The 57,430-nt window shown below is 71.6% G+C and carries 51 protein-coding genes, 3 pseudogenes and 1 riboswitch (1 of these 55 cut by a window edge); of the genes and pseudogenes, 42 read left to right on the forward strand and 12 right to left on the reverse strand.

Annotation, left to right across the window (positions count from 1 at the left end; translation table 11 throughout):
- On the forward strand, positions 1-2,191 hold a 2,191-nt coding region (locus tag HG542_RS24325), incomplete at its 5' end, for an SMC hinge domain-related protein (protein ID WP_171084911.1).
- A 194-nt stretch (positions 2,192-2,385) separates the two neighbouring features.
- The gene (locus tag HG542_RS24330) at positions 2,386-3,807 is read left to right on the forward strand and encodes a sugar porter family MFS transporter (RefSeq protein ID WP_171084913.1); all 1,422 of its coding nucleotides are present in this window, start codon (positions 2,386-2,388) and stop codon (positions 3,805-3,807) included.
- Positions 3,808-4,200: 393 nt separating this feature from the next.
- Here HG542_RS24330 and HG542_RS24335 read toward each other — a convergent pair whose 3' ends face one another.
- Positions 4,201-5,670 (reverse strand): purine-cytosine permease family protein, encoded by a 1,470-nt coding sequence (locus HG542_RS24335; protein ID WP_171084915.1) that lies wholly within the window; start codon positions 5,668-5,670, stop codon positions 4,201-4,203.
- A gap of 276 nt (positions 5,671-5,946) precedes the next feature.
- On the opposite strand from HG542_RS24335, the gene ftsY reads away from it, so the two are divergent.
- On the forward strand, positions 5,947-7,194 hold the full coding sequence (gene ftsY, locus HG542_RS24340) for a signal recognition particle-docking protein FtsY (protein WP_171084917.1): 1,248 nt from the start codon (positions 5,947-5,949) through the stop codon (positions 7,192-7,194).
- 278 nt (positions 7,195-7,472) lie between these two features.
- On the opposite strand, the gene HG542_RS24345 is transcribed toward ftsY, so the two are convergent.
- A complete protein-coding gene (locus tag HG542_RS24345) occupies positions 7,473-8,144 on the reverse strand; it encodes a bifunctional DNA primase/polymerase (protein WP_171084919.1) in 672 nt (223 codons plus the stop codon).
- 509 nt (positions 8,145-8,653) lie between these two features.
- Here HG542_RS24345 and nsdA point away from each other — a divergent pair.
- The 5 genes from nsdA (at position 8,654) to ffh (ending at position 16,112) form a co-directional block, all read left to right on the forward strand.
- Entirely contained in the window at positions 8,654-10,168 is a 1,515-nt protein-coding gene (nsdA, locus tag HG542_RS24350) for a transcriptional repressor NsdA (protein ID WP_171084921.1), read from the forward strand.
- Positions 10,169-10,482: 314 nt separating this feature from the next.
- A complete protein-coding gene (locus tag HG542_RS24355) occupies positions 10,483-11,775 on the forward strand; it encodes an ammonium transporter (RefSeq protein WP_171084922.1) in 1,293 nt (430 codons plus the stop codon).
- Positions 11,772-12,110 carry a P-II family nitrogen regulator gene (locus HG542_RS34565; protein ID WP_190076204.1) on the forward strand — a complete coding sequence of 113 codons (339 nt, stop codon included), beginning with the start codon at positions 11,772-11,774 and terminating at the stop codon, positions 12,108-12,110. Before HG542_RS24355 ends, HG542_RS34565 begins: the two co-directional genes overlap by 4 nt.
- Positions 12,107-14,488 carry a [protein-PII] uridylyltransferase gene (locus tag HG542_RS24360; RefSeq protein ID WP_190076226.1) on the forward strand — a complete coding sequence of 794 codons (2,382 nt, stop codon included), beginning with the start codon at positions 12,107-12,109 and terminating at the stop codon, positions 14,486-14,488. Before HG542_RS34565 ends, HG542_RS24360 begins: the two co-directional genes overlap by 4 nt.
- 76 nt (positions 14,489-14,564) lie before the next feature.
- Positions 14,565-16,112 carry a signal recognition particle protein gene (gene ffh / locus HG542_RS24365; protein WP_171084926.1) on the forward strand — a complete coding sequence of 516 codons (1,548 nt, stop codon included), beginning with the start codon at positions 14,565-14,567 and terminating at the stop codon, positions 16,110-16,112.
- A 35-nt stretch (positions 16,113-16,147) separates the two neighbouring features.
- Here ffh and HG542_RS24370 read toward each other — a convergent pair whose 3' ends face one another.
- Positions 16,148-16,984 (reverse strand): class I SAM-dependent methyltransferase, encoded by an 837-nt coding sequence (locus tag HG542_RS24370; RefSeq protein WP_171084928.1) that lies wholly within the window; start codon positions 16,982-16,984, stop codon positions 16,148-16,150.
- A gap of 219 nt (positions 16,985-17,203) precedes the next feature.
- Here HG542_RS24370 and proS point away from each other — a divergent pair, with 219 nt between their 5' ends.
- The 18 genes and pseudogenes from proS to HG542_RS24460 all read left to right on the forward strand — a co-directional run bounded on the left by proS (position 17,204) and on the right by HG542_RS24460 (position 31,765).
- Positions 17,204-18,619 carry a proline--tRNA ligase gene (proS, locus tag HG542_RS24375; protein WP_171084930.1) on the forward strand — a complete coding sequence of 472 codons (1,416 nt, stop codon included), beginning with the start codon at positions 17,204-17,206 and terminating at the stop codon, positions 18,617-18,619.
- Between the two features lie 197 nt (positions 18,620-18,816).
- On the forward strand, positions 18,817-19,407 hold the full coding sequence (locus HG542_RS24380; RefSeq protein ID WP_171084932.1) for a hypothetical protein: 591 nt from the start codon (positions 18,817-18,819) through the stop codon (positions 19,405-19,407).
- Positions 19,408-19,614: 207 nt separating this feature from the next.
- On the forward strand, positions 19,615-20,049 hold the full coding sequence (gene rpsP, locus HG542_RS24385; RefSeq protein WP_171084934.1) for a 30S ribosomal protein S16: 435 nt from the start codon (positions 19,615-19,617) through the stop codon (positions 20,047-20,049).
- Positions 20,050-20,051: 2 nt separating this feature from the next.
- Positions 20,052-20,291: an RNA-binding protein gene (locus HG542_RS24390; RefSeq protein ID WP_004924853.1), complete on the forward strand. Its 240-nt coding sequence runs from the start codon at positions 20,052-20,054 to the stop codon at positions 20,289-20,291.
- Positions 20,292-20,388: 97 nt separating this feature from the next.
- The gene (gene rimM / locus HG542_RS24395) at positions 20,389-20,985 is read left to right on the forward strand and encodes a ribosome maturation factor RimM (protein ID WP_171084936.1); all 597 of its coding nucleotides are present in this window, start codon (positions 20,389-20,391) and stop codon (positions 20,983-20,985) included.
- Positions 20,985-21,794 (forward strand): tRNA (guanosine(37)-N1)-methyltransferase TrmD, encoded by an 810-nt coding sequence (gene trmD / locus HG542_RS24400; protein WP_171084937.1) that lies wholly within the window; start codon positions 20,985-20,987, stop codon positions 21,792-21,794. Before rimM ends, trmD begins: the two co-directional genes overlap by 1 nt.
- Before the next feature lie 131 nt (positions 21,795-21,925).
- Positions 21,926-22,276, forward strand: a complete 351-nt coding sequence (gene rplS / locus HG542_RS24405) for a 50S ribosomal protein L19 (RefSeq protein WP_171084939.1) — start codon at positions 21,926-21,928, stop codon at positions 22,274-22,276.
- A 45-nt stretch (positions 22,277-22,321) separates the two neighbouring features.
- The gene (gene lepB / locus HG542_RS24410; protein ID WP_171084941.1) at positions 22,322-23,152 is read left to right on the forward strand and encodes a signal peptidase I; all 831 of its coding nucleotides are present in this window, start codon (positions 22,322-22,324) and stop codon (positions 23,150-23,152) included.
- Positions 23,145-24,198 (forward strand): annotated as a pseudogene (lepB, locus tag HG542_RS24415) (signal peptidase I). Before lepB (HG542_RS24410) ends, lepB (HG542_RS24415) begins: the two are co-directional and overlap by 8 nt.
- Entirely contained in the window at positions 24,113-25,102 is a 990-nt protein-coding gene (lepB, locus tag HG542_RS24420) for a signal peptidase I (RefSeq protein ID WP_171085010.1), read from the forward strand. The pseudogene lepB (HG542_RS24415) and the gene lepB (HG542_RS24420) overlap by 86 nt, the downstream one beginning before the upstream one ends.
- 83 nt (positions 25,103-25,185) lie before the next feature.
- Complete coding sequence (gene lepB, locus HG542_RS24425; protein WP_171084943.1) at positions 25,186-25,941, forward strand: signal peptidase I; 756 nt, start codon at positions 25,186-25,188, stop codon at positions 25,939-25,941.
- Entirely contained in the window at positions 25,934-26,428 is a 495-nt protein-coding gene (locus tag HG542_RS24430) for an NUDIX hydrolase (protein WP_171084945.1), read from the forward strand. Before lepB (HG542_RS24425) ends, HG542_RS24430 begins: the two co-directional genes overlap by 8 nt.
- A gap of 39 nt (positions 26,429-26,467) precedes the next feature.
- The gene (locus tag HG542_RS24435) at positions 26,468-26,776 is read left to right on the forward strand and encodes a DUF2469 domain-containing protein (RefSeq protein ID WP_007821609.1); all 309 of its coding nucleotides are present in this window, start codon (positions 26,468-26,470) and stop codon (positions 26,774-26,776) included.
- A gap of 110 nt (positions 26,777-26,886) precedes the next feature.
- A complete protein-coding gene (locus HG542_RS24440) occupies positions 26,887-27,246 on the forward strand; it encodes a YraN family protein (protein WP_171084947.1) in 360 nt (119 codons plus the stop codon).
- A gap of 1 nt (position 27,247) precedes the next feature.
- Positions 27,248-28,858 carry a YifB family Mg chelatase-like AAA ATPase gene (locus tag HG542_RS24445; RefSeq protein ID WP_171084949.1) on the forward strand — a complete coding sequence of 537 codons (1,611 nt, stop codon included), beginning with the start codon at positions 27,248-27,250 and terminating at the stop codon, positions 28,856-28,858.
- Positions 28,741-30,036: a DNA-processing protein DprA gene (gene dprA / locus HG542_RS24450; RefSeq protein WP_176606930.1), complete on the forward strand. Its 1,296-nt coding sequence runs from the start codon at positions 28,741-28,743 to the stop codon at positions 30,034-30,036. The genes HG542_RS24445 and dprA overlap by 118 nt, the downstream gene beginning before the upstream one ends.
- A gap of 234 nt (positions 30,037-30,270) precedes the next feature.
- The gene (whiG, locus tag HG542_RS24455; RefSeq protein WP_171084953.1) at positions 30,271-31,107 is read left to right on the forward strand and encodes an RNA polymerase sigma factor WhiG; all 837 of its coding nucleotides are present in this window, start codon (positions 30,271-30,273) and stop codon (positions 31,105-31,107) included.
- A 100-nt stretch (positions 31,108-31,207) separates the two neighbouring features.
- The gene (locus HG542_RS24460) at positions 31,208-31,765 is read left to right on the forward strand and encodes a TetR/AcrR family transcriptional regulator (RefSeq protein WP_171085012.1); all 558 of its coding nucleotides are present in this window, start codon (positions 31,208-31,210) and stop codon (positions 31,763-31,765) included.
- 147 nt (positions 31,766-31,912) lie between these two features.
- Here the strand turns inward: HG542_RS24460 and HG542_RS36310 are convergent.
- Positions 31,913-32,344: pseudogene (locus HG542_RS36310) on the reverse strand (peptidoglycan DD-metalloendopeptidase family protein); the annotation flags it as partial.
- A 295-nt stretch (positions 32,345-32,639) separates the two neighbouring features.
- Here HG542_RS36310 and rpsB point away from each other — a divergent pair.
- From rpsB to HG542_RS24510, 9 genes are all read left to right on the forward strand, one after another.
- Complete coding sequence (gene rpsB, locus HG542_RS24470) at positions 32,640-33,473, forward strand: 30S ribosomal protein S2 (RefSeq protein ID WP_171084955.1); 834 nt, start codon at positions 32,640-32,642, stop codon at positions 33,471-33,473.
- Positions 33,474-33,645: 172 nt separating this feature from the next.
- On the forward strand, positions 33,646-34,482 hold the full coding sequence (gene tsf / locus HG542_RS24475) for a translation elongation factor Ts (RefSeq protein ID WP_171084957.1): 837 nt from the start codon (positions 33,646-33,648) through the stop codon (positions 34,480-34,482).
- A 164-nt stretch (positions 34,483-34,646) separates the two neighbouring features.
- Positions 34,647-35,423, forward strand: a complete 777-nt coding sequence (gene pyrH / locus HG542_RS24480; RefSeq protein ID WP_171084959.1) for a UMP kinase — start codon at positions 34,647-34,649, stop codon at positions 35,421-35,423.
- Between the two features lie 179 nt (positions 35,424-35,602).
- The gene (gene frr, locus HG542_RS24485; protein ID WP_171084961.1) at positions 35,603-36,160 is read left to right on the forward strand and encodes a ribosome recycling factor; all 558 of its coding nucleotides are present in this window, start codon (positions 35,603-35,605) and stop codon (positions 36,158-36,160) included.
- Positions 36,160-37,239: a phosphatidate cytidylyltransferase gene (locus tag HG542_RS24490; RefSeq protein WP_171084963.1), complete on the forward strand. Its 1,080-nt coding sequence runs from the start codon at positions 36,160-36,162 to the stop codon at positions 37,237-37,239. The genes frr and HG542_RS24490 overlap by 1 nt, the downstream gene beginning before the upstream one ends.
- An 87-nt stretch (positions 37,240-37,326) precedes the next feature.
- Positions 37,327-38,433 carry a dual-specificity RNA methyltransferase RlmN gene (rlmN, locus tag HG542_RS24495; protein WP_171084965.1) on the forward strand — a complete coding sequence of 369 codons (1,107 nt, stop codon included), beginning with the start codon at positions 37,327-37,329 and terminating at the stop codon, positions 38,431-38,433.
- Positions 38,434-38,473: 40 nt separating this feature from the next.
- Positions 38,474-38,579, forward strand: a riboswitch (TPP riboswitch).
- A complete protein-coding gene (locus HG542_RS24500) occupies positions 38,575-39,684 on the forward strand; it encodes a thiamine ABC transporter substrate-binding protein (RefSeq protein ID WP_171084967.1) in 1,110 nt (369 codons plus the stop codon). Its footprint overlaps the riboswitch before it by 5 nt.
- Before the next feature lie 98 nt (positions 39,685-39,782).
- Positions 39,783-41,396 (forward strand): ABC transporter permease, encoded by a 1,614-nt coding sequence (locus tag HG542_RS24505; protein ID WP_171085014.1) that lies wholly within the window; start codon positions 39,783-39,785, stop codon positions 41,394-41,396.
- Entirely contained in the window at positions 41,396-42,418 is a 1,023-nt protein-coding gene (locus HG542_RS24510; protein WP_171084968.1) for an ABC transporter ATP-binding protein, read from the forward strand. The genes HG542_RS24505 and HG542_RS24510 overlap by 1 nt, the downstream gene beginning before the upstream one ends.
- Positions 42,419-42,489: 71 nt before the next feature.
- Here HG542_RS24510 and HG542_RS24515 read toward each other — a convergent pair whose 3' ends face one another.
- From HG542_RS24515 to HG542_RS24535, 5 genes and pseudogenes are all read right to left on the reverse strand, one after another.
- Positions 42,490-43,416, reverse strand: a complete 927-nt coding sequence (locus HG542_RS24515; protein WP_171084969.1) for a DMT family protein — start codon at positions 43,414-43,416, stop codon at positions 42,490-42,492.
- Positions 43,417-43,526: 110 nt separating this feature from the next.
- Complete coding sequence (locus HG542_RS24520; protein ID WP_171084970.1) at positions 43,527-44,735, reverse strand: hypothetical protein; 1,209 nt, start codon at positions 44,733-44,735, stop codon at positions 43,527-43,529.
- Positions 44,717-45,370: pseudogene (locus tag HG542_RS24525) on the reverse strand (ABC transporter ATP-binding protein); the annotation flags it as partial. The gene HG542_RS24520 and the pseudogene HG542_RS24525, both read right to left, overlap by 19 nt.
- Positions 45,371-45,682: 312 nt before the next feature.
- Positions 45,683-47,062, reverse strand: coding sequence for an aspartate aminotransferase family protein (locus HG542_RS24530; RefSeq protein WP_171085017.1), 1,380 nt, complete (start codon positions 47,060-47,062; stop codon positions 45,683-45,685).
- Positions 47,047-47,535 (reverse strand): Lrp/AsnC family transcriptional regulator, encoded by a 489-nt coding sequence (locus tag HG542_RS24535; protein ID WP_171084973.1) that lies wholly within the window; start codon positions 47,533-47,535, stop codon positions 47,047-47,049. The genes HG542_RS24530 and HG542_RS24535 overlap by 16 nt, the downstream gene beginning before the upstream one ends.
- A 181-nt stretch (positions 47,536-47,716) precedes the next feature.
- On the opposite strand from HG542_RS24535, the gene HG542_RS24540 reads away from it, so the two are divergent.
- Entirely contained in the window at positions 47,717-49,168 is a 1,452-nt protein-coding gene (locus HG542_RS24540) for a gamma-aminobutyraldehyde dehydrogenase (RefSeq protein WP_171084976.1), read from the forward strand.
- A gap of 86 nt (positions 49,169-49,254) precedes the next feature.
- A complete protein-coding gene (locus HG542_RS24545) occupies positions 49,255-50,442 on the forward strand; it encodes a polyamine ABC transporter substrate-binding protein (protein WP_171084978.1) in 1,188 nt (395 codons plus the stop codon).
- Here the strand turns inward: HG542_RS24545 and HG542_RS24550 are convergent.
- Positions 50,408-51,127, reverse strand: coding sequence for a glycerophosphodiester phosphodiesterase (locus HG542_RS24550; RefSeq protein ID WP_171084980.1), 720 nt, complete (start codon positions 51,125-51,127; stop codon positions 50,408-50,410). The two genes, HG542_RS24545 and HG542_RS24550, sit on opposite strands and share 35 nt — an antisense overlap.
- A gap of 25 nt (positions 51,128-51,152) precedes the next feature.
- Entirely contained in the window at positions 51,153-52,175 is a 1,023-nt protein-coding gene (locus HG542_RS24555; RefSeq protein ID WP_171084982.1) for an adenosine deaminase, read from the reverse strand.
- Between the two features lie 114 nt (positions 52,176-52,289).
- Here HG542_RS24555 and HG542_RS24560 point away from each other — a divergent pair, with 114 nt between their 5' ends.
- Complete coding sequence (locus HG542_RS24560) at positions 52,290-53,114, forward strand: DUF4190 domain-containing protein (RefSeq protein WP_171084984.1); 825 nt, start codon at positions 52,290-52,292, stop codon at positions 53,112-53,114.
- Here HG542_RS24560 and ybiA read toward each other — a convergent pair.
- On the reverse strand, positions 53,060-53,674 hold the full coding sequence (ybiA, locus tag HG542_RS24565) for a riboflavin biosynthesis intermediates N-glycosidase (RefSeq protein WP_171084986.1): 615 nt from the start codon (positions 53,672-53,674) through the stop codon (positions 53,060-53,062). The genes HG542_RS24560 and ybiA overlap by 55 nt on opposite strands.
- A 242-nt stretch (positions 53,675-53,916) precedes the next feature.
- On the opposite strand from ybiA, the gene HG542_RS24570 reads away from it, so the two are divergent.
- The 4 genes in view from HG542_RS24570 to HG542_RS24585 are tightly spaced (at most 5 nt apart) and all read left to right on the forward strand, a layout consistent with a single transcriptional unit that may run on beyond the window.
- A complete protein-coding gene (locus tag HG542_RS24570) occupies positions 53,917-55,083 on the forward strand; it encodes an ABC transporter ATP-binding protein (RefSeq protein WP_171084988.1) in 1,167 nt (388 codons plus the stop codon).
- Complete coding sequence (locus HG542_RS24575) at positions 55,080-55,997, forward strand: ABC transporter permease (protein WP_171084991.1); 918 nt, start codon at positions 55,080-55,082, stop codon at positions 55,995-55,997. The genes HG542_RS24570 and HG542_RS24575 overlap by 4 nt, the downstream gene beginning before the upstream one ends.
- Complete coding sequence (locus tag HG542_RS24580; protein WP_171084993.1) at positions 55,997-56,803, forward strand: ABC transporter permease; 807 nt, start codon at positions 55,997-55,999, stop codon at positions 56,801-56,803. Before HG542_RS24575 ends, HG542_RS24580 begins: the two co-directional genes overlap by 1 nt.
- 5 nt (positions 56,804-56,808) lie before the next feature.
- Positions 56,809-57,430 carry the beginning of an NAD(P)/FAD-dependent oxidoreductase gene (locus HG542_RS24585; protein ID WP_229922505.1) on the forward strand. Its footprint extends 791 nt past the window's final position, so 622 of the gene's 1,413 nt are visible here — the first part of the coding sequence; it begins with the start codon at positions 56,809-56,811; its stop codon lies off the right edge, out of view.

The following is a 57,430-nucleotide window of genomic DNA, read 5'->3' on the forward strand; positions in this document are numbered from 1 at the left end:
GGCGGAGCTCGCCGCCGCGGAGGCCGCCCTGGACGCGGCCCGCGAGGCGGCGGGCGAGGCCGGGCGGCGGCGCGCGGCGATCACGGCCCGCCGCGACGCACTGGCCCTCGGTCTGCGCCGCAAGGACGGCACGGGCGCGCTCCTGACAGCGAAGGAACGAATCTCCGGACTTCTCGGACCGGCGGCCGGACTCCTCACGGTCACCCCCGGCAGCGAACTCCCCGTCGCCGCCGCGCTGGGCGCGGCCGCGGACGCCGTCGCCGTCACCGGCCCCGCGGCCGCGGCGGAAGCACTGCGCCTGCTGAAGAAAGAGGACGCAGGCCGCGCGGCACTGCTCCTCGCGGGAGCACCGGACGAGCCCCCCGCCGAACCCGTCGCGGGTTTCCGGACGGCGGCCGAACTCGTGCGCGCGCCCGAGGAGTTGCGGCCTGCCGTCCGGCGCCTGCTGGCCCGTACGGTGGTCGTCGACACCCTGGAGGACGCCGAGCACCTGGTCGCCGCGCGCCCCGACCTGACCGCCGTCACCGCCGAAGGCGACGTGCTGGGCGCCCACTTCGCGCAGGGCGGCTCCGGCGGTGCGCCGAGCCTGCTGGAGGTGCAGGCCGCCGTCGACGAGGCGACGGCGGAACTCGCCGAACTCGAAAAGGAATGCGCGGAGTTGAGCATGGCTCAGCGCGCAGCGGAAGAGAACAGGACACGGACCGCCGCCCTCGTCGAGGAGCTGGCGGCCTCCCGCAGCACCGCCGACCGCGCGAAGTCGAAGACCGCCCAGGACCTGGGCCGCCTCGCCGGGCAGGCCCGCGCCGCGGAGGGCGAGGCCGAACGCAGCGCCGCGGCCGTCGAGCGCGCACAGGAAGCACTGGCGCGCGCCGCCGAGGAGGCCGCCGAACTGGCGGAACGGCTCGCGGCCGCCGAGGAGTTCGCGGACACCGACGGCACGGACGACCCCGACACCGCCGCCCGCGACCGGCTCGCGGCCGACGGCGCCAACGCCCGGCAGACGGAGATGGAGGCGCGGCTGCAGGTCCGTACCCACGAGGAGCGGGTCAAGGCGCTCGCGGGCCGGGCGGACGGGCTGGACCGCGCGGCGCGTGCCGAACGGGAGGCGCGGGCGCGGGCGGAGCAGCGCCGAGCCCGGCTGCGCCACGAGGCCGAGGTGGCCGGGGCGGTGGCGGCCGGGGCCCGGCAGCTGCTGGCCCATGTGGAGGCCTCGCTGGTCCGCGCCGACGAGGAGCGGCGGTCGGCCGAGGCCGCCAAGGCGGAGCGCGAGCGCGAACTGGTCGCCGGGCGCAATGCCGCGCGCGAGCTCAAGACCGAGCTGGACAAGCTGACGGACTCGGTCCACAAGGGCGAGGTGCTGGGCGCGGAGAAGCGGCTGCGCATCGAGCAGCTGGAGGCCAAGGCCCTGGAGGAGCTCGGGGTCGAGCCCGCGGGCCTGGTCGCCGAGTACGGTCCCGACCAGCCGGTGCCGCCCTCGCCGCCGGCCGAGGGCGAGACGCTGCCCGAGGACCCGGAGCACCCCCGCAACCAGCCGGTGCCCTTCGTACGGGCGGAACAGGAGAAGCGCCTCAGGGCGGCGGAACGGGCGTACCAGCAGCTGGGCAAGGTCAATCCGCTGGCGCTGGAGGAGTTCGCGGCCCTGGAGGAGCGGCACAACTTCCTCTCGGAGCAGCTGGAGGACCTCAAGAAGACCCGCGCCGACCTCCTCCAGGTGGTGAAGGACGTCGACAAGCGCGTCGAGGAGGTCTTCACCGCGGCCTACCGGGACACGGCCCGCGAGTTCGAGGGCGTCTTCTCCCGGCTCTTCCCAGGCGGCGAGGGGCGCCTGATCCTGACCGACCCGGACGACATGCTGGCGACCGGCGTCGACGTGGAGGCCCGCCCGCCGGGCAAGAAGGTCAAGCGCCTGTCGCTCCTCTCGGGCGGGGAGCGCTCCCTGACCGCGGTCGCCCTGCTCGTGGCGATCTTCAAGGCCCGCCCGAGCCCGTTCTATGTGATGGACGAGGTCGAGGCGGCGCTGGACGACACCAATCTCCAGCGGCTGATCGGGATCATGAAAGAGCTGCAGGAGAGCTCGCAGCTGATCGTGATCACCCACCAGAAGCGGACCATGGAGGTCGCGGACGCGCTCTACGGGGTGTCGATGCAGGGCGACGGCGTTTCGAAGGTCATCAGCCAGCGGCTTCGTTGATCAACTTCACTACTTGAACTCAACTCCCCGGCAAACGGGGGGAAACAGATTCATCACATTCTCTTGACTTAGAGAAATGAAGGCATAGGGTCTCCCACGTTGCTTACGCCTTCACGTGGTGGTCATTTGATCTTCCACCGGAAAGGCCGCCCCCCACCCCCGGCAGTGTGGCCGGGGTGCCCCAGGAGTACACGTTGACCAGCACAACGACGGCAGCGAAGGGGTCCGAGAGCCGCAAGGCCCAGCCGGACCACCTCGGCCACGTCATCTTCATCACCGCGGCCGCGGCCATGGGCGGCTTCCTCTTCGGTTACGACAGCTCCGTGATCAACGGTGCCGTCGAGGGCATCCGCCACAAGTACGACATCGGCTCCGCCGCTCTCGCCCAGGTCATCGCGATCGCGCTGATCGGCTGCGCGATCGGCGCCGCCACGGCCGGCCGCGTCGCGGACCGCATCGGCCGCATCCGCGTGATGCAGATCTCCGCGGCCCTGTTCACCGTCAGCGCCGTCGGCTCGGCCGTGCCGTTCGCCCTGTGGGACCTCGCCCTGTGGCGCGTCCTCGGCGGCATAGCCATCGGCATGGCCTCGGTCATCGGCCCGGCCTACATCGCCGAGGTCTCCCCGCCCGCCTACCGCGGCCGGCTCGGCTCCTTCCAGCAGGCCGCGATCGTCGTCGGCATCGCCGTCTCGCAGCTCGTCAACTGGGGCATCCTCAACGCCGCGGGCGGCGACCAGCGCGGCCACCTCCTCGGCATCGAGGCCTGGCAGCTGATGCTCGGCGTCATGGTCGTCCCGGCCGTCCTCTACGGCCTGCTCTCCTTCGCCATCCCCGAGTCCCCCCGCTTCCTGATCTCGGTCGGCAAGCTCGACAAGGCCAAGACCGTCCTGGCCGAGGTCGAGGGCAAGGGCACCGACCTCGACGCGCGCGTCGCCGAGATCGAGCACGCGATGCACAACGAGCAGAAGTCCACGTTCAAGGACCTCCTCGGCGGCCGCTTCGGTCTGCTCCCGATCGTCTGGATCGGCATCGGCCTCTCGGTCTTCCAGCAGTTCGTCGGCATCAACGTCGCGTTCTACTACTCCTCGACGCTGTGGCAGTCGGTGGGCATCAACCCCGAGAGCTCGTTCTTCTACAGCTTCACCACGTCGATCATCAACATCGTCGGCACCGTGATCGCGATGGTCCTCGTCGACCGCATCGGCCGCAAGCCGCTCGCCCTCGTCGGTTCCGTCGGCATGGCCGTCTCCCTCGCCCTCGAGGCCTGGGCCTTCGCCTCCAAGTCCGCGGACGGCACCCTGCCGACCGGCCAGGGCACCGTGGCCCTCATCGCGGCCCACGCCTTCGTGCTCTTCTTCGCCCTCTCCTGGGGCGTCGTGGTCTGGGTCTTCCTCGGCGAGATGTTCCCCAACCGCATCCGCGCCGCGGCCCTGGGCGTCGCCGCCTCGGCCCAGTGGATCGCCAACTGGGCCATCACGGCCAGCTTCCCGAGCCTCGCGGACTGGAACCTCTCGGGCGCGTACATCATCTACGCGGTCTTCGCCGTGCTCTCCATCCCCTTCGTGATGAAGTTCGTGAAGGAGACGAAGGGCAAGGCGTTGGAGGAGATGGGCTGACCTACCCCGCCCGCCCGCTCCTCTGCGAGGCGCTGACCCGACTTACGGGTCAGCGCCTTTGCGTTTGCCGGGGCCGGGGGCCTATGTCCGGCCGCCCCGCCGCCGTGGCGGGCGTTGGCCACCCTCCCGCTCCACCCGTTGCTGGCACCGCAGCCTCGGCTCCCTCGTGGGGGCGGATCACCGTCGGCGTCGTACGGACGCGAGGGGGTGGGGTGGGGACGGGCCCTGGAGAGGGACGTAAAGGGCTGTTTGCGGTAGTGCGGGGCACCCGCACGGGGACCGCTTCCCCGCGAACAGTCCAGTCCCTCGGAAGGGCCCGTCCCCACCCCACCCCCGACCCACGCATGCAAAACGGCCCCCTGCGTGACGCAGGGGGCCGTTCGAACTACAGGATCACTTCTCCCGCGGCGTCGGCAGCACAGCCATCAGCAGCGCCGAGATGGCGATCGTCGCCGCCCAGCCCAGCCCGTACTTGCCCACGAACGTCCCGGACAGCGGCCCGCTGAACCACGCGCACTGCGTGAAGCAGAGACCCGCGATCAGCGCCACCGCCCACGCGGTCATGGCCTGCCAGCAGAAGCCGCCCTGGTACCAGTACCGGCTCGACGGGCTGGTGTCCATCAGCCCCTCCGCGTCGTACCGCACGGCCCGCACCCGGCGCCGCGCCATGTCGACGGCGTAGACGCCGATCCAGGCGGAGAACGAGACGGCCAGCAGGATCAGGAACGTGATGAACGAGCTCAGGAAGCTCTTCGCGACCAGCATCAGCATCAGACCGCCCACCAGCGAGATGGCGGCGTTGATGCTCACGGCCATCGCCCGCGGCAGCTTCACACCCATCGTCTGGGCGGTGAACCCGGCCGAGTACATCGACAGCGAGTTGATCAGCAGCATGCCCACGATCGCGGTGACCAGGTACGGCACGGCCAGCCACGTCGGCAGGATGTCACCGAGGAAGGACACCGGGTCCGGCGCCTCGGCGAGCCCCGGCGCGGCCACGGCCATCACGGCGCCCATGAGCACCATCGGCACCATCACCACACCGGCACCGGAGACCGTCGCGCCGACGATCTTCTTGCCGGACGCGGAGTGCGGCAGGTACCGCGCGAAGTCGGGGCCGGTGGGCACCCAGCTGATGCCGCCCGCCGCGATGGTGCCGATACCGGCGATCATCATCGCGGTCGAACCGGCCGGCTTCGAGAAGACGTCGTGCCACTTGATGTGGACGACGAGGTACCCGAGCACGAGCACGCTGAAGACGCCGAACAAATACGTCGACCACTTGTTGCAGACGTTCAGGGCCTTCCGCCCCATGCCGCTCACGAGGAACGTACAAGCAACGAAAACAAACAGCGTGATCACAATCAGCACACTGTTGCTCTTGATCCCGAACAGCAGGTCGAGCACGGTCAGGACGGCGTACGCGCCCGTGACGGCGTTGATCGTCTCCCAGCCGAACCGGGCGACCCACAGGATCGCACCGGGGAAGAGGTTGCCGCGCACGCCGAACGTCGCACGGGAGAGCATCGCGCCCGGGGCGCCGCCCCACTTCCCGGAGACCGACAGCACGCCGACCATGCCGAAGGAGGCGACGGCGGCGCATCCGGCGACGATCAGGACCTGCCAGAAGTTGAGCTTGTTGAAGACCACCAGGGCGGCGCCCATGGTGAGCAGCAGCACGCTGATGTTGGCGGCGACCCAGGTCGGGAAGAGTTCCCTGACCCGGCCGTGCCGCTCGTGGTCCGGTACGGGCTCGATGCCGCGGGTTTCTATCGCGCCTTCGGAGTCGGCGACTGCAGTGGTGGACACATCGTCCACCAGAGCGCCGTCCGAGCGGACGGCGTTGTCCGTGGTGGGGGCCATGGGGATGGGGGCTCCGTGCAGGTGATGCGGGGGGCGGGAGGCCTCGGGGGTGTCGGCGAGCCGGGCCGGCTCGCCAAGGCCTCTGACCAGAGAAGGTCTTTGCGGACTCTACGCGCGTCGCACAGCTCCACGCCATCGTACTTTGCTCCAACTTTGGCCGGATAGTGCGATTGGTCCTCGTGGTAAAGCACAAAAATCCGGCCACGACGCCGCGAAAACACGAGGCCGGCAAGACGGCACCGGCATCCCGCCCCGGTGTCCGATACTGGGGTCGTTATGGAATTCGTCATCCTTGCCGTAGTCATCGCTGTGGTCGCGCTCGGCGCGATCAGCGGGCTCGTGGTGAGCAGCCGCAAGAAGAAGCAGCTGCCCCCGGCGCCGCCGAGCAGCCCGTCCGTCACCGCGCCGCCCGCCGAGCCCCACGTCGGCGAGGAGGCCGAAGCCCCGCGCGAGGAACCGCGCCGCACCATCGAAGAGGTGGAACTGCCGGAGGCCGCCGAGGCCCCGGCGGAGGAGGCGCCGGTCGTCGAGCCGGAGACCGCCGCGGAGGCCGCGGCCCCGGCCGCGCCCGCCGTGGAGGTCCCCGAGCCCACCGCCGGCCGCCTCGTCCGGCTGCGCGCCCGGCTCTCGCGCTCGCAGAACACCCTGGGCAAGGGTCTGCTGACCCTGCTCTCCCGGGAGCACCTCGACGAGGACACCTGGGAGGAGATCGAGGACACCCTGCTCACCGCCGACGTGGGTGTCGCGCCCACACAGGAGCTGGTCGAGCGGCTGCGCGAGCGCGTCAAGGTGCTCGGCACCCGCACCCCCGAGGAACTGCGCGCCCTGCTCCGCGAGGAGCTGCTCGCGCTCGTCGGCACCGACTTCGACCGCAGCGTCCACACCGAGCCCGGTGTCGGCGTGAACGGCGAGGAGAAGCCGGGCGTCGTCATGGTCGTCGGCGTCAACGGCACCGGCAAGACCACCACCACGGGCAAGCTCGCCCGGGTGCTGGTGGCCGACGGCAAGTCCGTCGTGCTGGGCGCCGCCGACACCTTCCGCGCCGCCGCGGCCGACCAGCTGCAGACCTGGGGCGAGCGCGTCGGTGCCCGCACGGTCCGCGGCCCCGAGGGCGGCGACCCGGCGTCGATCGCCTTCGACGCGGTCAAGGAGGGCATCGCCGAGAACGCGGACGTCGTCCTCATCGACACCGCGGGCCGGCTGCACACCAAGACCGGGCTCATGGACGAGCTGGGCAAGGTCAAGCGGGTCGTCGAGAAGCACGGCTCGGTGGACGAGGTCCTGCTGGTCCTGGACGCCACCACCGGCCAGAACGGCCTGGTGCAGGCGCGGGTCTTCGCCGAGGTCGTGAACATCACGGGCATCGTCCTCACCAAGCTGGACGGCACCGCCAAGGGCGGCATCGTCGTCGCCGTGCAGCGCGAACTGGGTGTGCCGGTGAAGCTGGTGGGGCTGGGCGAGGGTGCGGACGACCTGGCGCCGTTCGAGCCGGAGGCGTTCGTCGATGCGCTGATCGGCGACTGAACGTCGCGATCTCCACGGGCGTGACAAAAGGGCCTCTCCGCAAGGGCGGAGGGGCCCTTTGCCGTGGGGCTGCGCCCCGTCAAGCGCCCCCGTAAGGGGCGCTGGGGGCACCTCCCAGCGGTAGCTGGGGGAGGAACTGCGCGACCAGCCCCCACCGGCCTGCACGCAACGCGCCACCCTTGGCGTCCGGGGTGCAGCCCCGAGCACCTCGACTGCGGGCGCGTCGTCGTTGCTCGCGCAGTTCCCCGCGCCCCTTACGGGGGCGCCGTGGCGGGCGGCTACGGCGCCCCGCCCGCCCGATGCGAGACGTATGCCAGCGTGCCCAGCAGCAGCCTCGCCTCCGGGGGGCGGGCCGCCGTGTCGAGGGCGGGCGGGCGGAGCCAGCGCATCGGGCCGAGGCCGGCGAAGTCCGAGGGCGGGGCGGTGATGTGGTCGCCGGGGCCCAGGCCGCGCAGGTCGAGGCGGGTGTCGTCCCAGCCCATCCGGTAGAGCAGCTGGGGGAGTTGCGCGGCGGCGCCCGGCGCGACGAAGAACAGCGCGCGGCCGTGCGGGGTGAGGGCGACGGGCCCGAGCGGGAGCCCCATCCGTTCGAGGCGGGCCAGCGCGTGCCGCCCGGCCGCCTCGCTGACCTCCAGGACGTCGAACGAGCGCCCCACCGGCAGCAGCACGGCCGCTCCCGGCACCTCGGCCCAGGCCGCCGCCGCCTCGTCCAGCGTGGCGCCGGCCGGGACGGGCGGGGCGAAGGAGAGCGGATGGGCCCCGGGGGCGGGGCAGCCGGCGGCGCCGCAGGAGCAGCTCACCCGGCCGCCGCGCGCGGCGCGGGCGCCCGGCACCACGTCCCACCCCCACAGGCCGGTGTACTCCGCGACCGTGGTCACGGTGTCGGACGCGCGGCCTCGGCGCCGAGAGCCCGAGCGCAGATCCCGGATGCCGCCGATTGTGAAGCCCATGCCCCCTCCAACGGGTCTGTTCCGCGGTTGGTTACGTGTCGGAGTGTCTCGGACACGTACGGTCGCGGACCTCGTCTCCGGGGCGGCGCGACGGTGTGCGGGAGGTGGTGCGGAGTGCGGCGCGCGCTGCCCTGCGCACCGGTCCACCCGTCGGCCGCCCGCCGGTCGCCCACCACCGTCGTCGGCGGCTCGCCGATCTCCCTTGATCCTTTTCGGCGTTGCCCGGTGTCAAGTCAATCGCGGCCGGTGGCACAGCAGTTCATCCGTTGGGGTGGCGAATGGTGGCGTTTGCTGGACTGCACTCGCCTGATCGGTGATCGTAGGATTACTTTCGGTGCAAGAACCCCGGGAGATGCGCCCAGCAGTGGGTATGCCGGAGGCATGTGACGCTTCCCGTCGTTCCCGGCGGCGCCCGCGCATCGCCGGACAGGCCGTCGCAACAGGCGGCATGCTGTTGGCGGTTCGCGCGGCAGCGCGCACAGAGCAGAGTTCGGGATGGGGGCATTCCAGTGGGCGGCAACGTCAGCGGTGCCGATGGAGCCGGCAGGGCCGATCGGCAGGAGCGGTCCGAGAAGCGTCCGAACGAGCAGCTGAACTCCTGGTTCCTGCGGAGCGGCTGGTCGAAGGGCGAGCTGGCCCGGCAAGTGAACCGGCGGGCCCGGCAGTTGGGCGCCCATCACATCAGCACGGACACGTCCCGCGTGCGCCGCTGGCTGGACGGGGAGCAGCCGCGCGAGCCGATTCCGAAGATCCTCTCCGAGCTGTTCTCCGAGCGGTTCGGCTGCGTGGTCGGCGTCGAGGACATCGGGCTGCGCGCCGCGCACCAGTCGCCCTCCGTCGGCGGGGTGGACATGCCCTGGGCCGGCCGCCAGACGATCGAGCTGCTCAGCGAGTTCTCCCGCAGCGATCTGATGCTCGCCCGCCGGGGCTTCCTCGGCACCTCGCTCGCCCTCTCCGCGGGACCCGGCCTCATCGAGCCGATGCAGCGCTGGCTGGTCCCGGGCTCGTCGAGCCGGGAGGAGCGCTCCGACGGTGCGGCGCAGGAGCGGTCCCGGCGCGGCACCCGGCTCTCCAAACCGGAGCTGGAGCTGCTGGAGTCCACGACGAAGATGTTCCGCCAGTGGGACGCCCAGTGCGGCGGCGGCCTGCGCCGCAAGGCCGTGGTCGGCCAGCTCCACGAGGTGACGGACCTGCTCCAGGAGCCCCAGGCGGAGGCCACGTCCCGGCGCCTGTTCAAGGTCGCCGCCGAACTGGCCGAGCTGGCGGGCTGGATGAGCTACGACGTCGGCCTGCACCCGACGGCGCAGAAGTACTTCGTCCTGGCACTGCACGCCGCCAAGGAGGCCGGGGACCGCCCGCTCGGTTCGTACATCCTCTCCAACATGAGCCGCCAGATGATCCATCTCGGCCGCCCCGACGATGCGTTGGAGCTGATCCACCTCGGCCAGTACGGCTCGCGGGAGACGGCCACCCCGCGCACCCAGGCCATGCTCTATGCGATGGAGGCGCGGGCGTACGCCAGCATGGGGCAGCCGGCCAAGTGCAAGCGCGCGGTCACCATGGCGGAGGACTGCTTCGCCGACTGCCTGCCCGGCGACGGCGATCCGGACTGGATCCGCTTCTTCTCCGAGGCCGAGCTCAACGCGGAGAACGCCCACTCCTTCCGCGATCTCGCCTATGTGGCGGGCCGCAGCCCGACGTACGCCTCGCTGGCCCGGCCCAAGATGGAGCGCGCCGTCGAGCTGTTCTCCCAGGACCCGGAGCACCAGCGGTCGTATGCGCTCAATCTGATCGGCATGGCCACCGTGCACCTCATGGAGCGCGAGCCGGAGGAGTCCACGATCCTGGCCGGGCAGGCGCTCAGGATCGCCAAGCAGGTCCGCTCGGAGCGGGTGAACAACCGCCTGCGCAAGACCGTGGACTCGGCCGTGCGCGACTTCGGGGGAGTGGCCGAAGTCCGTGAGCTCACCGATCAACTCGCCCTTCACCTGCCGGATTCGGTGGAAGCCGCCCAGGCGGTCTGACGCCCTCCGGCCCCTCGGCCCCGGCCGCGACGACCCTCCCGTACAGCCCGACTCGGCTCCCCCACGCCAGGTCATACCGGGTGGTCGTCGCGGCCGGTCTGCACGGCCGCCGGGGCGGTCCGGCGGAGCGTAGTGGCAGCGCCCGCCCGGCTCAGGGCAATTCACCCGGGCGTAACACGGCCGATGCGTTCGTCACTGGCGCGAAACAACCGGCGGCATCGGCTGAAACGGCGCTGCGCGAGCCTGACGCGACACCGGCCCGGGGGACGACGGCCCGCACGGGGGCCGGACCGCTGCTGCGAGGAGACACCGACTTGAATGGCGCAGATACCGCATTCGTCCTGATCAGTGCCGCGCTCGTGATGCTGATGACGCCGGGCCTGGCCTTCTTCTACGGCGGCATGGTGCGGGTGAAGAGCGCCCTCAACATGCTCATGATGTCCTTCATCTCGCTCGGCATCGTCAGCGTGCTGTGGGTCCTCTACGGCTACTCGCTCGCCTTCGGTGATGACATCGGCGCAGGACTGCTGGGCAATTTCGACCACATCGGGCTCAAGGGCATCAGCCCCGAGACGCTGACCGGCGGCAAGGACGGCATTCCGGTCCTCGCCTTCGCCCTCTTCCAGCTGATGTTCGCCGTCATCACCCCCGCCCTGATGAGCGGCGCCCTCGCGGACCGCGTGAAGTTCAGCGCCTGGGCGCTGTTCATCACCCTGTGGGTGACGGTCGTCTACTTCCCGATCGCACACTGGGTCTGGCAGCCCGACGGCTGGCTGGCCCAGCTCAAGGTCATCGACTTCGCCGGCGGCACCGCCGTCCACATCAACGCGGGCATCGGCGGTCTGGCCGCCGTCCTCGTCGTCGGCAAGCGCATCGGCTTCACCAAGGACCCCATGCGTCCCCACAGCCTTCCCCTGGTGATGCTGGGCGCCGGACTGCTGTGGTTCGGCTGGTTCGGCTTCAACGCCGGTTCCGCCCTCGCCGCCAACGGCACCGCCGCCACCATGGCCTTCAACACCCAGGTCGCCACGGGCGCGGCCATGCTCGGCTGGCTGGTCTACGAGCGCATCAAGCACGGCGCGTTCACCACCCTGGGCGCGGCCTCCGGGGCCGTCGCCGGCCTCGTCGCCATCACCCCCTCCGGTGCCGCCGTCAACGCCTTCGGCGCCCTGCTCATCGGCGTCGTCGCCGGAGCCGTCTGCTCCTGGGCCGTCGGCCTCAAGTTCAAGCTCGGCTTCGACGACTCGCTCGACGTCGTCGGCGTCCACCTCGTCGGCGGCGTCATCGGCACCCTGCTCGTCGGCGTCCTCGCCGTGAACGGGGTGGGCGGCGCGGTCCAGTTGGGCCGCCAGGCGGTCGGGGCGTTCTCGGTGCTCGCCTACTCCTTCACCGTCTCCTGGTTCCTGGCCAAGCTCGTCGACAAGCTTGTCGGCTTCCGGGCGAGCGAGGACGACGAGGTCAGCGGCCTCGACCAGGCCCTGCACGCCGAGACCGCCTACGACTTCAGCGCGGTCGGCGGCGCCCCGGCGCACCGCTCCGCCGCCCCGGCCCCGTCCGCCGCCGAGCAGCAGCCCCCGGCCCCGAACAGCAAGAAGGTCGATGCATGAAGCTCATCACCGCAGTCGTCAAGCCCTTCCAGGTGGAGGCGGTCAAGGAGGCCCTGCGCGAGTACGGGGTCAGCGGCCTGACCGTCACCGACGCCCAGGGCCACGGCCGGCAGCGCGGCCACACCGAGGTCTACCGGGGTGCGGAGTACCGGATGGACCTGCTGCCCAAGACGCGCATAGAGGTACTCGTCGACGATGTCGATGCGGAGGAGGTCGTCGACGTCATCGTCAAGGCCGCCCGCACCGGCAAGATCGGCGACGGCAAGGTGTGGGTCGTCCCCGTCGAGACGGTCGTCCGCGTCCGCACCGACGAGCGCGGCCCGGACGCGCTCTGAACCAGGGAGCTCTCACGGTGACGGACACCGAAGACGGCTACGCGGCCGCCCGCCTGCGCCTCCTGCACGAGGAGGCGCAGGGCGGGCCCCGGCTGCGGGCCGAGCTCGCCCGGCTCACCGACGGCTGGCTCGGCGGGCTGCTGGGCCGCACCCGGGGCGCCGCCCTGGTGGCCGTCGGCGGTTACGGGCGCGGGGAGCTCTCCCCGCGCAGCGACCTGGACGTGCTGCTCCTCCACGACGGCACGGCCGACGCCGCCGAGACGGCCGCCCTGGCCGACCGCGTCTGGTACCCGGTCTGGGACATGGGCCTCGCCCTCGACCACTCCGTCCGCACTCCCGCCGAGGCCCGCAAGGCCGCCGCCTCCGACCTCAAGGTCCACCTCGGCCTGCTCGACGCCCGGCACCTCGCCGGGGACCCCGCCCTCACCGCCGCCCTGCGCACCACGGCCTACGAGGACTGGCGCGCCCAGGCCCCCGGCCGGCTGCCGGAGCTGCGCGAGCTGTGCGAGGACCGCGCCCGGCGCCACGGCGAGCTGCGGTTCCTGCTGGAGCCCGACCTCAAGGAGGCCCGCGGCGGGCTGCGCGACGCCACCGCCCTGCGCGCGGTCGCCGCCTCCTGGCTCGCCGACGCCCCGCGCGAGGGCCTGGAGGAGGCCCGCCATCTGCTCCTCGACGCCCGCGACGCCCTTCACCTGGCCACCGGCCGCGCCTCCGACCGGCTCACCCTCCAGGAACAGCACCAGGTCGCCGCGGCCCTCGGCCTGCCCGACGCGGATGCCCTGCTGCGCCGCGTCTACGAGGCGGCCCGCACGGTGTCCTACGCCGCCGACATCACCTGGCGCGAGGTCGGCCGGGTGCTGCGCGCCCGCTCGGGACGGGCCCGGCTGCGCCGCATCCTCGGCGGCCGCGGGGGCCGGGGCGGCTTCGTGGAGCCCGAGCGGATCCCGCTCGCCGAGGGTGTCGTCGAGCAGGAGGGCGAGGCGGTGCTCGCCCGTACCGCGCGCCCCGAGCGCGATCCCGTGCTCCCGTTGCGCGCGGCCGCCGCGGCCGCGCAGGCGGGGCTGCCGCTGTCGCCGCACGCGGTGCGGCGGATGGTGGGCGCCGCACCGCTGCCGGTGCCCTGGCCGGCCGAGGCCCGGCAGCAACTGGTCACCCTGCTGGGCGCGGGGGAGCCCGCGGTGGCCGTCTGGGAGGCGCTGGAGGCGGAGGGCCTCGTCGCGCGGTTGCTGCCCGAGTGGGAGCACGTCCGCTGCCGCCCGCAGCGCAACCCCGTCCACCGCTGGACCGTCGACCGGCACCTCGTCGAGACGGCCGTGCAGGCCTCCGCCCTCGCCCGCCGCGTGGACCGGCCCGACCTGCTGCTGGTCGCCGCCCTGCTGCACGACATCGGCAAGGGCCGCCCCGGCGACCACTCCGAGGCGGGCGAGGCCATCGCCCGTGACGTCGCCGCCCGGCTCGGCTTCGGCGCGGCCGACACGGCCGTCCTCGGCACGCTCGTCCGCCACCACCTGCTGCTCGCCGAGACCGCCACCCGCCGCGACCTCGACGACCCGGCCACGGTCCGGACGGTCACCGACGCGGTCGCCACCGCCGGGACACTGGAGCTGCTGCACGCCCTCACCGAGGCCGACGCCCGTGCCACCGGCCCGGCGGCCTGGAACCCCTGGCGGGCCTCGCTCGTGGACGGCCTCGTCCGGCGCGCCGCCGCCGCGCTCGCCGGTGCCCCGCTCGCCGACCGCCGGGAGTGCGGAGCGCCCACGGCGGAGCAGGAGCGCCGCGCCGCCGAGGCGCTCGGCGCGGGCGGGCCCGTCGTCACCCTGGCCCAGGAGCCCGTCGGCGTCGAGGTGCTGATGGCCGTCCCGGACCGGCCGGGCGTCCTGCCGGCCGCGGCCGGTGTGCTGGCCCTGCACCGGCTGACGGTGCGGGCCGCGGAGCTGCGCACGGTCCGGGGCGTGCTGCTCCTCGACTGGCAGGTCGCCGCCGAGTACGGCTCCCTGCCGGAGGCGGCCCGGCTGCGCAACGACCTCGTCCGGGCCCTGGACGGCTCGCTCGGCGTCGCCGCACGCCTGGCCGAGCGCGAGGCGGCGTACGCGACGCGCCGCAGGCCCGTTTCCGCGCCCCCGCGTGTGACGGTCGCGCCGGAGGGCTCCCGCACGGCGACGGTCCTGGAGGTGCGGGCCCAGGACGCGCCGGGCCTGCTGCACCGGATGGGCCGTGCACTGGACGCGGCGGGGGTGCGGGTGCGCAGCGCGCACGTCAGCACGCTGGGCGCCAGCGTGGTGGACGCGTTCTATGTGACGGGGACGGACGGGCGGGCACTGCCCGGGGACGAGGCCGCCGCATTGGCCTGTGCCATGCAAGAGATGCTGGGCGGCTGACCGCACCGGGGGCGTACGGATACCCTTGGGGGTCAGCCGCCGACTCGAGCCTCGACCAGAAGGATCCGCGACCACCGTGTTCGATACCCTCTCCGACCGCCTCGCAGCGACGTTCAAGAACCTCCGGGGCAAGGGGCGCCTCTCCGAGGCGGACATCGACGCCACCGCGCGCGAGATCCGCATCGCCCTGCTGGAGGCCGATGTCGCGCTGCCCGCCGTCCGCGCCTTCATCAAGCAGGTCAAGGAGCGGGCCCTCGGTGCCGAGGTCTCCCAGGCCCTGAACCCGGCCCAGCAGGTCATCAAGATCGTCAACGAGGAGCTCATCGGCATCCTCGGCGGCGAGACCCGCCGGCTCCGCCTCGCCAAGACCCCCCCGACCGTCATCATGCTCGCCGGTCTGCAGGGTGCCGGTAAGACGACGCTCGCCGGAAAGCTCGGCCTCTGGCTGAAGAACCAGGGCCACGCCCCGCTGCTCGTCGCCTGTGACCTCCAGCGCCCCAACGCCGTCAACCAGCTCTCGGTCGTCGCCGAGCGCGCCGGCGTCGCGGTCTTCGCACCGGAGCCGGGCAACGGCGTGGGCGACCCGGTCCAGGTCGCCAAGAACTCCGTCGAGTTCGCCCGCTCCAAGCAGCACGACATCGTGATCGTCGACACCGCCGGCCGCCTCGGCATCGACGCCGAGATGATGCAGCAGGCCGCGGACATCCGCGACGAGGTGCAGCCGGACGAGATCCTCTTCGTCGTCGACGCGATGATCGGCCAGGACGCGGTGAACACCGCCGAGGCCTTCCGCGACGGCGTCGGCTTCGACGGCGTCGTGCTCTCCAAGCTCGACGGCGACGCCCGCGGCGGTGCCGCGCTGTCGGTCGCGCACGTGACCGGCAAGCAGGTCATGTTCGCCTCCAACGGCGAGAAGCTGGACGACTTCGACGCGTTCCACCCGGACCGCATGGCGTCCCGCATCCTCGGCATGGGCGACATGCTCAGCCTCATCGAGAAGGCCGAGCAGACCTTCAGCCAGGACGAGGCCGAGAAGATGGCGGCCAAGCTGGCGAAGGGGCCGAAGGAGTTCACGCTCGACGACTTCCTGTCGCAGATGGAGCAGGTCCGCAAGATGGGCTCCATCAGCAAGCTGCTCGGCATGCTCCCGGGCATGGGCCAGATGCGGGACCAGATCAACAACCTGGACGAGCGCGACGTCGACCGTACCGCCGCGATCATCAAGTCGATGACCCCGGCCGAGCGCCAGGACCCGACGATCATCAACGGCTCCCGCCGCGCCCGTATCGCCAAGGGCTCCGGCGTGGACGTCAGCGCCGTCAAGAACCTGGTCGAGCGGTTCTTCGACGCCCGCAAGATGATGTCCCGCATGGCCCAGGGCGGCGGCATGCCCGGGATGCCCGGCCTGCCGGGCATGGGCGGCGGTGCGGCCCGCAAGAAGAAGCAGACCAAGCAGGCCAAGGGCAAGCGGCAGTCGGGCAACCCGATGAAGCGCAAGGCCGAGGAGCAGGCCGCCGCCGAGCGCCGCGCGCAGCAGCCGGCGAGCCCGTTCGGCCTGCCGGCCGGCGGTCAGGACGGCCAGGACTTCGAACTCCCCGAGGAATTCAAGAAGTTCATGAAGTGAGGTTCCGGGCGCCCGCGTTGACGGGCGCCCGTGCCCTAGTTGTGCGCCACCAGGTAGCGGAACACATTCGGCATCCACACCGTGCCGTCGTGGCGCAGATAGGGATGCAGGGCCTCGGCCAGTTCCTTGGCCACCTGTTCCCCGTCCGTGGCCCGTTCGGCCGCGTCGAAGGCACCGGTGGAGAGCAGGCCGCGGATGGCGCTGTCCAAGTCGGCATATCCGTACGGGCAGGCCACACGTCCCGAACCGGCGGGCCGCAGACCCGCCGCCCGGGCGAGCTCCTCCAAGTCGTCGCGCCCGCTGGGCCGCCACCGGGCGGGCGCGCACATCGGGTCCGCGAGCCGGGCCGCGACCCGGAACGCCCCCGACGCCGCACAGCGCTCCGGCGGCCCCCAGCCCGCCAGCACGACCGGTGCACCGCGCTCGGCGAGGCCCGCCGCGCGGACGAGCTCCGGCACGCCGACGCCGGGACCGCCGCCCGTCGGGCAGAGCGGGCCGAAGGCCGTGACGAGGGTGAACGGCCCGTCGCCCGGCTGCGGTACGCCCTCCGGGCCGCCCGGCCGCAGCCGGGCACGGGTCGGGGAGGCGCCGGGTGCGCCGTCCGACAGCAGCCGGCCGCGGGCCATTTCCAGCCGGTACGGGTCGTGTTCGGTGCCCCACACCTCGGCGCCGCGGGCGGTGGCCATCAGCAGGGCGAGGCCCGAGCCGCAGCCGAGGGCGAGCAGCCGGGTGCCGGGTCCGGTCTCCAGCCGTTCGTAGACCGCCTCGTAGAGCGGCACCAGCATCCTTTCCTGGATTTCCGCCCAGTCGCGGGCCCGGGTGTCGGGCGAGGTCGAGGACGGCCGGTGCCGCCGAGCGAGCGTTGGTGTCATCGAAAGCGCCCCAATCCGCCGAGAGCCGTGTCAACGTCCGAAAAGCCGCCCCCATGTGTGGTGCCGTGCGCGCTGGTGCAAAAGCCCCCCGATGCCAGAGAACTCCGCTTCGGGGCCCGAGTCCAGGGTCCGAAGGGAGAACGTTCGGGAGGCCGGACGGACGGGGTTGCGGACGAGCGGATTCACACTCGGCGTGACGCGCCCCGTACCATTCCCACCATGGCAAAGGCTCCCATTCTCACTCCCCGGGCGGAAGACTTCCCGCGCTGGTACCAGGACTTGATCAACAAGGCCGAGCTGGCCGACAACGGCCCGGTGCGCGGCACCATGGTCATCCGACCGTACGGTTACGGGCTCTGGGAGCGCATGCAGCAGGAGATGGACGCGCGGATCAAGGACGCGGGCGCCTCCAACGCGTACTTCCCGCTCTTCATCCCGCAGTCCTACCTCACGCGGGAGGCGGAGCACGTCGAGGGCTTCGCCCCCGAGCTCGCGGTCGTCACGCACGGCGGCGGCAAGGAACTGGAGGAGCCGGTCGTCGTCCGGCCGACCTCCGAGACGATCATCAACGAGTACTTCTCCAAGTGGGTGCAGAGCTACCGCGACCTGCCCCTGCTGATCAACCAGTGGGCGAACGTGGTCCGTTGGGAGATGCGCCCGCGCGTCTTCCTGCGCACCAGCGAATTCCTCTGGCAGGAGGGCCACACGGCCCACGCCACCTACGAGGACGCCCGCGAGTACGCCGCCCGCATCCACCGCGACGTCTACTACGACTTCATGGTCAACGTCCTGGGCATCGACGTGGTCCTCGGCCGCAAGACGCCCAAGGAGCGCTTCGCGGGCGCGATCAACACCCTCACCCTCGAGGGCATGATGGGCGACGGCAAGGCGCTGCAGATGGGCACCAGCCACGAGCTCGGCCAGAACTTCGCCAAGGCGTTCAACACCTCCTACCTGTCGAAGGACGGGCAGCAGGAGCTCGTCTGGCAGACCTCCTGGGGCGTCTCGACCCGCATGGTCGGCGGTCTGATCATGTCGCACGGCGACGACAACGGCCTGCGCGTCCCGCCGCGGCTGGCGCCGGTCCAGGCCGTCGTCCTGGCGATCAAGGGTGACGAGGCCGTGCTGGCCAAGGTCCGCGAGATCGGTGACGTGCTCAAGGCCGCGGGCGTCCGCGTGCAGGTCGACGACCGCACCGACACCCCCTTCGGCCGCCGCGCCGTGGACTGGGAGCTCAAGGGCGTTCCCGTCCGCATCGAGATCGGCCCGCGCGACCTGGAGAACGGCACCGCGATGCTGGCCCGCCGCATTCCGGGCGGCAAGGAGCCGGTGCGCATCGACGAGCTGGCCGCGCTGCTGCCGAAGGTCCTGGAGGAGGACCAGGAGCTGCTGCTGCGCCAGTCGCGCGAGCGCCGCGTCTCCCGCACGACGGACGTGAAGACCATCGGCGAGGCGGCCGAGGCCGCGGTCGCCGGCGGCTGGGCGCGGATCCCGTGGTCGGTGCTGGGCACGGAGGGCGAGGCCGAGCTGGCCGAGCAGGCCGTGACGGTGCGCTGCCTGGTGAACGAGGACGGCTCCGTGCCGGAGTCGGACGACGCCCCGGGCGCCCTGGCGATCGTCGCGCGCGCCTACTGAGGCACCGTCCGGTCGGCGCGTGAGTGCTGACTGATGCGTCAGTACGTCCCACCTTGCGAACAGGTGCGCGGGTTCTCCGCAGTTCTGCGCACCCGCCCTCGTCGGGGCGTATGAGGCGGGAAACTGACTGGTACGTGCAAAATATTTGGGATGGCCCGGTATCGGAACACCGGGCCGTCCCTGCTCGTTGTCACGACGTGAGCACGACACCACCTGTACTCGCCGCAGAGCTGGCGCAGGCGTGGGCCGACATTCAGCGGTACCACCCCGAGCTGCCGGATCTAGCCGCGCCCGAATCGTTGATCGGGGAGTCGTCGTCCGCCTGTGGCGCCGAGCTCTCCTTCGAAAGGCTGCTGCACGAGGCAGTGCACGGCATCGCGGCCGCCCGCGGTGTCCGGGACACCTCACGCGCCGGCCGCTACCACAACCGCCGGTTCCTGGCGATCGCAGAGGAGCTGGGACTCGACCACAGCGAAGAGCCGCATCCCAGCAGCGGCTTCTCCCTGGTCGTGCTCAACCCGGAGGCGCGCAAGCGCTACCGGCCCACCATGGACAGACTGCAGCGGGCCCTCAAGGCGCACACGGTCGCCACGGCGGCCGACACCACCCGTACCTTCCGGGGCCCGGCGGCCCGGCACGGCTCGTCCGGCGGCGGGGTGCGGGTGAAGGCGGTGTGCGACTGCGGGCGCAACGTCCGGGTCGTGCCCTCCGTGCTCGCGCAGGCACCGATCATGTGCGGCGGCTGCGGGCAGCCGTTCCGCATCCCGGAGACCGTTTCCGTCGGCTGAGGCGGGCCCGGGCCGGTTCACGGGGTGCGGCAGGCCGGTCCGGGTCGGCCGCCCCCGGCCGGTATGGCACAATGGGGGGCTGTACTCGACAGTCGCACAGGACCCCTCTCTCCTCCGGCTGACGCGTCCATCGGGCACCCGAGTACCGCAACCCCACGTGGCATCCCGTTGTGCCCAACCACGTCAAGACCAGGAGACACCACTCCAGTGGCAGTCAAGATCAAGCTGAAGCGTCTGGGCAAGATCCGTTCGCCTCACTACCGCATCGTCATCGCCGACTCCCGCACCCGCCGTGACGGCCGTGCGATCGAGGAGATCGGCCTGTACCACCCGGTGCAGAACCCCTCGCGCATCGAGGTCAACAGCGAGCGCGCCCAGTACTGGCTGAGCGTCGGCGCCCAGCCGACCGAGCCCGTGCTCGCCATCCTCAAGGTCACCGGCGACTGGCAGAAGTTCAAGGGCCTGCCGGCCCCGGCCCCGATGCTCGTGGCCGAGCCGAAGGACAAGCGCGCCGCGTTCGACGAGTTCACCAAGGCTCTCGAGGCGAGCGAGGCGAAGGGTGAGGCCATCACCCCGAAGGCCAAGAAGTCGGAGAAGAAGGACGAGGCCGCCGAGGCCGAGTCCGCGTCGACCGAGGCCTGAGGATGCTCGAGGAGGCCCTTGAGCACCTCGTGAAGGGCATCGTCGACAACCCCGACGACGTGCAGGTCGCCTCGCGCAACCTGCGCCGCGGGCGCGTGCTGGAGGTCCGGGTCCACCCCGACGACCTCGGCAAGGTGATCGGCCGCAACGGCCGCACCGCGCGTGCACTGCGGACTGTCGTGGGTGCCATCGGCGGCCGGGGCATCCGCGTCGACCTCGTCGACGTGGACCACGTTCGCTGAGCAAGCGATTGAGCACCGGCACGGGCCGGGAAGGGTTCTCCTTCCCGGCCCGTTGTCGCGTTCGTACGGAAAAACCTGAAGGACAGAGGATCGGATCGTGCAGCTCGTAGTCGGCAGGATCGGCCGCGCCCACGGGATCAAGGGCGAGGTCACCGTTGAGGTGCGTACGGACGAGCCCGAGCTGCGGCTCGGACCCGGTGCCGTGCTGGCCACCGACCCGGCCGGTGCCGGGCCGCTGACCGTCGAGTCCGGCCGGGTGCACAGCGGCCGGCTGCTGCTCCGCTTCACCGGCGTCGCCGACCGCAACGCCGCCGAGGCGCTGCGCAACACCCTCCTGATCGCCGAGGTCGACCCGGACGAGACGCCCGAGGACCCCGAGGAGTTCTACGACCACCAGCTGATGGACCTCGAGGTCGTCACCGTCGACGGCACGGTCGTCGGCCGGATCGCGGAGATCTCCCACCTGCCCTCGCAGGATCTGTTCATCGTGGAGCGCCCCGACGGCGGCGAGGTCATGATCCCGTTCGTCTCCGAGATCGTCACGGAGATCGACCTGGACGCCCAGCGCGCGGTCGTCGACCCGCCGCGCGGTCTCCTCGACGCCGCCGAGGCCGAGGTCGCGAGCTCCCGCGAGGAGAGCTCCGAGGAAGAGGGCTCCGGCGAAGAGGGCACCCGCGAAGAGGGTGACGCCTGATGCGCCTCGACGTCGTCACGATCTTCCCCGAGTACCTCGAACCGCTGAACGTCTCGCTCGTCGGCAAGGCCCGCGCCCGCGGGCAGCTGGATGTGCGCATCCACGACCTGCGCGGCTGGACGCACGACAAGCACAACACCGTCGACGACACCCCGTACGGCGGCGGCCCCGGCATGGTGATGAAGCCCGAGCCGTGGGGCGAGGCGCTCGACGAGATCATCGCCTCGGGCGAGGGGGAGCCCGTGATCGTGGTCCCCACCCCGAGCGGCAGGCCGTTCACCCAGGAACTGGCCGTCGAGCTCTCGGAGAAGCCGTGGCTGGTGTTCACCCCGGCCCGCTACGAGGGCATCGACCGCCGCGTCATCGAGGAGTACGGCGACCGCGTCGACGTGCGCGAGGTCTCCATCGGCGACTATGTGCTGGCCGGCGGCGAGGCCCCGGTCCTGGTGATGGTCGAGGCCGTCGCCCGGCTGCTGCCCGGAGTGCTGGGCAACGCCGAGTCGCACCGCGACGACTCCTTCGCACCCGGCGCCATGGCCGACCTGCTGGAGGGCCCGGTCTACACCAAGCCCCCGGAGTGGCGCGGCCGCGGCATACCGGAGGTGCTGGTCAGCGGCCACCACGGGAAGATCGCCCGCTGGCGCCGCGACGAGGCGCTGCGCCGGACGGCCGCGAACCGGCCCGACCTGATCGAGCGGGCCGACCCGGCGGCGTTCGACAAGAAGGACCGCGAAATGCTCTCGATCCTGGGCTGGGCCCCGGGCGATGACGGCCGATTTGGGCGTCCGGGGCAGGCCGTGGAAGAATGAGCCGTTGCCTTGCGTCCGGCGCGCGCCCCTGCCACAGGGGGAAAGACGCCGCCCGCCGCCCAGGCAGCACCTTCGACTTTCCGGAACCGTTCCGCCGATGACCTGTGGCATCGGCGAGGAAGCAGACTCGTATGTCCTCCCTGCTCGACAACGTCAACGCCGCGTCGCTGCGCACCGACGTCCCCGCCTTCCGTCCCGGTGACACCGTGAACGTCCACGTTCGCGTCATCGAGGGCAACCGCTCCCGTATCCAGCAGTTCAAGGGTGTCGTCATCCGCCGTCAGGGCGCGGGCATCAGCGAGACCTTCACGGTCCGCAAGGTCTCCTTCTCCGTCGGCGTCGAGCGCACCTTCCCGGTGCACAGCCCGATCTTCGAGAAGATCGAGCTCGTGACCCGCGGTGACGTCCGTCGCGCCAAGCTGTACTACCTCCGTGAGCTGCGCGGCAAGGCCGCGAAGATCAAGGAGAAGCGCGAGCGCTGATCTGCTCGTCGGAGTCCCGACCGGGCCGGATAGGCTTTCGGTCCGATGGACACCGACGCACAGTTCGCACAGCTTCCGGAGCGCGACCACTCTCCAGAACCCGTCGAGGGGGAGGAGCAGGGGTCGCGCTCCGCGCATGTCCGGGGCTCCTCCCCGCTGCGCGCCCTGCGGGAGTGGGCGACGGGCGGCGGGCCGCTGCGCCGGGCCGTGCTGCTGCTGGCCTGCTGCATGGTGTTCGTGCTCCTGGTCAGCAGCTATCTGGTGCAGCCCTTTCTGATCCCGAGCGGCTCGATGGAGAACACGCTCCGGATCGGCGACCGGGTGCTCGTCAACAAACTCGCCTACCGCTTCGGTGACACGCCGCGCCGCGGCGACGTGATCGTCTTCGACGGCACCGACTCCTTCGTCCAGGACCCGCCCCCCGAGAACCCGGTGACGGCGGTGATCCGCAAGGCGGGCTCTTCCGTGGGCCTGATGACCCCGGCGGGCACGGATTACGTCAAGCGGGTCGTGGGCATCGGCGGCGACCGCGTCACCTGCTGCGACAAGCGCGGGCTGCTGCAGGTCAACGGCCATCCGGTGCTGGAGGACGGCTATCTCCACCCCGGCGACGCCCCGTCCCGGGTACCGTTCGACATCGTGGTGCCGGAGGGAAAGCTCTGGGTCATGGGGGATCACCGCGACGACTCCCGTGACTCCCGTGATCATCTGGGGGAGCCCGGCGGGGGCACGGTCCCCGTGGACCGGGTCATAGGACGTGCCGACTGGATCGGCTGGCCGTTCGGCCGGATCCGCTCGCTGCCGAGGACCGGCGCCTTCGACGGCGTGCCGGCTCCGGGGCGGGGGGCCGCCCACGGCGGTATGCCGCATGGGTAGCCACAGCCGTGCTGCCACCGGGGGGCGCGGCCGGGCGGCAGGACGCGCGGCCGAGGAGACCCCCGTACCGGAGGGCCGGGCCGCGCGGCGGAAGGCCGCACGCCGGGCCGTGCGGCGCAGGCGCCGGGCCACGATCCGCGAGGTGCCGGTCCTCATAGCGGTGGCGCTGCTGATCGCGCTGGTGCTCAAGACGTTCCTGGTCCAGGCGTTCGTCATCCCGTCCGGTTCCATGGAGCAGACCATCCGGATCGGCGACCGGGTGCTCGTCGACAAGCTGACGCCCTGGTTCGGGTCCACACCGCAGCGCGGTGACGTGGTGGTCTTCAAGGACCCGGGCGGCTGGCTGGAGGGCGAGCAGACGCACACCGGGCAGGATCCGGTGGGCATCCGGCAGATCAAGCAGGGGCTGACGTTCATCGGCCTGCTGCCGTCCGCCGACGAGCAGGACCTGATCAAGCGCGTGATCGGCACCGGTGGCGACACCGTCAAGTGCTGCGACAAGGACGGCAAAATCACGGTCAACGGAACGCCGTTGGACGAGCCGTACATCCACCCCGGCAACCCGCCCTCACAGATCCGCTTCGAGGTGAAGGTGCCCCGGGGACGGCTCTTCGTCATGGGGGACCACCGCTCCAATTCGGCCGATTCCCGCTTCCATCTGGACGAGGCCGGGCAGGGGACCGTACCGGAGAACCTGGTGGTCGGGCGGGCGATCGTGATCGCCTGGCCGTTCGACCACTGGCGCGGGCTGTCCGGATCCGGCACTTTTTCTTCGGTCGGGGACGCGCCGTCGGCGGGAGCGCGGGCGGGCGCCCCGGAGCATAGGGTGTCCCCCACGGATCAGGAAGGATTGATCCGGCTCCCGACCCCTGCGGAACTCCCGCTCGTTATGGGAGTGGTGGGCCTGCGTCGTATGTACGACAGGCGGCAGCGTGGAGTGAGGAGTGGATTGTGGGGGATTTGGCGGTCGGCGCACGGTCCGGTCACGGAGAGCCCGAGAAGCGGCCGGGCGGGCCGGACGGGGCACCGGGGTCACCGAGGGGTGACGCGCCCGATGAGGCCATGTCCCAGGCCGAGGCCGGGCCGGCCGGGCCGGAGAACGGAGAGGTGACGTCCGGGGAGGAGCCCCCGCGGGCGTCCGGGCGGGGTGCGAACAACATGGTGCCCAAGAAGCAACGATCCTTCTGGAAGGAGCTGCCGATCCTGGTCGGCATCGCTCTCGTCCTCGCGCTCATCATCAAGACGTTCCTGGTGCAGGCGTTCTCCATCCCGTCGGAGTCGATGCAGAACACCCTGCAGCGCGGTGACCGGGTGCTGGTCGACAAGCTCACGCCGTGGTTCGGCTCCAAACCCGAGCGCGGCGAGGTCGTCGTCTTCCACGATCCGGGCGGCTGGCTCGGCGAGACCCCCCAGCAGGACAACGGCCCCATCGCGGGCGGCCTGCAGAAGGTGCTCAGCTTCATCGGCCTGATGCCCTCGGCCGAGGAGAAGGACCTCATCAAGCGGGTCATCGCGACCGGCGGGGACACCGTCGAGTGCAAGGGCAACAACGACCCGGTGGTCGTCAACGGCAAGCCGCTGAACGAGCCGTACATCTTCCCGGGCAACACGCCTTGCGGTGACAAGCCGTTCGGCCCGATCAAGGTGCCCAAGGGCCGGATCTGGGTCATGGGCGACCACCGCCAGGACTCCCTCGACTCCCGCTACCACCAGGAGCTGGACAAGTACCAGGGCACGGTCTCGGAGGACGAGGTCGTCGGGCGCGCCATCGTCGTCGCCTGGCCGCTGAACCGCTGGTCCACGCTGCCGGTGCCGGACACCTTCGACCAGCCGGGCCTGAGCGCGGCGGCCGCTGCCGCACCGCCCGCGCTGGGGCTGGCGGGCGCGGTGCCGCTGGTGCTGTGGCGCCGCCGCCGGATCACCGTCCGGAAGGCCGCGCAGAAGGGCTGACCGGCGCCGGTACCCCCGGGTAGGGTGCGATTCCATGCCGCCGCGGGCGGCGGGATGCGGATCCGAGGCACACGGGGGTCGCGATGAGCGCAGCGGAACGTACGGGCGAGGGCCGCGGCCGCCTGGGCAGGGTGCTGTCCGGGCTGGCCGTGGCTCTCGGCTGTGTGCTCTTCCTGGGCGGCTTCGCCTGGAGCGCGTTCCTGTACCAGCCGTACACGGTGCCCACCGACTCCATGTCCCCGACCATCGGCCGGGGCGACCGGGTGCTCGCCGAGCGCATCCACGGCGGCGACGTGCGCCGCGGGGACGTGGTCGTCTTCCGGGACAAGGTCTGGGGCGACGTGCCGATGGTCAAGCGGGTCGTCGGGGTGGGCGGGGACACCGTCGCGTGCTGCGACAAGCAGGGGCGGCTGACGGTCGACGGCCGGTCCGTCGACGAGCCGTACCTCGGTACCGAGGGGCCCGCTTCGCCCACCGGCTTCTCGGCCACCGTGCCGGAGGGACAGCTCTTCCTGCTGGGCGACCACCGCACCGACTCCCTCGACTCCCGCTACCACCTCACCGATCCCGGCCACGGCACGGTGCCGGGCGACACCGTCCGCGCCCGCGTCGACGCCACGGCCTGGCCGCGCTGGGGCATGCTCGGCCGCCCGTCCTCCTTCGCCGCGCTCCCGGGCGGCACCTCGCAGCCCGGACCGCTGCCGGAGCTGGCGACCGCCGTGATCGCCGGCGCCGTGCTCATCCTGGGAGGTGCGGCGTACGGTCCCGTCGCCCGCCGCGCGGCGGGACGGGCGGCGCGACGGGAGCGACACGAGAGGGCGGTGGCCTCCCATGGCTGAGCACGACGCGCTCCGCAAGGCGGCCCGGGTGGTGCTGCTCGACCGGCAGGACCGCATCCTGCTGCTCCACGGCTACGAACCGGACGACCCCTCCGACACCTGGTGGTTCACCCCCGGCGGCGGGCTGGAGGGCGCCGAGGACTGGGCGGACGCGGCACGCCGGGAACTGGCCGAGGAGACCGGGATCACCGAGATCGAGCTGGGTCCGGTGCTCTGGCGGCGCATCTGCTCCTTCCCGTTCGACGGGCGGCGCTGGGACCAGGACGAGTGCTATTTCCTGGCCCGGACCGACCAGGAGCCCGACTGGACCGGAGGGGGGACGGAGCTGGAGCGGCGCAGTCTCACGGGTCTGCGGTGGTGGACCTGCGGGGAACTGCTCGCGACCCGTGAGACGGTGTATCCGACCAGGCTCGCCGAGCTGCTGCAGAGGCTGCTCGACGAGGGTCCCCCGAGCTCACCGGTGCGCCTGGAGACGGAGCGCGCCTGAAGCACAATGGGGGGACGCACGGCTGAAGGGGAACATGCCATGAGCGCCGAGGACCTCGAGAAGTACGAGACCGAGATGGAGCTGAAGCTCTACCGGGAGTACCGCGATGTCGTCGGACTGTTCAAATACGTGATCGAGACCGAACGGCGTTTCTACCTCACGAACGACTACGAGATGCAGGTCCACTCCGTGCAGGGAGAGGTCTTCTTCGAGGTCTCGATGGCCGACGCGTGGGTCTGGGACATGTACCGTCCGGCCCGGTTCGTGAAGCAGGTGCGGGTGCTCACGTTCAAGGACGTGAACATCGAGGAGCTGAACAAGACCGACCTCGACCTTCCGGGAGGGTGACGCTCCCGTCCCCGGAAGGGTGACGGGGTTTTCCACAACCGCCGGGTTGTCCACCAAGATCCAACAGTTTCCGGCGCAGGCGTCACTCTCGGTGCGGGAGGTGGTGCCGAATGGACGCTCGACGAGCGCTCGGACGCTACGGGGAGGACCTGGCGGTACGTCGGCTGGCCGAGGCCGGGATGACGGTGCTGGCGCGGAACTGGCGGTGCCGTGACGGCGAGCTGGACATCGTGGCCCGCGATGCGGACGCCCTGGTCGTGTGCGAGGTGAAGACCCGCAGAGCCGGGCCGTACGAACATCCGCTGGCGGCCGTGCGGCCCGGCAAGGCGGGCCGGCTGAGACTGCTGGCCGAGTGCTGGCTGGAACGGCACGGCGGGCCGCCGCCGGGCGGTGTGCGGATCGACGTGGTGGGCGTGGTCGTCCCCGACCGCGGTGCGCCCGTGGTGGAGCACATCAAGGGGGTGGCCTGAGATGGGCTTCGCCCGTACCTGCTCGGTCGCCCTGGTCGGGGTCGAGGGCGTCGTGGTCGAGGTCCAGGCCGGGCTGGAGCCCGGCGTCGCGGCCTTCACCCTGGTCGGCCTGCCCGACAAGAGCCTGGTCGAGTCGAAGGACCGGGTCCGGGCGGCCGTGGTGAACTCCGGTGCCGACTGGCCGCAGAAGAAGCTCACCGTGGGCCTGAGCCCGGCCTCCGTCCCCAAGGGCGGCAGCGGCTTCGACCTGGCCGTGGCCTGCGCCGTCCTGGGCGCGGCCGAGCGGGTGGACCCGCGCGCCATCGCCGACCTGATGCTGATCGGCGAGCTGGGCCTCGACGGCCGGGTCCGCCCGGTCCGCGGCGTCCTCCCGGCGGTGCTGGCCGCCGCCGACGCGGGCTACCGGCACGTCGTCGTCCCCGAGGCCACCGCGGCCGAGGCGGCGCTGGTGCCCGGGATCTCGGTCCTCGGAGTGCGCAGCCTGCGCCAGGTCATCGCGGTGCTGGCCGACGAGCCGGTGCCCGAGGAGGACGAGAGCCTGCCGGGCGAGGGCCACCCGGACCCCATGCTGGCCGGGCTCGTCCTGCCGGGAGCCGCCCTGGGCGGGCCCGCGCCGGACGCCCTCGACCGGCCCGACCTGGCCGAGGTCGCCGGCCAGCACCGCGCCCGCCGGGCCCTGGAGGTGGCCGCCGCCGGGCGCCACCACCTCCTCTTCCAAGGGCCGCCAGGAGCGGGCAAGACGATGCTGGCCGAGCGGCTGCCCGGGCTGTTGCCGCCCCTCACCCGTCAGGAGTCACTGGAGGTGACGGCGGTGCACTCGGTGGCCGGGGTGCTTCCGCCGGGGCAGCCCCTCATCGACCGCGCGCCGTTCTGCGCGCCCCACCACTCCGCCTCCATGCCGTCCCTGGTCGGCGGCGGCTCGGGGATGCCGCGGCCCGGGGCGGTGTCGTTGGCGCACCGCGGCGTACTTTTTCTGGACGAGGCCCCGGAGTTCCCCGGGCGGGTGCTCGATGCGTTGCGGCAGCCCCTCGAATCCGGTCATGTGGTCATCGCCCGCTCGGGCGGGGTGATGCGCCTCCCGGCCCGCTTCCTGCTCGCCCTCGCCGCCAACCCCTGCCCCTGCGGCCGGCACGGCATGACGGGGGACGGCTGCGACTGCCCGCCGCGGGTGATCAGGCGCTATCTCGCCCGGCTCTCGGGGCCGTTGATGGACCGCGTGGACCTCAGGGTGATCGTCGAGCCGGTGGCGCGCTCCGAGCTCACCGGGCCGGGCACCGCCGAGCCGACCGCCGTGGTCGCCTCCCGGGTGCTCGCCGCCCGCGAGCGGGCCGCCGACCGGTACGCGGGCACGCCGTGGCGCACCAACAGCGAGGTGCCCGGGCACGAGCTGCGCACCCGCTGGCGTGCCGGTCCGGGCGCGCTGGCCGAGGCCGAGCGGGACATGGAGCGCGGCCTGCTGACGGCCCGCGGGCTGGACCGGGTGCTCCGGGTGGCCTGGACGGTGGCCGACCTCGCCGGGCACGACCGGCCCGACGCCGAGGACGTCGCCCAGGCCCTGGAGCTGCGCACTGGCATCCGGCGGGGCGCGGTCCTGGCGGGGGGACGGCCGTGACGGGGCCCGGCCGGGAGGAGCGGCTGGCGCGGGCGGCCCTGACCCGGCTGACCGAGCCCGGCGACGAGACCATCGGCCGATGGCTGCGGCAGATGGGGCCCGTGGGGCTGGTGCGTGGGCTGACGGGCAAGGGATCACCGCCCCGGGGCGCCCGGGAGGAACGGCTGGCCGGGTGCCGGGCCCGCGCCGAGGTGCTCGACCCCGTGGCCGACCTCGCCGCCGTCGCCCGGCTCGGCGGCCGCTTCCTCTGCCCCGGCGACCTCGAATGGCCCGGCCAGCTGGACGACCTGGGCGACGCCCGGCCCATCGGCCTGTGGGTGCGCGGGAGTCCGGGCGTGCGGACATGGGCGCTGCGCTCCGTGGCGGTGGTCGGCGCCCGGGCCTGCACCGGCTACGGCTCCCATGTGGCGGCCACCTTGGGCGCCGGGCTCGCGGAGCGCGGCTGGGTCGTCGTCTCGGGGGCGGCCTACGGGGTCGACGGCGCCGCCCACAGGGGAGCGCTCGCCGCCGACGGGGCGACGGTGGCGGTGCTGGCCTCGGGGGTGGACGTGCCCTATCCGCGCGGGCACACCGAGTTGCTCGACCGCATCGCGGAACAGGGGCTGCTGCTGGCCGAGTTGCCGCCGGGCGGGCACCCGACGCGCAGCAGATTCGTGCTGCGGAACCGGGTCATCGCGGCCCTGACGCGCGGCACCGTCGTCGTCGAGGCCGAGTACCGCAGCGGATCGCTCGTCACGGCCCGCCGGGCGCGGGAACTCGGACGCCACACCATGGGTGTGCCGGGTCCTGTCACGTCGGGGCTCTCGGCCGGGGTGCACGAACTGCTGCGCGAGGGTGCGTGCCTGGTGTCCGACGCCGACGATGTGGCCGAGCTCGTCGGCGGGATGGGGGAGCTGGCGCCGCCGCGCCGGGGGCCGGTGGTGGCCCGGGACCTGCTCGACCCCGAGGCGGCCGGGGTGCTGGAGGCGGTGCCCGCGCGCGGGGGCGCACAGGCCCGCGCGATCGCCCGCGAGGCCGGGACGGGACGGGAGCGGGCCCTGGCCCGGCTCTACGAGCTCCAGGCCCTGGGCTTCGTGGAACGACAGGGTGATCTCTGGCAGTTGGCTGCCACGGCGTCAACATCCGGTACCCCCAAGCCCCCCGGACGGCATGGCGGTGTGCGGCGAGGCGGTGATTGACCTGGGGTGATCGGGTGAAAGGGTGAAGAGGACGACCGCTGCGGCCCCACGACGGGCCCCTGCCGTCGCGGGCGCCCCGCGGCCGTCGCCGTGACGTTGCGGTCCGCGGAACGTATCTGCGCACACCGAAGGGGTCTCCTCGCGCACCGCAGTGCTCCAGTCACGCTACGCTCACGGATTCCAGCCATCCGCACCACCCGATCCACGTCACAGCAGAACGGCTCAAGACGACGTATGCACCGGCACACCTCGGGTTCCGACCGCGCGGCGGCACCTCCCGCGGCCCGCGGCGCCGTGCGCCCGCCCGCGCCCGCCACGCTCGACGAGCTGTGGCAGGCGTACAAGACCTCGGGCGACGACCGGCTGCGCGAGCAACTGATCCTCCACTACTCGCCGCTGGTGAAGTACGTGGCGGGACGCGTCAGTGTGGGCCTGCCGCCCAACGTCGAGCAGGCGGACTTCGTTTCGTCCGGGGTCTTCGGACTCATCGACGCCATCGAGAAGTTCGACCCCGCGCGGTCGATCAAGTTCGAGACCTACGCCATCACCCGGATCCGCGGTGCCATGATCGACGAACTGCGCGCGCTGGACTGGATCCCGCGCTCGGTCCGGCAGAAGGCGAGGGCCGTCGAGCGCGCGTACGCCACCCTGGAGGCCGCCCTGCACCGCACGCCCACCGAGGCCGAGGTGGCGGCGGAGATGGGCATCCCGCTCGACGAACTGCACTCCGTCTTCAGCCAGTTGTCGCTGGCCAACGTGGTGGCCCTGGAGGAACTGCTGCACGCGGGCGGCGAGGCCGGCGACCGGCTGAGCCTGATGGACACGCTGGAGGACACCACCGCCGACGACCCCGTCGAGGTCGCCGAGGACCACGAGCTGCGCCGGCTCCTGGCCCGCGCCATCAACACCCTCCCGGACCGCGAGAAGACGGTGGTCACCCTCTACTACTACGAGGGCCTCACCCTCGCCGAGATCGGCCACGTGCTCGGCGTCACGGAGAGCAGGGTCAGCCAGATCCACACCAAGTCCGTCCTCCAGCTCAGGGCCAAGCTGGCGGACGTCGGACGCTGAACCGTCCCTCCGGTCCTTCCTCCGATTCCGGCCTCCACCGTCGTCTCCCGTACGGCAGATCCGTAAAGTGGGGACCGTGCCCAGGATTCGAGCGGCCTCAGTGGCCGAGCACCGGACCATGCAGCGCGGCGCCCTGCTCGACGCCGCCCGCTCCCTGCTGTCCGAAGGCGGGACGGAGGCGCTGACCTTCCCCGCCCTCGCCGAGCGCACCGGGCTCGCGCGGTCCTCCGTCTACGAGTACTTCCGCTCACGCGCGGCCGTGGTCGAGGAACTGTGCGCCGTCGACTTCCCCGTCTGGGCCGCCGAGGTCGAGGCCGCGATGGAGCGTGCCGCCACCCCCGAGGGCAAGATCGAGGCCTATGTGCGCCGGCAGCTGGCGCTCGTCGGCGACCGCCGGCACCGGGCCGTGGTCGCGATCTCCGCGGGCGAGCTGGACGCCGGTGCCCGTGAGAAGATCCGCGCCGCGCACGGCGGGCTGATCGCCATGGTCGTGGAGGCCCTCGAGGAACTGGGCCACGAGCAGCCCCGGCTGGCCGCGATGCTGCTCCAGGGCGTCGTCGACGCCGCGGTGCGCCGCATCGAACTCGGTGCGGCCGAGGAACCCGGGCGGATCACCGAGGCCGCCGTCTCCATGGCCCTGCGAGGCGTCCGCGGCTGAGGCCGCGGCTGTACCTCCCAGGCGCCCGGTCAGCGGCAGCAGCCGCGACGGCGGGCGCCGCAGCATCCACGGCGGCAGCAGGCTCAGCGGGTCGAGATAGACGTCCCCGCGCAGCAGGCCCCAGTGCAGGCAGCCGGCAGCGCAGTGGGCAGGACCCGCATCCAGCAACCCCACCACCTGGCCCGCCGCCACGTGGTCGCCCTCGTGCGCCGTCGCCCGGACCGGTTCGTACGTCGTCCGCAGGGGCGGGCTGCCGGTCCCGTCCAGCTCCACCGACAGCACCCCGCGGCCCGCGACCGTGCCCGCGAAGGACACCCTGCCCGGCGCGGCCGCCCGCACCTCGGTGCCCGCGCGGGCACCGAGATCCACCCCCCGGTGCCCGGCCGCCCAGCGCACCGGCGGCGGATCCCACCCGCGTAACACCAGCGGCCGGCCGCCCCGCGCCCCCGTCACGGGCCAGGCCCGGTCCGGACCGCGACCGTCGGCCCGGGCGGGCGGGGCGCAGATGCAGAGGAGGAACAAGAGGCAGAAGAGGCCGAAGAAGCCGTGGGCGTGCCGTCGCACGTGGTGCTGTCGCATGTGCCCACGGTGACGGATCCCGGCGCAGCGCGGGGATCTTGAACGGGATCTGTGGACTACTCGCGGGTTGTGCACAACGCCGTCACCCGCGCCTTCTCGGGTCCCGTACACTTCTCTTGGCGATCCGGGTCACCGGGTCGACTTCGCACGCCCCGCCACCGGTTTCCCGGTGGACGTGTCCCTCGGTCCGTCGATCTCCTGTGCATACACGGAGTGTCACGGCTGGCGCGTCGGGGCGTCAGGAGCGGCGGCCGGCCGGCCGCCGTGGAAACCGAGTACCTCAAGGAGCGCGGCCATGGCCGTCGTCACGATGCGGGAGCTGCTGGAGAGCGGCGTCCACTTCGGTCACCAGACCCGTCGTTGGAACCCGAAGATGAAGCGTTTCATCTTCACGGAGCGCAACGGCATCTACATCATCGACCTGCTCCAGTCGCTGTCGTACATCGACCGCGCCTACGAGTTCGTCAAGGAGACCGTCGCGCACGGCGGCTCCATCATGTTCGTCGGTACGAAGAAGCAGGCCCAGGAGGCCATCGCCGAGCAGGCGACCCGTGTCGGCATGCCCTACGTGAACCAGCGCTGGCTGGGCGGCATGCTCACCAACTTCTCGACCGTCTACAAGCGCCTGCAGCGCCTGAAGGAGCTCGAGCTCATCGACTTCGAGGACGTGGCCGCCTCCGGCCTCACCAAGAAGGAGCTCCTGGTCCTCTCCCGCGAGAAGGCCAAGCTGGAGAAGACCCTCGGCGGCATCCGCGAGATGCAGAAGGTGCCGAGCGCCATCTGGGTCGTCGACACCAAGAAGGAGCACATCGCCGTCGGTGAGGCGCGCAAGCTCCGCATCCCGGTCGTCGCCATCCTCGACACCAACTGCGACCCCGACGAGGTCGACTACAAGATCCCGGGCAACGACGACGCCATCCGCTCCGTCACCCTGCTCACCCGCGTGATCGCCGACGCCGTCGCCGAGGGCCTCATCGCCCGTTCCGGTGTTGCCACCGAGGGCAAGGGCGAGAAGGCCGCGGGCGAGCCGCTGGCCGAGTGGGAGCGCGACCTGCTCGAGGGCGAGAAGAAGGCCGACGAGCCCGCCGCCGAGGCCGAGAAGCCGGCCGCGGACGCCGAGCAGGCCTGACCCTCCGCACCGCACCGTGGGGGCCAGGGGCCCCCGCGGTGTCCCGGTGGATCCACGGCCGGATCCCGTCCGTTGGACGGGGCCCGGTCGTTGTGGTGACCTCAAGACGGACCAGCCCAAGCCCGGTGCCGACGGCCCGGGACCAGGCGTAGTGCACGAGAAGGATTCAAGGATGGCGAACTTCACCGCCGCTGACGTCAAGAAGCTCCGCGAGCAGACCGGCGCCGGCATGATGGACTGCAAGAAGGCGCTCGACGAGGCCGAGGGCAACCTCGAGAAGGCCATCGAGATCGTCCGCGTCAAGGGCCTGAAGGGCGTGGCCAAGCGCGAGAGCCGCACCACCGAGAACGGTGCGGTCGTCTCGAACATCGCCGACGACAACACCTCCGGTGTCATCGTCGAGCTCAAGTGCGAGACCGACTTCGTCGCCAAGGGCGAGAAGTTCGTGGCCGTCGCCGAGGCCCTGGCCGCCCACGTCGCCAAGACCGCTCCGGCCGACGTCGAGGCCCTGATGGCCTCCGAGATCGAGGCCGGCAAGACCGTCCAGGCGTTCGTGGACGAGGCCAACGCCACCCTCGGCGAGAAGATCGTCGTGGACCGCTTCGCCGCCTTCGCCGGCGGTTACGTCTCCGCGTACATGCACCGCACCGCCGCGGACCTGCCCCCGCAGGTCGGCGTGCTGGTCGAGCTGGACAAGGAGAACGCCGAGGTCGCCAAGGACGTCGCGCAGCACATCGCCGCCTTCGCGCCGAAGTTCCTCTCCCGCGACGCCATCCCGGCCGAGGTCGTGGACAACGAGCGCCGCATCGCCGAGGAGACCGCTCGCGCCGAGGGCAAGCCCGAGGCCGCCCTCCCGAAGATCGTCGAGGGTCGCGTCACCGGCTTCTTCAAGGAGCAGGTCCTGCTGGACCAGCCCTTCGCGAAGGACAACAAGAAGACCGTCCAGAAGGTCCTGGACGAGGCCGGTGTCACGCTGAAGCGCTTCGCGCGCATCCGCGTCGGCGCCTGAGCCGCCCGGCAGGGCAGCGAACGACCTGCGACCCGCTAGGGTCGTATGCAGCCGACCGTCCACCGGCCGGCCGCTGATGTGACGAGGAGGCCATTGCCGCAGAGGGATCCGAAGTGAACCCGTCCGGCAATGGCCTTCTTCGTATGTGCACGAGGAGATTTCCAATGAATCAGGGTGCGGACGCCACGCAGGCCGCCGACAACAGCGCCGTCAAGGCCGGTCGCCGCCGGTTCCTGCTGAAACTGTCAGGTGAGGCCTTCTCCGGCGGCGGCGGGCTCGGTGTCGACCCCGATGTCGTGCACGCCATCGCCCGTGAGATCGCGGCCGTGGTCCGCGAGGGCTACGAGATCGCCGTCGTCATCGGCGGCGGCAACTTCTTCCGTGGCGCCGAGCTCCAGCAGCGCGGCATGGACCGGGCCCGCTCGGACTACATGGGCATGCTCGGCACCGTGATGAACTCCCTCGCCCTTCAGGACTTCCTGGTCAAGGAAGGCGTCGAGACGCGGGTGCAGACCGGCATCACCATGGGCCAGGTCGCCGAGCCGTTCATCCCGCTGCGCGCCGTGCGCCACCTGGAGAAGGGCCGCGTCGTGATCTTCGGCGCGGGCATGGGCATGCCCTACTTCTCCACGGACACCACCGCCGCCCAGCGCGCCCTGGAGATCCACGCCGAGGCGATCCTCATGGGCAAGAACGGTGTCGACGGGATCTACGACGCCGACCCGAAGAAGAACCCCGACGCGGTGAAGTTCGACGCGCTGGAGTACGGCGAGGTGCTCGCCCGCGGCCTCAAGGTCGCCGACGCCACGGCCATCAGCCTGTGCATGGACAACAAGCTGCCGATCCTCGTCTTCGAGCTGCTCGCCGAGGGCAACATCGCCCGTGCGGTCAAGGGTGAGAAGATCGGCACGCTCGTGAGCGACCAGGGCTCGCGGGACTGAGAGCCCGCACGGCCGCCCGTACCGCCCGCCGACGGCCTCGGCGGGCCCGGGGCGGCAACTCCGTGCCGCGGGAAGACCCTCGGCACGGGGATGGACAACTGCCTGCCGGTCGGACACCGTGCAGGAGAAGACGCGCGCAGGGGCGAGGCTCTGCTTACTGATAACACCAGGAGCAAGTGGTGATCGAAGAGATCCTCCTCGAGGCCGAGGAGAAGATGGAGAAGGCCGTTGTGGTCGCCAAGGAGGACTTCGCGGCGATCCGCACCGGGCGTGCGCACCCCGCGATGTTCAACAAGATCGTGGCCGACTACTACGGTGCACTGACGCCGATCAACCAGCTGGCGTCGTTCTCGGTGCCCGAGCCGCGCATGGCCGTCGTCACGCCGTTCGACAAGAGCGCGCTGCGCAACATCGAGCAGGCGATCCGCGACTCCGACCTGGGTGTCAACCCGAGCAACGACGGCAACATCATCCGGGTGACGTTCCCCGAGCTGACCGAGCAGCGCCGCCGGGACTTCGTCAAGGTCGCCAAGACCAAGGCCGAGGACGCGAAGGTCTCGATCCGCTCCGTCCGCCGCAAGGCCAAGGACGCCCTGGACAAGCTCGTCAAGGACAAGGAGACCGGCGAGGACGAGGTGCGCCGCGCCGAGAAGGAGCTCGACGACACCACCGCGAAGTATGTCGCGCAGGTGGACGAGCTGCTCAAGCACAAGGAATCCGAGCTCCTCGAGGTCTGATGAACGACGCATCCTGGGGAGCTCCGCCGCATATGGGACACCGGTGGTCCCCCGACGGGGGACCCGCCGGCCCGGCGGGTCCTCTGCACGAGGCGGGCGCGGCGGCGCAGACTCGCCCCATGCCCATCGTGCCCGACGCAGGCGGAGACCAGGACGACCGTGAGCAGGGTGCCGCTCATGTCGGCGGCCCCCTGTTCCGCGATGAACAGGAGCCCGACATCCGGCCGGAGGAGCCCGCCGCCCCGCAGGCGGCGCAGGCGGGGAAGAAGAGCGCAGGCCGCGACCTGCGGGCCGCGATAGGGGTCGGGATCGGCCTCGGCGCGGTCATCCTCGCCTCCCTGTTCGTCTACAAGCCCGTCTTCCTCGGCGTGATCGTGCTCGCCGTGGTGGTCGGGCTGTGGGAGCTGACCTCCCGGCTCGCGGAGCGGAAGGGCATCAGGGCCCCTCTGGTGCCGCTGGCGATCGGCGGCGCGGCGATGGTGGTCGCGGGCTACGTCAACGGTGCCGAGGGCGCCTGGGTGGCCATGGCCTTCACGGCGCTCGCGGTGCTCGTCTGGCGGATGACGGAACCGCCGGACGACTACCTCAAGGACGTCACGGCCGGCCTCTTCGCGGCCTTCTACGTGCCGTTCCTCGCCACGTTCGTGGCGCTGATGCTGGCCGCGGGGGACGGCGCCTGGCGGGTGCTGACCTTCCTGATCCTCACGGTGGTCAGCGACACCGGTGCCTACGCGGTGGGCTGGCGGTTCGGCAAGCACAAGCTCGCGCCGCGCATCAGCCCCGGCAAGACCCGTGAAGGTCTGCTCGGCGCGGTGGCGTTCGCGATGGTGGCGGGCGCGCTGTGCATGCAGTTCCTGATCGACGACGGCGTCTGGTGGCAGGGCCTGCTGCTGGGCCTCGCCGTCGCGGTCAGCGCCACCCTGGGCGACCTGGGCGAGTCCATGATCAAGCGGGACCTCGGCATCAAGGACATGGGCGCCCTGCTGCCGGGCCACGGCGGGATCATGGACCGGCTGGACTCCCTGCTGCCGACCGCGCCGGTGGTCTGGCTGCTGATGGTGGTCTTCGTCGGCTCCTGAGCTGCTGAGCTGCACCTTTTGTTGTGCGGGGCCCGCCGTCCACGGACGGCGGGCCCCGTTCCGTTCGTCTGCGACACTGGAAGAACCATGCCTAAGCCCGGAGAACTCACTTTCGTCGCCCCCCGCGGAGCCAAGAAGCCCCCGCGGCACCTTGCCGACCTCAGCCCCGCCGAACGCCGCGAGGCCGTCGCCGCGATCGGCGAGAAGCCGTTCCGCGCGAAGCAGCTGTCCCAGCACTACTTCGCCCGGTACGCGCACGACCCGGAGGCATGGACCGACATCCCCGCCGCCGCGCGGGAGAAGCTCGCGAGCGAGCTGTTGCCGCAGCTGATGAGCGTGGTGCGGCACATCTCGTGCGACAACGACACCACCCGCAAGACTCTCTGGCGGCTGCACGACGGCAAGCTCGTCGAGTCGGTGCTGATGCGCTACCCCGACCGCGTCACCATGTGCATCAGCTCCCAGGCGGGCTGCGGCATGAACTGCCCGTTCTGCGCGACCGGCCAGGCCGGTCTGGAGCGCAACCTGTCCACCGCCGAGATCGTGCACCAGATCGTGGACGGCATGCGCGCACTGCGCGACGGCGAGGTGCCCGGAGGCCCGGCGCGGCTGTCCAACATCGTCTTCATGGGCATGGGCGAGCCGCTCGCCAACTACAACCGCGTGGTCGGCGCCATCCGCCGGCTCACCGACCCGGAGCCGGACGGCCTCGGGCTGTCCCAGCGCGGCATCACGGTCTCCACGGTCGGCCTGGTGCCCGCGATGCACCGGTTCGCGGACGAGGGCTTCAAGTGCCGCCTCGCGGTCTCGTTGCACGCCCCCGACGACGAGCTGCGCGACACCCTGGTGCCGGTCAACACCCGCTGGAAGGTCCGCGAGGTCCTGGACGCCGCCTGGGAGTACGCGGAGAAGTCCGGCCGCCGGATCTCCATCGAATACGCCCTGATCCGGGACATCAACGACCAGGCGTGGCGCGGCGACCTCCTGGGCAGGCTCCTCAAGGGCAAGCGGGTGCACGTCAACCTGATCCCCCTCAACCCCACCCCGGGGTCGAAGTGGACGGCCTCCCGCCCCGAGGACGAGCGGGCCTTCGTCGCGGCGATCGCCGCGCACGGCGTGCCCGTCACCGTCCGGGACACCCGCGGCCAGGAGATCGACGGAGCCTGCGGCCAGCTCGCCGCCACCGAGCGCTGAGCCCGGCTGGTACTGTCCATCTGCATCATTCGCACAAATGAACATCCGACAGGGGAGCGCACACAGCGCTGAGAGTGCGGCACGGCCCGCAGACCCTCGGACCTGATCCGGTTAGTACCGGCGTAGGGAGTCAGCTCGACCATGAACACCACCCTCCGGCGTGCCCTCGGGGCCGCCCTCGTCGGCGTGCTCGGCCTGCCCGCGCTCGCCGCGTGCGGCGGCTCCGGCAGCTCGAAGAACTCCGAGTCGTCGGGCGGCAAGGGCGACAAGACCGTCACCCTCGTCTCGCACGACTCCTTCGCCGCCTCGGACTCCGTGCTCAAGGAGTTCACGCAGCAGACCGGTTACACGGTCAAGGTGCTCAAGAGCGGCGACGCGGGCCAGGCCGTCAACCAGGCCATCCTCTCCAAGAGCCACCCGCAGGGCGACGTCTTCTTCGGCGTCGACAACACGCTGCTCTCGCGGGCGCTGGACAACGGGCTGTTCACCTCGTATCAGGCCAAGGGCCTGGACCGGGTCCCCGGCGACCTCCAGCTCGACGCCGCGCAGCACCGTGTCACGCCCATCGACACCGGCGACATCTGCGTCAACTACGACCGCGCCTACTTCGCCGACCACAAGCTGGCCCCGCCGCAGACGCTCGACGACCTGGTCAAGCCGGAGTACAAGAACCTCCTCGTCACCGAGAACTCCGCCACTTCCTCCCCGGGCCTCGCCTTCCAGCTCGCCACCATCGCCAAGTTCGGCGACGACGGCTGGCAGGACTACTGGAAGAAGCTCAAGGACAACAACGTCGAGGTCGTCGACGGCTGGGAGCAGGCGTACAACAGCCGCTTCTCCGGTTCCGCCGCCGGAAAGAAGGCCAAGGGCGACAAGCCGCTCGTCGTCTCCTACGCCTCCAGCCCGCCGGCCGAGGTGCTCGACATGAAGCCGCAGCCGGACCCCAAGGACGCCCCGACCGGCGTCGCGACCGGCACGTGCTTCCGGCAGACCGAGTTCGCCGGGCTGCTCAAGGGCGCGAAGAACCCCGACGGCGGCAAGGCCCTCATCGACTTCCTGCTGAGCAAGACGTTCCAGGAGGACATGCCGCTCCAGATGTTCGTCAAGCCGGCGAACCAGGACGCCAAGCTGCCCGAGGTGTTCACCAAGTACGGTGCGCAGATCGACAGTTCGGCCACCGTCGACCCGCAGAAGATCGCCAAGAACCGTGACCAGTGGGTCAAGGCATGGTCCTCGCTCGTCCTGAAGTAGACCGTTCTGAAGCGACAGACCGTCCCGAGGTGACCGCGCGGGACGCCGAAAAGGCGTCCCGTGCGACCGTCCGGCCGACGGCCGTGCGGCTCGGTCTGATGGCTCTGCCGCTCGCTTTCTTCGGGGTCTTCTTCGCCTTTCCCGTCGCCTCGATCGTCTCCCGGGGACTGAAGAGCGACGGGCAGTGGCAGTTCGGCCGGATCGGCGAGGTGCTCGCCGATCCGGAGACCGGCCACGTTCTGTGGTTCACCACGTGGCAGGCCGCCGCCTCCACAGCCCTCACGCTCGCACTCGCGTTGCCCGGCGCGTATGTCTTCGCGCGTTTCGACTTCCCCGGCAAGCAGCTGCTGCGGGCCGTGGTCACCGTTCCGTTCGTGCTGCCGACCGTTGTCGTCGGCTCGGCCTTCCTGGCGCTGCTGGGGCACGGCGGACTGCTGGACGAGTGGTGGGGCATCCGCCTGGACACCACGGTCTGGGCGATCCTCGTCGCCCACGTCTTCTTCAACTACGCCGTGGTCGTACGGACCGTCGGCGGTCTGTGGGCCCAGCTCGACCCCCGCCAGGAAGAGGCCGCCCGCGTGCTCGGCGCGGGCCGCCTGGCCGCCTGGCGGCGTGTGACGCTGCCCGCGCTCGCGCCGGCCGTCGCGGCGGCGGCGCTGATGGTCTTCCTGTTCACCTTCACCTCCTTCGGCGTCGTCCAGATCCTCGGCGGACCGCGCTACGCCACGCTCGAGGTGGAGATCTACCAGCAGACCGCACAACTGCTGGACCTGCCCACGGCCGCGGTGCTCACCCTGCTGCAGTTCCTGGCCGTGGCCCTGCTGCTCGCGGTGCACGCCCGGACCGTGCGCCGGCGCGAGGCCACCCTGCGGCTGGTGAGTGCGGCACGGACCGCGCGCCGCCCGCAGGGAGCGGGGCAGTGGGCCCTGCTGGCCGCGGTCCTGGGCACGGTCGTCCTGCTGGTGCTCGTACCGCTCGCCGTCCTCGTCCTGCGCTCCTTCGACGGGCCCGACGGCTACGGGCTCGCCTTCTACCGCGCCCTCGCCTCCGCGGGCGACAACGGCGGCACCTTCGTCGTCGCCCCGCTGGAGGCCATCGGGAACTCCGCGGCCTACGGGCTGGCCGCCACCGCCCTCGCCGTCGTCGTCGGCGGTCTCGCCGCCGCGGCGCTCACCCGGCGGGAGGGCAGACTCGTCCGCGGTTTCGACGCCCTGCTGATGCTGCCGCTGGGCACCTCGGCCGTCACCGTCGGATTCGGCTTCCTCATCAGCCTCGACGAACCCCCGCTGGACCTGCGGACGTCCTGGATCCTGGTGCCGCTGGCCCAGGCGCTGGTGGGCGTGCCCTTCGTCGTACGGACCATGCTGCCGGTCCTGCGCGCGGTCGACCACCGGCTGCGCGAGGCCGCCGCCGTGCTGGGCGCCTCGCCGCTGCGGGCGTGGCGCGAGGTCGATCTGCCGCTGGTGGGACGGGCGTTGGCGGTCGCGGCGGGCTTCGCCTTCGCCGTGTCGCTGGGCGAGTTCGGGGCGACCGTCTTCATCGCCCGCCCCGACAGCCCGACGCTTCCGGTGGCCGTGGCCCGGCTGCTCGGCCGTCCCGGTGAGCTCAACTACGGGCAGGCGATGGCCCTCAGCACGATCCTGATGCTGGTCTGCGCCGCGGCGCTGCTGGTGCTGGAACGCCTGCGCACCGACCGTACGGGAGAGTTCTGATGTCCATGCTGCGACTCGACGGCGTGACCGTCCGCTTCGGCGAGCGTGCGGTGCTGGACGCCGTGGACCTCGACGTCGCCGAGCACGAGACCGTCTGCGTGCTCGGGCCGAGCGGCAGCGGCAAGTCCACGCTGCTGCGGGTCGTCGCCGGGCTGCAACGCCCGGACGCCGGGCGGGTGTTCCTCGCGGGCGAGGACCAGGGCGGCGTGCCCGTCCACAAGCGCGGCGTGGGCCTGATGTTCCAGGACCACCAGCTGTTCCCGCAGCGGGACGTCGCGGGCAACGTCGGCTTCGGCCTGCGCATGCGCAGGGCCGGGCGGGCGGAGACGGAGCGCAGGGTTGCCGCGCTGCTCGACCTCGTGGGGCTGCCGAATGCGCAGCGGCGCGCGGTGGCGGCGCTGTCCGGCGGCGAACAGCAGCGCGTCGCCCTGGCGCGGGCCCTCGCGCCGGAGCCGCGGCTGCTGATGCTGGACGAACCGCTCGGCCAGCTCGACAGGGGCCTGCGCGAGCGGTTGGTGGCCGAACTGCGCGAGCTGTTCCGCCGGTTGGGGACGACCGTGCTGGCCGTCACACACGACCAGGGCGAGGCCTTCGCGCTGGCCGACCGGGTGGTGGTGATGCGCGACGGGCGCATCGCGCAGTCGGGGACCCCGCTGGAGGTGTGGCAGCGGCCGGCGTCGGAGTTCGTGGCACGCTTCCTCGGTTTCGACAACATCGTCGAGGCGACGGTGAGCGGGGAGCGGGCCGACACGGTGTGGGGCCGGGTGCCGGTGCCGGCGGGGACGCCGGGCGGTGTGTGCCGGGTGCTGGTGCGGCCGGCCGGGGTCCGGCTCGGTGCCGTGGGGGAGGGGGTGCCGTGCGGGGTGGTTTCGCGGACGTTCCGCGGGGACCATGTGGCCGTGCGGCTGCGGCCGGATGCGGGGCCGGAGCTGGAGGCGGTGTGCCGGCTCGGCGAGGCGCCGGAACCCGCTGCGCGGGTGGGGGTGCGGTTCGATGCGGCCGAGGTGGTCGTCCTCCGCTGAGGCCGTGAGCCGGGGGCTTCGCCCCCGGACCCCCGGTTCTCACCCGCCCGCCCACCCGATTGCCCCGAACGTCACGACCTGATCGGTTCGGGTTCCCGCTCCCGTTCCTGCTCCGGCGCAACCGCATGGCCATCCGGTTCCCCGAACCACGCCACCGCCACCGCGCCCGCAACTGCCAGCAGGAAGCCCAGGATCGCCACCCACGCGAAACCGTCGCGGGAGGCGTCCCCGAGCCACACCACGCCGATGATGCCGGGCAGGACCGTTTCGCCGACGACCAGGGCCGCCGTGGCGCCGTTCACCGAGCCGATCTGCAGGGCGACCGTGTGCAGGTACATGCCGACCGCGCCGGAGACGAGGATCGCGTAGAGGGCCGGGTCGGTGACGAGGGCCGGCAGGTCGAAGGGGTCGATGCCGTGCAGGATGCGTACGCCCACGCCGATCGCGCCGAAGCCGAGGCCGGACAGCAGGCCGGCGAGGATCGCGGCGCGCGAGCCCATCAGGCGCACCGCGACGGTGCCGCCGCCCATCAGGACGACGGAGATGACCAGCAGCCACCAGTGCGTGGACATCGCGGCGTCGCCGCTGCCCTCGTGACCCGCCGCCGTGGCCAGCAGCACCAGGGCCGAGCAGACGACGCCGATGGATATCCACTCCGGCCGGGTGAGCCGGATGCCCAGGAGCTTGATGCTCAGCAGGGCGGTGACGATGAGGTTGGCGCTGATGACCGTCTGGGAGAGGAACAGCGGCAGCATCCGTGCGGCCAGCGCGCCGAGCCCGAAGCCCACGAAGTCCAGCACCGTGCCGACCATGAACTCCCAGGTGACCGCGGCCTTCGCGGTCGAGGAGAGGCTCGGTCCGCCGTGCTGGGTGGTCCCGGTGCCGGAGGCCGTGGCGGCCTCCCTGCGGGCCGATTTGCGCGAGCCCACGGCTTGCAGGACCGAGCCCGTGCCGTAACAGGCCGAGGCCGCGACAGCCGTCACAAGGCCGATGATCACCAATTGCTCCGTTCACCCGAAAACGTCAGTAAACCGTCGTGCCTGTAGCAGACGTGGTTTTCGGGGCCGGAGTTGCCTCAAGTCAAGAACTGGTCAAAAGTCGTGATCATTCACCGGGTGAGCGGGAGCGCGGCCAGCTCGGCGATCGCCCAGGTCAGCGGCGTCAGCACGGCCAGCATCGCGCAGGTCCGCACGGCGGCCGCGCCGCGCAGCAGGGACAGCGGAATCCCCAGGCGCAGCAGGGCCGTTGTGGTCTCTCCACGGGTCTGCCGGGCCTCCAGCGCCGCGGTGATCGCGGTGGCCGTGACGCAGGCCATCACCACGGCGGCCCCCAGACCGGTGAGCGGACCGAACGGGCGGGGGCCCGAGTGCTCCCAGGCCGCGCCGTACAGCTCGACCGCGGCCAGCGCGCCGGAGGCGACCGCGCACAGCACGCCGAGGGGCCTGCCGATCCGGGTCGCGGCGTCCTGCAGTATCCGCCCGGCCAGCAGCCGCACGGCCCCCGGCCGCCCGGTGGCCAGCAGCGCCCCGCACCAGTGCGTCAGGCCCGGCCCGGCCAGCACCAGGCCGGCGCAGGCCAGCAGCCAGCCGCCGAGCAGGCCGGGGGAGGCGGCGCCCTCCCGGCCCGGCAGCGCCAGCAGGGCGCCCGGCTCGGGCGCCGGGGCGTGGCCCACGTACGCCTCCAGGGCGAGGCCCGTCGCGATGACCGCGACGCCCCAGGGCAACCCGGCGTAGACCGGCCGGGGTTCATGGCGCGCGGCCTCCGCAACGCCCGGTCCGGCGTGCTTCGGGGCGCTGCTCGTGCGCTCCTTGCGCGGGCGCAGCAGGACGACGCACGCGCCCGCCGCGAGCGCGGGCAGGAGTCCGAGCAGGGTGAGGGCCGCGCCCCACGGGAGCCCGGCGTCCGCGTCCAGCAGGTGTGCCGCCGCCCCGCTGAGCGGGGTGCCGCCGAGGTCGCCGCGGAGTTCCAGGTAGACGAGGAGGGCGGCGCCGCTGCCGACCAGGCAGGCCGCGGCGGTCGACGCAGCCGCGAGCAGCGACAGCTGCACCGGGCCGAAGCCCGCCGCGTCCAGCCCGTCGCGCGGCCGCGTCGCCGGGTCCGAACGGGCCACCGCCACGGCGAACTGCACCGCGGCGGCCAGCGGCACCGCGCACCACAGCAGCCGCACCAGCGACTCCTCCGGCTGCTCGGGGTGCGCCACCGCGAACCCCAGCGTGCACAGCAGCAGGAAACCGACCCCCGACGCGGCCAGCGCGACCAGCAGCCGGCGCAGCAGGACGAGCGGGTGCGCCCCGCGGGCTAGGCGGAGACCGAGCACGCCGCTCTGCCCTCCCCGTCGGTCGCGTCCGGCACCGGGATGCCGCCGCCGCGACGGCCGTCGACCAGCGTGACCGAGCGGTCGGCCAGGGCGCTGCTCTCGTCGTCCAGCGTGGCCAGGACGACGGTGATGTGGTGCGAGCGGGCGGCCGTGGTCAGGGTGCGCAGCACCTGGGCGCGGTCGGCGGTGTGCAGGGGCGCGGTCGGTTCGTCGGCGAAGACGACGGTCGGCTCGGCGGCCAGCGCGCGGGCGATGGCGATCCGCTGGCGCTGCGCCTGTGTCAGCGCGTTGGGCTTCTTGCGTGCGCAGTCGCCGACGTCGAGCCGCTCCAGCCACTCCAGCGCCGTCTGTTTGGCCGTCCGGTGGGCCGTGCCCCGCACCAGGAGCGGGAGCGCCGCGTTCTCCCAGCCCGACAGCTCGGGGACCAGGTGCGGGGTGGAGTCGATCCAGCCGAAGCGCTCGCGGCGCAGCCGCTCGCGGGCGGCGCGGGAGAGGGTGTGCACGGGAGCGCTGTTGAACCACACCTCGCCGGGGTCGGGCAGCAGCTGGCCCGACAGGCACTTCAGAAGCGTGGTCTTCCCGGCGCCGCGGGGCCCTGTGACGGCCAGGACCTCGCCTTCGCGGACACCGATCGAGACGCCCGTGAGGGCGGGGGAACCGCTGTAGGAGTAGTGCAGGCCACGTGCCCAGAGCACGTCGTTGTCCGGCGGGGCCACCATGTGAAGCACACCTCGGGTCAATGAAGGGTCCGTTCCCCTGTCCGGGTGAACGAACCGGAGGCCATTGGGTCACTGGCACCGTACGGAACCGGGATCCTAGCCTCGGTCCAGGCTCGGCGCGGGAGAGCCCGACTTTCCTCCCATCGGACTCATCCCATCGGTCACAACCGCCCCGAGGACTACCCGTGTGCTGCGGCGGCCATGCGCCGGACAGCGATCAGACGGCGATCAGATCCTGCTCCATGCCTCCGTCAGGACGCCGCGGACGATCTGCTCGATCTCGTCGAAGGTCGACTGGTCGGAGATCAGCGGCGGCGCGAGCTGGACGACCGGGTCGCCGCGGTCGTCGGCGCGGCAGTACAGCCCGTTCTCGAAGAGCTGCTTGGAGACGAAGCCGTAGAGCAGCCGCTCGCACTCCTCCGGTGTGAACGACTCCTTGGTGGTCTTGTCCTTCACCAGCTCGATGCCGTAGAAGAAGCCGTTGCCCCGCACGTCGCCGACGATCGGCAGGTCGTGCAGCTTGGAGAGCGTGCCGAAGAACGCGGCCTCGTTGTCGAGGACGTGCTGGTTGAGGCCCTCGCGCTCGAAGATGTCGAGGTTGGCGAGCGCGACCGCCGCGGAGACCGGGTGGCCGCCGAAGGTGTAGCCGTGCAGGAAGGTGTTGCTGCCCTTGAAGAACGGCTCGGCGATGCGGTCGGAGACGACGGCGGCGCCGATGGGGGAGTAGCCGGAGGTCATGCCCTTGGCGCAGGTGATGATGTCCGGCACGTAGCCGAACTTGTCGCACGCGAACATCGTGCCGAGGCGGCCGAAGGCGCAGATGACCTCGTCGGAGACGAGCAGCACGTCGTAGGTGTCGCAGATCTCGCGGACCCGCTGGAAGTAGCCCGGCGGCGGCGGGAAGCAGCCGCCCGCGTTCTGGACGGGCTCCAGGAAGACCGCGGCGACAGTGTCGGGGCCCTCGAAGAGGATCTGCTGCTCGATCTGGTCGGCGGCCCAGCGGCCGAAGGCCTCGGGGTCGTCGCCGTGGATCGGCGCCCGGTAGATGTTGGTGTTGGGCACCTTGCGGGCGCCGGGGACCAGGGGCTCGAAGGGGGCCTTGAGAGCCGGGAGTCCGGTGATGGCCAACGCGCCCTGCGGCGTGCCGTGGTAGGCGACGGCGCGGGATATGACCTTGTACTTCGTGGGGTTGCCGGTGAGCTTGTGGTACTGCTTCGCCAGCTTCCACGCCGTCTCGACGGCCTCGCCGCCGCCGGTGGTGAAGAAGACCTTGTCGAGGTCGCCGGGGGCGTAGTGGGCCAGGCGCTCGGCCAGTTCGACGGCCTTGGGGTGCGCGTAGCTCCACACGGGGAAGAACGCCAGCTCCCGGGCCTGCCTGGCGGCCGCCTCGGCCAGCTCGGCGCGGCCGTGGCCGGCCTGCACCACGAACAGGCCGGCGAGACCGTCGAGGTAGCGCTTGCCGTGCTCGTCGTAGACGTAGGTGCCCTCGCCGCGCACGATGACGGGGACGGGGCTCTTCTCGTACGACGACATGCGGGTGAAGTGCATCCACAGGTGGTCGTAAGCGGTGCTGGAACGGTCCTTGCTCACGGCTATCGGGTTCCCCAGGTATAGGTCTGCTTGCGGAGCTTGAGGTAGACGAAGCTCTCCGTGGAGCGCACGCCGGGCAGGGTGCGGATCCGCTTGTTGATCGTCCGGAGGAGATGGTCGTCGTCCTCGGCCACGATCTCGATGAGGAGGTCGAAGGAGCCCGCCGTCACCACGACGTACTCCACTTCGTCCATCGCCGTCAGGGCGTCGGCGACCGGGTCGAGGTCTCCCTCGACGTTGATGCCGACCATCGCCTGCCGCCGGAATCCCACGGTGAGCGGGTCGGTGACGGCGACGATCTGCATCACGCCCTGGTCGAGCAGCTTCTGCACGCGCTGCCGGACCGCCGCTTCGGACAGTCCGACCGCTTTGCCGATCGCCGCGTAGGGGCGGCGGCCGTCCTCCTGGAGCTGCTCGATGATCGCCAGGGAGACGGCGTCGATCGGCTGCGTGCCGGTCACGCTCTTGGGGTCTGCGTTACGAGTGGCCACGGGCACCACTGTGCATGAGGACTCGGCTGTGGGGCAAGCCCGTGGCGATGAAATCCGTTGTTGGAGATCGTATAAATCACTGATTCCGTTGTTCGTGTCGGGTGGGTATGTCGAAAACGTGGCCGGACTGGCTAGGCTGGGCGTCTCAGCAATCGGACATGGACAGAAGGGGTGGCGCATCGTGACCACCGAGCTGCGTCGACTGCGCAACTACATCGACGGGGAGTTCAGGGACGCCTCCGACGGGCGGACCACCGACGTGGTCGATCCGGCCACCGGCGAGGCCTATGCGACCGCCCCGCTGTCCGGCGCCGCCGACGTCGACGCCGCCATGGCCGCCGCGCAGGCCGCGTTCCCCGTCTGGCGCGACCTGGTCCCCGGCGAGCGGCAGAAGGTCCTCCTCAAGATCGCCGATGCCATCGAGGCACGCGCCGAGGAGCTGATCGCGACCGAGTCCCGGAACACCGGCAAGCCCCTCGCGCTCACCCGCAGCGAGGAGGTCCCGCCGATGGTGGACCAGATCCGCTTCTTCGCGGGTGCCGCCCGGATGCTCGAAGGCCGCTCGGCCGGCGAGTACATGGAGGGGATGACCTCCATCATCCGGCGCGAGCCCGTGGGCGTCTGCGCCCAGGTGGCGCCCTGGAACTACCCGATGATGATGGCCGTCTGGAAGTTCGCCCCGGCGCTCGCCGCGGGCAACACCGTCGTCCTCAAGCCCTCCGACACCACCCCCGCCTCCACCGTGCTGCTCGCCGAGATCATCGGCGGGGTGCTGGAGGAACTCGGCCACCCCAAGGGCGTGTTCAACGTCATCTGCGGCGACCGCGAGACGGGCCGGCTGATGGTCGAGCACCCGGTGCCCGCGATGGCCTCCATCACCGGCTCCGTGCGGGCCGGCATGCAGGTCGCCGAGTCCGCCTCCCGCGATCTCAAGCGCGTCCACCTGGAGCTGGGCGGCAAGGCGCCGGTCGTCGTCTTCGAGGACGCGGACATCGCCAAGGCCGTCGAGGAGATCTCCGTCGCCGGGTACTTCAACGCCGGCCAGGACTGTACGGCCGCGACCCGGGTGCTGGTGCACGAGTCGGTGCACGACGAGTTCGTGACGGCCCTGGCCAAGGCCGCCGCCGACACGAAGACCGGCCTGCCGGACGACGAGGACGTGCTCTACGGCCCCCTCAACAACGCCAACCAGCTGCAGCAGGTCTCCGGCTTCATCGAGCGCCTGCCCGCCCACGCCAAGGTCGAGGCCGGCGGCCGCCGGGTGGGGGAGAAGGGCTTCTTCTTCGAGCCCACCGTGGTCTCCGGCCTCAAGCAGGACGACGAGATCATCCAGCACGAGGTCTTCGGCCCCGTGATCACCGTCCAGTCCTTCGCCGACGAGAAGCAGGCCGTCGAGTACGCCAACGGCGTCGAGTACGCGCTGGCCTCCTCGGTATGGACCAAGGACCACGCGCGGGCCATGCGGATGTCCAAGGCCCTGGACTTCGGCTGCGTCTGGATCAACACCCACATCCCGCTCGTCGCCGAGATGCCGCACGGCGGCTTCAAGAAGTCCGGCTACGGCAAGGACCTCTCCTCCTACGGCTTCGAGGACTACACGCGCATCAAGCACGTGATGACCTCGCTGGGCTGAGGCCGGGCCGCTGCCGGGCCGTGCCCGGTTCCGGCGGGGGCCGGGATATCATCGGCCCCCGCCGCCCCCACCGTGACCATCCCGGAATGCGAGAGAAGCCCGTGAAGCCCCTGTCCCGCCGGACCCTGCTGCGGGCGCTGGGCGCCGGCGCCGGGGCCGCCGCACTCGCCGGTTGCGGCGTGCCCGCCGCCTACGTCGCCCCGCGCGACCGGGCCGCGGCGGATCGTTCCGCCACGGACAGGCGGCTGGTCTTCGCCAACTGGCCGCTCTACATCGACACCGACGACAAGGACCCGCAGCGCCGGCCGACCCTCGACGACTTCGAGAAGCGCACCGGCATCTCGGTGAAGTACACCGAGGAGATCAACGACAACGACGAGTTCTTCGGCAAGATCAGCCCGGCGCTGATGAACCACCAGCGGACCGGCCGGGACATCATCGTCGTCAGCGACTGGATGTGCGCCCGCTACGTCCGGCTCGGCTGGGTCCAGGAGATGGACCGGGACCGCCAGTCCCACGTCGCCCGCAACCTCGACCCGCTGCTGCGCAACCCGCACTTCGACCCCGGGCGGCGGCACACCGTCCCCTGGCAGTCGGGCATCACCGGCATCGCCTACAACCGCAAGAAACTCGGCCGCGAGATCCGGCACACCTCGGACCTGTGGAAGGACGACCTGCGTGGCCGCGTCACCCTGCTGGCCGGGATGGACGAGGCCTTCTCCCTGCTGATGCAGGGCAACGGCGCCGACGTCACCCGCTGGACCGCCGACGACTTCCACCGCATGGCCGACCAGCTGCGCGAACTCGTCCGCAAGAAGCACATCCGCCGCTTCACGGGCAACGACTACATCAAGGACCTGTCCTCCGGCGACGTGCTCGCCTGCCAGGCCTACTCCGGCGACGTCATCCAGCTCCAGGCCGACAACCCCGACATCGAGTTCGTGGTGCCGGAGGAGGGGGCCGAGCTGTGGGCGGAGAGCATGATGATCCCGAACCTGGCGGCCCACAAGGCCAACGCCGAGCGGATCGTCGACTACTACTACGAGCCCGAAGTGGCCGCCCGGTTGGCGGTCGCCGTCAACTACGTCTGCCCGGTGCCCGCGGCACGCGAGGTGCTGGCGTCGTCCGGGAAGAAGGACGAGGCGGCACTCGCGGAGAACCCGCTGGTGTTCCCGACGGAGGACATGCGCAAGCGGCTTGCGACGGCACGGGACATGACGGCCAGGGAGCGGCCGGAGTTCACGAAGGTGTGGAACGAGATCGTGGGGCTGTGAGGTCCCGGAGCGTGTCGATGCGGTTCGTCGTGATCGAGTCGACGCCTGCGGCCAGCAGCCGCCGCATCGTGCGCCGCGTGTCCGCCGTCCACGCCGAGACCAGCAGACCGTCCGCGTGGTTGCGGGCCACCAGCTCCGGACTCACCAGTCCGAAACGGTAGTTGAGCCAGCGCGGCCGCACCTCCGCGAGCAGAGGCGGCCGTGGCGGGGCCAGCGTGGTCCAGGTCAGGGCGATCTCCGCAGCGGCGTCCGCGCGGCGCACCGCGAGCATCGAGGGCGCGGCGCCGCAGTAGTAGACGCGCCCGGCCGCGCCGGACGCGTGCACCTCGGCGACGGCAGCGGCGGCGGCCGACGGGTCGGGCAGATCGATGAACAGCCGTGCCCCGCAGCCGTTTCCGGCCGTCTCCGCGAGGGCCTCCCGCAGCGTCGGCACCCCGCCACGGGTCCGCTCGCGCACCTCGTCGGCGGTGAGCGCGCCCAGCGGCCGGTCCACGCCCCACAGCCGCTGCAGCGTCGCGTCGTGCAGCAGGACGGGCACCCCGTCGCGGGTCAGCCGGATGTCGATCTCCACGGCGCCCGCACCCGCCCGCACCGCGGAACGGACCGAGGGCAGGGTGTTCTCACGGTGGACATACGGGTCGCCGCGGTGGGCGACGGCGGTGAACACGGTGGCCATGAGGCTCATTGTGGCGGAGTCGGCCGGCCGGACGTCAGCCGCGCCAGGCCGCCGTGTAGGCGTCGATCTCCGCGGTGAGCGCCGCCTTGCCGGCCGCGTCCATGAACGAGGCCTCGACCGCGTTCCTGGCGAGGGCGGCGACGCCCGCGGCGTCGAGGTCCAGGAGCCGGGCCGCGACGCCGTACTCGGTGTTGAGGTCGGTGCCGAACATGGGCGGGTCGTCGCTGTTGATCGTCACCAGGACGCCGGCCGAGACCATCTCCCTGACCGGGTGCCGCTCCAGGTCCGTCACGGCCCGGGTGGCGAGGTTGGAGGTCGGGCAGACCTCCAGCGGGATGCGGTGCTCGGCGAGGTGGGCCAGCAGCGCCGGGTCCTGCGGGGCACTGGTGCCGTGGCCGATGCGCTCGGCGCGCAGCTCGGTGAGGGCGTCCCAGATCGTCTGCGGGCCCGTGGTCTCGCCGGCGTGCGGGACGCTGTGCAGCCCGGCCGCGATGGCACGGTCGAAGTACGGTTTGAACTGCGGCCGCGGGACGCCGATTTCGGGGCCGCCGAGCCCGAACGAGACCAGCCCGTCCGGCCGCAGGTCGCACGCGATCCGGGCGGTCTCCTCGGCGGCCTCCAGCCCTGCCTCGCCGGGGATGTCGAAGCACCAGCGCAGCACCACGCCCAGCTCGGACTCCGCCGCCTTGCGGGCGTCCTCGATCGCCTCCACGAAGGCCGCGTCGGGGATGCCGCGGCGCGTGGAGCTGTAGGGGGTGACGGTCAGCTCGGCGTAGCGGATGTTCTGCCGGGCCATGTCGCGGGCGACCTCGTACGTCAGCAGGCGCACGTCCTCGGCGTCGCGGATCAGGTCGACGACGGACAGGTAGACCTCGATGAAGTGCGCGAAGTCGCGGAAGGTGAAGAAGTCGGCCAGCGCCTCCGGGTCGGTCGGCACCGGGGAGTCGGGGTGCCGGGCGGCCAGTTCGGCGACGATGCGCGGCGACGCGGAGCCCACGTGGTGCACATGCAGCTCCGCTTTCGGCAGTCCTGCGATGAACGGGTCGAGTGCGGACATGCGGGCCTCCAGGGCTGTTGGCGCGGCTGGTGCGACTGCCGGTCATCGTATGCGGGGCGGGCACGGGGCCTTTCCCCAGGCCTTAGCATGACGGGGTACCGAGTGGGGAGGACCATGTCCGGCAAGGACGGCAACAGCGAAGCGCAGCAGGAGCAGCGGGAGCAGCGGGAACAGAACCCGTGGGCTCCGCCCGGGGAACGGGTCTCGCTGGACAAACCGGACAGTGCGGCGGTGCCGCCGCAGGCCCCGGCCGGCGATGGGGCCCCGGCAGCCGCTGCCGATGCCGCTCCGGTGCAGGACGCCCCCGCAGCCGCCCCGGCGCCTGCCCCCGCGGTGCCCGCCGGTGACGCCCCGGCCGTGCCGCCGATACCGCAGGCCCCGACCGGGCCGGGCACGCCGAGCGCGTACCAGGGCGGGCCGTACGGCCCGCATCACCAGCACCCTCAGCACCCCCAACAGCCGTACTGGCAGGGCATACCCGGGCCGCACCCGCAGCACCCCCAGGGTCCCTACGCCCCCGGGCCGTACGGGTACGGGCAGCCGGCCTACGGCACCGCATGGGGCGCCCCCGGCTGGCAGCCCGCGCAGCGCCCCGACAACGCCCTCGGCACCGCGGCCCTGGTGCTCGGCATCGTCGGCATCGTCTTCTCACCGACGATCGTGTTCGGCGTCATCCTCGGGGTGCTGGCCATCGTGCTCGGCGCGATAGGCCGCAACAAGGCGAGGACCGGCCTCGCCAACAACGGCGGGCAGGCGCTGGCCGGGCTGGTGCTCGGCAGTGCGGCGCTCCTCGCCACCGCGCTCATGCTCGCCCTCTACATCACGGCCGCGAGCCACCACAGCAGCCGCACCCCCGACGAGGACCCCGACGCCACCTACGGCGCCTATATGCACCGGCCGGCCGCGTCCGCGCCGCTCGCGCTCCCCGCCAGGCGCTGACGCGCCTCCATCAGGGCGAAGCCCAGCAGATTCAGCCCGCGCCACTGCGCGGGATCCTGCGCCCGCTCGTCGTCGGCGGCCAGTCCGATGCCCCAGACCCGGTCCAGCGGGCTGGCCTCCACCAGCACCCGGTCGCCCGTGCCCAGCAGGAAGGCGCGCAGCTCCGGGTGCTGCGCGAACTTGTGGACGCTGCCCTGCACGACCAGCTCGAAGCGGTGCCGGCGCCACTGCTCCTCGTCGAAGCCGCGCACCGAACGGCCCGCGGCCTTGGCCTGCTGGGGATGGGCCGCCGCCAACGCCGCGGCCTCCGCCTCGGCATCGCCGAACAGCCGCGCCTTGCCCGCCATCATCCAGTGCTCCGCCGTCGCGTAGACCGTGCCGTCCACCGTGAAGGGCGACGGCCACCACTGGCTGAAGCACCCCGGCCCCACGCTCCCGTCGCGGCGCGGGCGGTGCCCCCAGAAGGGCACGTACTTCACGCGCTCGCCGCGCCGGACGGCTGCCGTCAGCTCCGCCACCGAACGGGCGGCGTGCGGTTGTCTCTCCCCCGTGTCGTTCATGCCCGCCATTCTTGCAGCGACCTCTGACAGAACACCGATTCCGTTGCCGGGTTGAGAAATTGCTACGGAATCCCTTGTTGTCGCCATGCGCCTCTGCCAGGATCGGCAATCACTTCAGGTCGGCCGATTCGGCATCAGGAACGCACGCCCCCGGCGGCGGCACGCCCGTACAAAGGTGCGCCCCGGCGTATGTCACTGTTACGTGTTCTCCGTCCCCGCGAAACCCTCCTGGACCCAGCCCCATGACGACCACCGCACCGGCCGGCACCAGCGGCACCGATGTCCGCCTCACCGGCATCAGCAAGACCTACGGCTCCTTCACCGCCGTGCATCCCCTGGACCTCACCGTCCCCGCGGGCTCGTTCTTCGCGCTCCTCGGTGCCTCCGGCTGCGGCAAGACCACCACGCTCCGCATGATCGCCGGCCTGGAGGAGCCCAGCACCGGCACCGTGGAGCTGGCCGGCAGGAACGTCACCGGTCTGCCCGCCTACAAGCGGCCCGTCAACACCGTCTTCCAGAGCTACGCGCTCTTCCCGCACCTGGACATCTACGAGAACGTCGCCTTCGGCCTGCGCCGCCGCGGCATCAAGTCGGTGAAGAAGCAGGTGGACGAGATGCTGGAGCTCGTCCAGCTCGGCGACCTGGCCCGCCGCAGGCCGCAGCAGCTGTCCGGCGGACAGCAGCAGCGCGTCGCCGTCGCCCGCGCCCTGATCAACCACCCGCAGGTGCTGCTGCTGGACGAGCCTCTCGGCGCCCTGGACCTCAAGCTGCGCCGGCAGATGCAGCTGGAGCTCAAGCGCATCCAGCACGAGGTCGGCATCACGTTCATCCACGTCACCCACGACCAGGAGGAGGCCATGACCATGGCCGACACGGTGGCGGTCATGAACGCCGGGCGCATCGAACAGCTCGGCGCCCCCGCCGACCTCTACGAGACCCCGCGCACCACCTTCGTCGCCAACTTCCTCGGCACGTCCAACCTCATCACCGCCGACGTCCTCGACACGTCCGGCGACGACATCCTTCTGCGGGCCTCCCATACCAAACTCGCCCTTCCGGCGACACGATGTACAGCCAGCGCCCGCACGGGCGAGAAGCTCCTGGTCGGCATACGGCCGGAAAAGATCACCCTGACCCACGCCGACGACGCGGGCAGCGTCCCCGACGGCCGCAACCGGATCACCGGCCGGATCACCGAGTCGAGCTTCACCGGCGTCTCCACCCAGTACCTCGTCGACAGCCCCGCCGCCTCCGGCCTGTCGGTCTACGAGCAGAACATCGAGCGCGACTCCCGCCTGGTCCCCGGCGCCGAGGTCGTCCTGCACTGGAACCCCGGCCACAGCTTCGGCCTGGACGCCGCCCAGAACATCGAGGCCGGCACCGACGTGGAAGCGGAGGGCGCAGGATGACCCTCACGACCACCACCGGCGAGCCCGCGGTCTCCGACGGCGCCACCGCCCGCCGCAAGAAGCTCGTCCCCTACTGGCTGCTCATCCCCGGCATCCTCTGGCTGCTCGTCTTCTTCGCAGCCCCGCTCGTCTACCAGGCCTCCACCTCCCTGCAGACCGGGTCGCTCGAAGAGGGCTTCAAGCTCACCTGGCACTTCGGCACCTACGCCGACGCGCTGGGCGAGTACTACCCGCAGTTCCTCCGCTCGATCGGCTACGCGACCGCCGCCACCGTGCTGTGCCTGCTGCTCGGTTACCCGCTGGCGTACCTCATCGCCTTCCGCGCGGGCCGCTGGCGCAACCTGCTGATGGTCCTGGTCATCGCACCGTTCTTCACCAGCTTCCTGATCCGCACCCTCGCCTGGAAGACGATCCTGTCCGACGGCGGCATCGTCGTCTCCACGCTCGGCTCGCTGCACGTCCTCGGCCTGACCGACGCGCTCGGCCTCACCGAGGGCCACCGGGTGCTCGCCACCCCGCTCGCGGTCGTCTGCGGACTCACCTACAACTTCCTGCCGTTCATGATCCTGCCGCTCTACTCCTCGCTGGAACGCATCGACAGCCGGCTCCACGAGGCCGCCGGCGACCTCTACGCCCGGCCGCTGACCACCTTCCGCAAGGTGACCTTCCCGCTGTCCATGCCGGGCGTCGTCGCCGGCACTCTGCTGACCTTCATCCCCGCCGCGGGCGACTACATCAACGCCGAACTCCTCGGCTCCACCGACCAGAAGATGATCGGCAACGTCATCCAGTCGCAGTTCCTGCGCGTCCTGGACTACCCGACCGCCGCCGCCCTGTCCTTCATCCTCATGGCCGCGATCCTCGCCCTGGTCACCCTCTACATCCGCAAGTCCGGGACGGAGGAACTGGTCTGATGGCTCCTCTGGCCACCCCCGCACGCTGGCTGCGCCGTCACCTCGTGGTGATCGCGGGCCTGGGCACGCTCGGCTATCTGCTGCTGCCCAACGTCGTCGTGACGGTCTTCTCGTTCAACAAGCCCAACGGCCGCTTCAACTACCAGTGGCAGCACTTCTCCACGGACGCCTGGACGCATCCCTGCGGCGTCGCCGACCTGTGCGGCTCGCTCTCGCTCAGCCTGCGCATCGCCGTCTGGGCCACACTCGGCGCGACCGCGCTGGGCACGGCCATCGCCTTCGCGCTGGCCCGCCACCGGTTCCGCGCCCGCTCGTCCGTCAGCACCCTGATCTTCCTGCCGATGGCCATGCCCGAGGTCGTCATGGCCGCCTCGCTGGCCACCCTCTTCCTCAACATGGGCATCAGCTTCGGCTTCTGGACCATCCTCATCGCCCACATCACCTTCTGTCTGAGCTTCGTGGTGACGGCGGTCAAGGCCCGGGTGATGAGCATGGATCCGCGCCTGGAGCAGGCCGCGCAGGACCTCTACGCCTCCCCGCTGCAGACCTTCCTGCGGGTCACCCTGCCCATCGCCGCCCCCGGCATCGCCGCGGGCGCGCTGCTCTCCTTCGCCCTGTCCTTCGACGACTTCATCATCACCAACTTCAACGCCGGCTCGAGTGTGACCTTCCCCATGTACGTCTGGGGAGCCGCGCAACGGGGCACCCCCGTTCAAATCAATGTCATCGGAACGGCGATGTTCGCCACTGCCGTGCTGTGCGTCCTCGCCGGACAGCTGGTCGGGAGACGCCGAAAAAGGAGCTGAGAACCATGGCCTCCAGTGCCATGAACCCTGCCAAAGCACTTTCTGATGCCGCACTGCGGCCCTACTGGCTCGACGACCCTTCCCGCCCGGAAGCGCTCCCCGCGCTCGTCGGCGACGAGCACTGCGACCTGCTCGTCGTCGGCGGCGGCTACTCCGGTCTGTGGACCGCGCTCCTCGCCAAGGAGCGCGCTCCCGGCCGGGACGTCGTCCTCATCGAGGCCCAGGAGACCGCCTGGGCCGCCTCCGGACGCAACGGCGGCTTCTGCTCCGCGTCCCTCACCCACGGCTGGGCCAACGGCGCGGCCCGCTGGCCCGACGAGCTCGTCACACTTGAACAGCTCGGCCATCACAACCTCGACGCCCTCGAAGCCGACCTCGTCCGGCACGGCATCGACTGCGACTTCGAACGCACCGGCGAGATAGACATCGCCACCGCCCCGCACCAGGTCCTGGAGCTCCAGGAGGCCGCCGAGGAGGCGGCCTCGCTCGGTGTGACCGGCCATGAATTCCTCGACCGCGACGCCCTGCGCGCCGAAGTGGACTCCCCGACCTTCCTCGGCGGCCTCTGGAACCGCACCGGCGTGGCCATGCTGCACCCCGCCCGGCTCGCCTGGGGCCTCAAACGCG

Origin of the sequence: Streptomyces morookaense, assembly GCF_013030945.1 — a bacterium.
Taxonomy (GTDB): domain Bacteria; phylum Actinomycetota; class Actinomycetes; order Streptomycetales; family Streptomycetaceae; genus Streptomyces; species Streptomyces morookaensis.

Coding starts and splice junctions, on each gene's coding strand:
- HG542_RS24490 (WP_171084963.1), top strand. CDS start 36,160: ATGAACGACGCATCCTGGGGAGCTCCGCCGCATATGGGACACCGGTGG.
- HG542_RS24570 (WP_171084988.1), top strand. CDS start 53,917: ATGACGACCACCGCACCGGCCGGCACCAGCGGCACCGATGTCCGCCTC.
- lepB (WP_171084943.1), top strand. CDS start 25,186: ATGAGCGCAGCGGAACGTACGGGCGAGGGCCGCGGCCGCCTGGGCAGG.
- HG542_RS24430 (WP_171084945.1), top strand. CDS start 25,934: ATGGCTGAGCACGACGCGCTCCGCAAGGCGGCCCGGGTGGTGCTGCTC.
- HG542_RS24560 (WP_171084984.1), top strand. CDS start 52,290: ATGTCCGGCAAGGACGGCAACAGCGAAGCGCAGCAGGAGCAGCGGGAG.
- rlmN (WP_171084965.1), top strand. CDS start 37,327: ATGCCTAAGCCCGGAGAACTCACTTTCGTCGCCCCCCGCGGAGCCAAG.
- HG542_RS24335 (WP_171084915.1), bottom strand. CDS start 5,670: ATGGCCCCCACCACGGACAACGCCGTCCGCTCGGACGGCGCTCTGGTG.
- HG542_RS24500 (WP_171084967.1), top strand. CDS start 38,575: ATGAACACCACCCTCCGGCGTGCCCTCGGGGCCGCCCTCGTCGGCGTG.
- lepB (WP_171084941.1), top strand. CDS start 22,322: ATGGACACCGACGCACAGTTCGCACAGCTTCCGGAGCGCGACCACTCT.
- HG542_RS24345 (WP_171084919.1), bottom strand. CDS start 8,144: ATGGGCTTCACAATCGGCGGCATCCGGGATCTGCGCTCGGGCTCTCGG.
- HG542_RS34565 (WP_190076204.1), top strand. CDS start 11,772: ATGAAGCTCATCACCGCAGTCGTCAAGCCCTTCCAGGTGGAGGCGGTC.
- HG542_RS24545 (WP_171084978.1), top strand. CDS start 49,255: ATGCGAGAGAAGCCCGTGAAGCCCCTGTCCCGCCGGACCCTGCTGCGG.
- proS (WP_171084930.1), top strand. CDS start 17,204: ATGGCAAAGGCTCCCATTCTCACTCCCCGGGCGGAAGACTTCCCGCGC.
- pyrH (WP_171084959.1), top strand. CDS start 34,647: ATGAATCAGGGTGCGGACGCCACGCAGGCCGCCGACAACAGCGCCGTC.
- HG542_RS24440 (WP_171084947.1), top strand. CDS start 26,887: ATGGACGCTCGACGAGCGCTCGGACGCTACGGGGAGGACCTGGCGGTA.
- rplS (WP_171084939.1), top strand. CDS start 21,926: ATGTCCTCCCTGCTCGACAACGTCAACGCCGCGTCGCTGCGCACCGAC.
- HG542_RS24555 (WP_171084982.1), bottom strand. CDS start 52,175: ATGTCCGCACTCGACCCGTTCATCGCAGGACTGCCGAAAGCGGAGCTG.
- trmD (WP_171084937.1), top strand. CDS start 20,985: ATGCGCCTCGACGTCGTCACGATCTTCCCCGAGTACCTCGAACCGCTG.
- HG542_RS24550 (WP_171084980.1), bottom strand. CDS start 51,127: ATGAGCCTCATGGCCACCGTGTTCACCGCCGTCGCCCACCGCGGCGAC.
- HG542_RS24505 (WP_171085014.1), top strand. CDS start 39,783: ATGGCTCTGCCGCTCGCTTTCTTCGGGGTCTTCTTCGCCTTTCCCGTC.
- HG542_RS24390 (WP_004924853.1), top strand. CDS start 20,052: ATGCTCGAGGAGGCCCTTGAGCACCTCGTGAAGGGCATCGTCGACAAC.
- ybiA (WP_171084986.1), bottom strand. CDS start 53,674: ATGAACGACACGGGGGAGAGACAACCGCACGCCGCCCGTTCGGTGGCG.
- tsf (WP_171084957.1), top strand. CDS start 33,646: ATGGCGAACTTCACCGCCGCTGACGTCAAGAAGCTCCGCGAGCAGACC.
- ftsY (WP_171084917.1), top strand. CDS start 5,947: ATGGAATTCGTCATCCTTGCCGTAGTCATCGCTGTGGTCGCGCTCGGC.
- HG542_RS24445 (WP_171084949.1), top strand. CDS start 27,248: ATGGGCTTCGCCCGTACCTGCTCGGTCGCCCTGGTCGGGGTCGAGGGC.
- HG542_RS24370 (WP_171084928.1), bottom strand. CDS start 16,984: ATGACACCAACGCTCGCTCGGCGGCACCGGCCGTCCTCGACCTCGCCC.
- HG542_RS24510 (WP_171084968.1), top strand. CDS start 41,396: ATGTCCATGCTGCGACTCGACGGCGTGACCGTCCGCTTCGGCGAGCGT.
- HG542_RS24435 (WP_007821609.1), top strand. CDS start 26,468: ATGAGCGCCGAGGACCTCGAGAAGTACGAGACCGAGATGGAGCTGAAG.
- whiG (WP_171084953.1), top strand. CDS start 30,271: ATGCACCGGCACACCTCGGGTTCCGACCGCGCGGCGGCACCTCCCGCG.
- HG542_RS24580 (WP_171084993.1), top strand. CDS start 55,997: ATGGCTCCTCTGGCCACCCCCGCACGCTGGCTGCGCCGTCACCTCGTG.
- HG542_RS24575 (WP_171084991.1), top strand. CDS start 55,080: ATGACCCTCACGACCACCACCGGCGAGCCCGCGGTCTCCGACGGCGCC.
- rpsB (WP_171084955.1), top strand. CDS start 32,640: ATGGCCGTCGTCACGATGCGGGAGCTGCTGGAGAGCGGCGTCCACTTC.